General features: G+C 29.2%; 63 protein-coding genes, 1 other RNA gene and 2 pseudogenes (2 of these 66 cut by a window edge). 63 read left to right on the plus strand and 3 right to left on the minus strand.

The window, feature by feature from the left end:
* From BCB68_RS06590 to BCB68_RS06630, 10 genes are all read left to right on the plus strand, one after another.
* A protein-coding gene (locus BCB68_RS06590; RefSeq protein ID WP_094080052.1) for a CRISPR-associated protein Cas4 crosses the window boundary here: on the plus strand, positions 1 to 88 show its 3' end. Its footprint begins 560 nt before the window's first position; only the last 88 of its 648 coding nucleotides appear in the window; its start codon lies off the left edge, out of view; its stop codon occupies positions 86 to 88.
* Between the two features lie 770 nt (positions 89 to 858).
* Positions 859 to 1,611, plus strand: coding sequence for a hypothetical protein (locus tag BCB68_RS06595; RefSeq protein WP_094080053.1), 753 nt, complete (start codon positions 859 to 861; stop codon positions 1,609 to 1,611).
* Between the two features lie 77 nt (positions 1,612 to 1,688).
* Entirely contained in the window at positions 1,689 to 3,656 is a 1,968-nt protein-coding gene (locus BCB68_RS10545) for a Cas10/Cmr2 second palm domain-containing protein (RefSeq protein WP_157697361.1), read from the plus strand.
* Positions 3,646 to 5,469, plus strand: a complete 1,824-nt coding sequence (locus tag BCB68_RS06600; protein ID WP_157697362.1) for an RAMP superfamily CRISPR-associated protein — start codon at positions 3,646 to 3,648, stop codon at positions 5,467 to 5,469. Before BCB68_RS10545 ends, BCB68_RS06600 begins: the two co-directional genes overlap by 11 nt.
* A gap of 23 nt (positions 5,470 to 5,492) precedes the next feature.
* The gene (locus BCB68_RS06605; protein WP_094080055.1) at positions 5,493 to 5,786 is read left to right on the plus strand and encodes a hypothetical protein; all 294 of its coding nucleotides are present in this window, start codon (positions 5,493 to 5,495) and stop codon (positions 5,784 to 5,786) included.
* 250 nt (positions 5,787 to 6,036) lie between these two features.
* Positions 6,037 to 6,867 (plus strand): RAMP superfamily CRISPR-associated protein, encoded by an 831-nt coding sequence (locus BCB68_RS06610; protein ID WP_094080056.1) that lies wholly within the window; start codon positions 6,037 to 6,039, stop codon positions 6,865 to 6,867.
* A 10-nt stretch (positions 6,868 to 6,877) separates the two neighbouring features.
* Complete coding sequence (locus BCB68_RS06615; protein WP_094080057.1) at positions 6,878 to 7,783, plus strand: RAMP superfamily CRISPR-associated protein; 906 nt, start codon at positions 6,878 to 6,880, stop codon at positions 7,781 to 7,783.
* On the plus strand, positions 7,783 to 8,214 hold the full coding sequence (locus BCB68_RS06620; RefSeq protein ID WP_094080058.1) for a hypothetical protein: 432 nt from the start codon (positions 7,783 to 7,785) through the stop codon (positions 8,212 to 8,214). The genes BCB68_RS06615 and BCB68_RS06620 overlap by 1 nt, the downstream gene beginning before the upstream one ends.
* Positions 8,195 to 10,309, plus strand: coding sequence for a TIGR03986 family type III CRISPR-associated RAMP protein (locus BCB68_RS06625; RefSeq protein WP_094080059.1), 2,115 nt, complete (start codon positions 8,195 to 8,197; stop codon positions 10,307 to 10,309). The genes BCB68_RS06620 and BCB68_RS06625 overlap by 20 nt, the downstream gene beginning before the upstream one ends.
* A gap of 20 nt (positions 10,310 to 10,329) precedes the next feature.
* Positions 10,330 to 10,980 carry a CRISPR-associated endonuclease Cas6 gene (locus tag BCB68_RS06630; RefSeq protein ID WP_094080060.1) on the plus strand — a complete coding sequence of 217 codons (651 nt, stop codon included), beginning with the start codon at positions 10,330 to 10,332 and terminating at the stop codon, positions 10,978 to 10,980.
* 272 nt (positions 10,981 to 11,252) lie between these two features.
* Here BCB68_RS06630 and BCB68_RS06635 read toward each other — a convergent pair whose 3' ends face one another.
* From BCB68_RS06635 to priA, 3 genes and pseudogenes are all read right to left on the minus strand, one after another.
* Positions 11,253 to 11,642: a hypothetical protein gene (locus tag BCB68_RS06635; protein WP_094080061.1), complete on the minus strand. Its 390-nt coding sequence runs from the start codon at positions 11,640 to 11,642 to the stop codon at positions 11,253 to 11,255.
* A 13-nt stretch (positions 11,643 to 11,655) separates the two neighbouring features.
* Positions 11,656 to 12,039, minus strand: coding sequence for a hypothetical protein (locus BCB68_RS06640; protein ID WP_094080062.1), 384 nt, complete (start codon positions 12,037 to 12,039; stop codon positions 11,656 to 11,658).
* Positions 12,040 to 12,120: 81 nt separating this feature from the next.
* Positions 12,121 to 14,294, minus strand: a pseudogene (gene priA / locus BCB68_RS06645) (replication restart helicase PriA).
* A 180-nt stretch (positions 14,295 to 14,474) separates the two neighbouring features.
* Between priA and BCB68_RS06650 the strand changes: the two are divergent.
* The 53 genes and pseudogenes from BCB68_RS06650 to BCB68_RS06885 form a co-directional block, all read left to right on the plus strand.
* The gene (locus tag BCB68_RS06650) at positions 14,475 to 15,122 is read left to right on the plus strand and encodes an OmpA family protein (RefSeq protein ID WP_094080063.1); all 648 of its coding nucleotides are present in this window, start codon (positions 14,475 to 14,477) and stop codon (positions 15,120 to 15,122) included.
* 189 nt (positions 15,123 to 15,311) lie between these two features.
* Positions 15,312 to 15,461 (plus strand): LemA family protein, encoded by a 150-nt coding sequence (locus BCB68_RS10550; RefSeq protein WP_157697363.1) that lies wholly within the window; start codon positions 15,312 to 15,314, stop codon positions 15,459 to 15,461.
* A gap of 220 nt (positions 15,462 to 15,681) precedes the next feature.
* Entirely contained in the window at positions 15,682 to 17,355 is a 1,674-nt protein-coding gene (ilvD, locus tag BCB68_RS06655; RefSeq protein WP_094080064.1) for a dihydroxy-acid dehydratase, read from the plus strand.
* Positions 17,356 to 17,384: 29 nt separating this feature from the next.
* Positions 17,385 to 18,122 carry an alpha/beta hydrolase gene (locus tag BCB68_RS06660; RefSeq protein WP_237048584.1) on the plus strand — a complete coding sequence of 246 codons (738 nt, stop codon included), beginning with the start codon at positions 17,385 to 17,387 and terminating at the stop codon, positions 18,120 to 18,122.
* A complete protein-coding gene (locus BCB68_RS10905; protein WP_237048585.1) occupies positions 18,067 to 18,264 on the plus strand; it encodes an alpha/beta hydrolase family protein in 198 nt (65 codons plus the stop codon). The genes BCB68_RS06660 and BCB68_RS10905 overlap by 56 nt, the downstream gene beginning before the upstream one ends.
* Positions 18,265 to 18,277: 13 nt before the next feature.
* Positions 18,278 to 19,501 carry a threonine ammonia-lyase gene (gene ilvA / locus BCB68_RS06665; RefSeq protein ID WP_094080065.1) on the plus strand — a complete coding sequence of 408 codons (1,224 nt, stop codon included), beginning with the start codon at positions 18,278 to 18,280 and terminating at the stop codon, positions 19,499 to 19,501.
* Positions 19,502 to 19,533: 32 nt separating this feature from the next.
* Entirely contained in the window at positions 19,534 to 21,255 is a 1,722-nt protein-coding gene (ilvB, locus tag BCB68_RS06670) for a biosynthetic-type acetolactate synthase large subunit (RefSeq protein ID WP_094080066.1), read from the plus strand.
* Positions 21,248 to 21,736, plus strand: coding sequence for an acetolactate synthase small subunit (gene ilvN, locus BCB68_RS06675; RefSeq protein ID WP_018498824.1), 489 nt, complete (start codon positions 21,248 to 21,250; stop codon positions 21,734 to 21,736). The genes ilvB and ilvN overlap by 8 nt, the downstream gene beginning before the upstream one ends.
* Before the next feature lie 120 nt (positions 21,737 to 21,856).
* The gene (locus BCB68_RS10910; protein ID WP_237048586.1) at positions 21,857 to 22,252 is read left to right on the plus strand and encodes a class I SAM-dependent methyltransferase; all 396 of its coding nucleotides are present in this window, start codon (positions 21,857 to 21,859) and stop codon (positions 22,250 to 22,252) included.
* Between the two features lie 7 nt (positions 22,253 to 22,259).
* On the plus strand, positions 22,260 to 22,607 hold the full coding sequence (locus BCB68_RS10915) for a hypothetical protein (protein ID WP_237048587.1): 348 nt from the start codon (positions 22,260 to 22,262) through the stop codon (positions 22,605 to 22,607).
* A 61-nt stretch (positions 22,608 to 22,668) separates the two neighbouring features.
* Positions 22,669 to 23,235: a hypothetical protein gene (locus BCB68_RS10715; protein WP_094080067.1), complete on the plus strand. Its 567-nt coding sequence runs from the start codon at positions 22,669 to 22,671 to the stop codon at positions 23,233 to 23,235.
* A 133-nt stretch (positions 23,236 to 23,368) separates the two neighbouring features.
* On the plus strand, positions 23,369 to 23,773 hold the full coding sequence (locus BCB68_RS10985; RefSeq protein ID WP_269466917.1) for an aspartate/glutamate racemase family protein: 405 nt from the start codon (positions 23,369 to 23,371) through the stop codon (positions 23,771 to 23,773).
* Positions 23,754 to 24,059, plus strand: coding sequence for an aspartate/glutamate racemase family protein (locus tag BCB68_RS10990; RefSeq protein ID WP_269466918.1), 306 nt, complete (start codon positions 23,754 to 23,756; stop codon positions 24,057 to 24,059). Before BCB68_RS10985 ends, BCB68_RS10990 begins: the two co-directional genes overlap by 20 nt.
* A 51-nt stretch (positions 24,060 to 24,110) precedes the next feature.
* Positions 24,111 to 24,761 (plus strand): restriction endonuclease, encoded by a 651-nt coding sequence (locus BCB68_RS06695; RefSeq protein ID WP_094080068.1) that lies wholly within the window; start codon positions 24,111 to 24,113, stop codon positions 24,759 to 24,761.
* Positions 24,751 to 26,208 carry a hypothetical protein gene (locus BCB68_RS06700; protein ID WP_094080069.1) on the plus strand — a complete coding sequence of 486 codons (1,458 nt, stop codon included), beginning with the start codon at positions 24,751 to 24,753 and terminating at the stop codon, positions 26,206 to 26,208. Before BCB68_RS06695 ends, BCB68_RS06700 begins: the two co-directional genes overlap by 11 nt.
* A 30-nt stretch (positions 26,209 to 26,238) precedes the next feature.
* Positions 26,239 to 27,747, plus strand: coding sequence for a 2-isopropylmalate synthase (locus BCB68_RS06705; protein ID WP_094080070.1), 1,509 nt, complete (start codon positions 26,239 to 26,241; stop codon positions 27,745 to 27,747).
* A 22-nt stretch (positions 27,748 to 27,769) separates the two neighbouring features.
* A complete protein-coding gene (locus tag BCB68_RS06710) occupies positions 27,770 to 28,795 on the plus strand; it encodes a PDDEXK nuclease domain-containing protein (protein WP_094080071.1) in 1,026 nt (341 codons plus the stop codon).
* A 297-nt stretch (positions 28,796 to 29,092) separates the two neighbouring features.
* Entirely contained in the window at positions 29,093 to 29,659 is a 567-nt protein-coding gene (locus BCB68_RS06715; protein ID WP_094080072.1) for an NAD(P)H-dependent oxidoreductase, read from the plus strand.
* Between the two features lie 14 nt (positions 29,660 to 29,673).
* Positions 29,674 to 30,033: a hypothetical protein gene (locus tag BCB68_RS06720; protein WP_157697364.1), complete on the plus strand. Its 360-nt coding sequence runs from the start codon at positions 29,674 to 29,676 to the stop codon at positions 30,031 to 30,033.
* A gap of 174 nt (positions 30,034 to 30,207) precedes the next feature.
* Complete coding sequence (locus BCB68_RS06725) at positions 30,208 to 30,699, plus strand: hypothetical protein (RefSeq protein ID WP_094080074.1); 492 nt, start codon at positions 30,208 to 30,210, stop codon at positions 30,697 to 30,699.
* A 35-nt stretch (positions 30,700 to 30,734) separates the two neighbouring features.
* Positions 30,735 to 31,589, plus strand: a complete 855-nt coding sequence (locus BCB68_RS06730) for a metallophosphoesterase (RefSeq protein WP_094080075.1) — start codon at positions 30,735 to 30,737, stop codon at positions 31,587 to 31,589.
* A gap of 185 nt (positions 31,590 to 31,774) precedes the next feature.
* The gene (locus BCB68_RS06735) at positions 31,775 to 32,071 is read left to right on the plus strand and encodes a Rid family hydrolase (protein ID WP_237048727.1); all 297 of its coding nucleotides are present in this window, start codon (positions 31,775 to 31,777) and stop codon (positions 32,069 to 32,071) included.
* 200 nt (positions 32,072 to 32,271) lie between these two features.
* Complete coding sequence (locus BCB68_RS06740) at positions 32,272 to 32,673, plus strand: hypothetical protein (RefSeq protein ID WP_006803822.1); 402 nt, start codon at positions 32,272 to 32,274, stop codon at positions 32,671 to 32,673.
* A gap of 1 nt (position 32,674) precedes the next feature.
* Complete coding sequence (locus BCB68_RS10975; RefSeq protein WP_257789797.1) at positions 32,675 to 32,800, plus strand: hypothetical protein; 126 nt, start codon at positions 32,675 to 32,677, stop codon at positions 32,798 to 32,800.
* Entirely contained in the window at positions 32,775 to 33,449 is a 675-nt protein-coding gene (locus BCB68_RS06745; RefSeq protein ID WP_094080076.1) for a Fic family protein, read from the plus strand. Before BCB68_RS10975 ends, BCB68_RS06745 begins: the two co-directional genes overlap by 26 nt.
* A gap of 61 nt (positions 33,450 to 33,510) precedes the next feature.
* Positions 33,511 to 34,929: a 3-isopropylmalate dehydratase large subunit gene (leuC, locus tag BCB68_RS06750; protein ID WP_094080077.1), complete on the plus strand. Its 1,419-nt coding sequence runs from the start codon at positions 33,511 to 33,513 to the stop codon at positions 34,927 to 34,929.
* A 54-nt stretch (positions 34,930 to 34,983) separates the two neighbouring features.
* The gene (locus BCB68_RS06755) at positions 34,984 to 35,247 is read left to right on the plus strand and encodes a hypothetical protein (RefSeq protein ID WP_094080078.1); all 264 of its coding nucleotides are present in this window, start codon (positions 34,984 to 34,986) and stop codon (positions 35,245 to 35,247) included.
* Positions 35,248 to 35,375: 128 nt separating this feature from the next.
* Positions 35,376 to 36,473: an RNA-guided endonuclease TnpB family protein gene (locus BCB68_RS06760; RefSeq protein WP_094080079.1), complete on the plus strand. Its 1,098-nt coding sequence runs from the start codon at positions 35,376 to 35,378 to the stop codon at positions 36,471 to 36,473.
* 205 nt (positions 36,474 to 36,678) lie between these two features.
* Positions 36,679 to 37,254 (plus strand): 3-isopropylmalate dehydratase small subunit, encoded by a 576-nt coding sequence (gene leuD, locus BCB68_RS06765; RefSeq protein ID WP_094080080.1) that lies wholly within the window; start codon positions 36,679 to 36,681, stop codon positions 37,252 to 37,254.
* 17 nt (positions 37,255 to 37,271) lie between these two features.
* Positions 37,272 to 37,811, plus strand: a complete 540-nt coding sequence (locus BCB68_RS06770) for a hypothetical protein (RefSeq protein ID WP_094080081.1) — start codon at positions 37,272 to 37,274, stop codon at positions 37,809 to 37,811.
* A 34-nt stretch (positions 37,812 to 37,845) separates the two neighbouring features.
* Positions 37,846 to 38,646 carry a DUF2262 domain-containing protein gene (locus tag BCB68_RS06775; protein WP_094080082.1) on the plus strand — a complete coding sequence of 267 codons (801 nt, stop codon included), beginning with the start codon at positions 37,846 to 37,848 and terminating at the stop codon, positions 38,644 to 38,646.
* A gap of 199 nt (positions 38,647 to 38,845) precedes the next feature.
* Positions 38,846 to 39,220: a hypothetical protein gene (locus tag BCB68_RS06780; protein WP_094080083.1), complete on the plus strand. Its 375-nt coding sequence runs from the start codon at positions 38,846 to 38,848 to the stop codon at positions 39,218 to 39,220.
* Positions 39,221 to 39,648: 428 nt separating this feature from the next.
* Positions 39,649 to 40,119, plus strand: coding sequence for a hypothetical protein (locus tag BCB68_RS06785; RefSeq protein ID WP_094080084.1), 471 nt, complete (start codon positions 39,649 to 39,651; stop codon positions 40,117 to 40,119).
* 18 nt (positions 40,120 to 40,137) lie between these two features.
* Positions 40,138 to 41,193: an alpha/beta hydrolase family protein gene (locus BCB68_RS06790; RefSeq protein ID WP_094080085.1), complete on the plus strand. Its 1,056-nt coding sequence runs from the start codon at positions 40,138 to 40,140 to the stop codon at positions 41,191 to 41,193.
* 120 nt (positions 41,194 to 41,313) lie between these two features.
* Positions 41,314 to 41,571 carry an endonuclease gene (locus BCB68_RS06795; RefSeq protein ID WP_232049853.1) on the plus strand — a complete coding sequence of 86 codons (258 nt, stop codon included), beginning with the start codon at positions 41,314 to 41,316 and terminating at the stop codon, positions 41,569 to 41,571.
* Positions 41,572 to 41,606: 35 nt separating this feature from the next.
* Positions 41,607 to 42,065, plus strand: a complete 459-nt coding sequence (locus tag BCB68_RS06800; protein WP_094080087.1) for a hypothetical protein — start codon at positions 41,607 to 41,609, stop codon at positions 42,063 to 42,065.
* A 105-nt stretch (positions 42,066 to 42,170) separates the two neighbouring features.
* The gene (locus tag BCB68_RS06805) at positions 42,171 to 42,434 is read left to right on the plus strand and encodes a type II toxin-antitoxin system RelB/DinJ family antitoxin (protein WP_094080088.1); all 264 of its coding nucleotides are present in this window, start codon (positions 42,171 to 42,173) and stop codon (positions 42,432 to 42,434) included.
* A gap of 3 nt (positions 42,435 to 42,437) precedes the next feature.
* Entirely contained in the window at positions 42,438 to 42,713 is a 276-nt protein-coding gene (locus BCB68_RS06810; RefSeq protein WP_094080089.1) for a type II toxin-antitoxin system YafQ family toxin, read from the plus strand.
* Between the two features lie 14 nt (positions 42,714 to 42,727).
* Positions 42,728 to 43,513: a hypothetical protein gene (locus BCB68_RS06815; protein WP_094080090.1), complete on the plus strand. Its 786-nt coding sequence runs from the start codon at positions 42,728 to 42,730 to the stop codon at positions 43,511 to 43,513.
* 29 nt (positions 43,514 to 43,542) lie between these two features.
* Positions 43,543 to 43,629, plus strand: a pseudogene (locus tag BCB68_RS06820) (type II toxin-antitoxin system mRNA interferase toxin, RelE/StbE family); the annotation flags it as partial.
* 14 nt (positions 43,630 to 43,643) lie between these two features.
* Positions 43,644 to 44,090: an OmpA family protein gene (locus BCB68_RS06825; protein ID WP_094080091.1), complete on the plus strand. Its 447-nt coding sequence runs from the start codon at positions 43,644 to 43,646 to the stop codon at positions 44,088 to 44,090.
* A gap of 46 nt (positions 44,091 to 44,136) precedes the next feature.
* Positions 44,137 to 45,195, plus strand: coding sequence for a 3-isopropylmalate dehydrogenase (gene leuB, locus BCB68_RS06830; RefSeq protein WP_094080092.1), 1,059 nt, complete (start codon positions 44,137 to 44,139; stop codon positions 45,193 to 45,195).
* Positions 45,196 to 45,480: 285 nt separating this feature from the next.
* Positions 45,481 to 47,184 carry an ABC-ATPase domain-containing protein gene (locus BCB68_RS06835; RefSeq protein WP_094080093.1) on the plus strand — a complete coding sequence of 568 codons (1,704 nt, stop codon included), beginning with the start codon at positions 45,481 to 45,483 and terminating at the stop codon, positions 47,182 to 47,184.
* A gap of 214 nt (positions 47,185 to 47,398) precedes the next feature.
* Positions 47,399 to 48,193: an ABC transporter ATP-binding protein gene (locus BCB68_RS06840; RefSeq protein WP_094080094.1), complete on the plus strand. Its 795-nt coding sequence runs from the start codon at positions 47,399 to 47,401 to the stop codon at positions 48,191 to 48,193.
* A 354-nt stretch (positions 48,194 to 48,547) separates the two neighbouring features.
* Positions 48,548 to 49,558, plus strand: a complete 1,011-nt coding sequence (gene ilvC, locus BCB68_RS06845; protein ID WP_094080095.1) for a ketol-acid reductoisomerase — start codon at positions 48,548 to 48,550, stop codon at positions 49,556 to 49,558.
* A 151-nt stretch (positions 49,559 to 49,709) separates the two neighbouring features.
* Positions 49,710 to 50,051, plus strand: an RNA gene (gene rnpB, locus BCB68_RS06850) — RNase P RNA component class A.
* Positions 50,052 to 50,171: 120 nt separating this feature from the next.
* Positions 50,172 to 50,984, plus strand: coding sequence for an NAD(+)/NADH kinase (locus BCB68_RS06855; protein ID WP_237048588.1), 813 nt, complete (start codon positions 50,172 to 50,174; stop codon positions 50,982 to 50,984).
* Between the two features lie 23 nt (positions 50,985 to 51,007).
* A complete protein-coding gene (recN, locus tag BCB68_RS06860; RefSeq protein ID WP_094080795.1) occupies positions 51,008 to 52,732 on the plus strand; it encodes a DNA repair protein RecN in 1,725 nt (574 codons plus the stop codon).
* Positions 52,699 to 53,184: a tyrosine-type recombinase/integrase gene (locus tag BCB68_RS06865; RefSeq protein ID WP_157697365.1), complete on the plus strand. Its 486-nt coding sequence runs from the start codon at positions 52,699 to 52,701 to the stop codon at positions 53,182 to 53,184. Before recN ends, BCB68_RS06865 begins: the two co-directional genes overlap by 34 nt.
* 2 nt (positions 53,185 to 53,186) lie before the next feature.
* Positions 53,187 to 53,609, plus strand: a complete 423-nt coding sequence (locus BCB68_RS06870) for a phospholipid phosphatase (protein WP_094080098.1) — start codon at positions 53,187 to 53,189, stop codon at positions 53,607 to 53,609.
* 108 nt (positions 53,610 to 53,717) lie between these two features.
* Positions 53,718 to 54,167, plus strand: coding sequence for a CopY/TcrY family copper transport repressor (locus BCB68_RS06875; RefSeq protein WP_094080099.1), 450 nt, complete (start codon positions 53,718 to 53,720; stop codon positions 54,165 to 54,167).
* A gap of 29 nt (positions 54,168 to 54,196) precedes the next feature.
* Complete coding sequence (locus BCB68_RS06880; RefSeq protein WP_094080100.1) at positions 54,197 to 56,476, plus strand: heavy metal translocating P-type ATPase; 2,280 nt, start codon at positions 54,197 to 54,199, stop codon at positions 56,474 to 56,476.
* Positions 56,477 to 56,895: 419 nt separating this feature from the next.
* A protein-coding gene (locus BCB68_RS06885) for an autotransporter-associated N-terminal domain-containing protein (protein WP_094080101.1) crosses the window boundary here: on the plus strand, positions 56,896 to 57,671 show its 5' end (the start). Its footprint extends 6,277 nt past the window's final position; only the first 776 of its 7,053 coding nucleotides appear in the window; it begins with the start codon at positions 56,896 to 56,898; its stop codon lies beyond the right edge, outside the window.

A 57,671-nucleotide genomic window follows, 5' to 3' on the forward strand; every position in this document is an offset into this window, starting at 1 on the left:
AATAATTGAAACTGAGCGATACCCGATAGAAGCAGAAGGCGGTACAAAATGCCGAGATTGTTATTACAAAAAAATTTGTGGAAGATAGTATTAAAAAATAAAAATAGAGGAAATCATTTTTTAGTAAACTTATCATAAATAGATTTTCTCTTTTTTTGTAAAAAAATCAAAAAAAATTTTGAAAAAATAAAAAAGTATGGTAAAATAAGTTCGTGGTAAAAATTCCTACCACTATGAAAAATAAAAAAAGAGAAAGAAAATCTACTCAAAGTCAATAAAAATGAGGGTTAGGAGTTACGGAAAATGCTAAAAAAACAGCAAAAAACGATAAAAATTAATCAAAAAAATACGATTTTAATGTCTGAAAAAATCTCTGTAACACCTATAAATAAAGGATTTTCTTGAAAGTACGGTTAAAGAAGTGAATCCATTAAAACAAGGATTGAAACTTGATTGTCCGTTAAACGAATCTGGATTTTCCCATATGTTAAAGTAGTGAATCCATTAAAACAAGGATTGAAATAGAGTCAGAATATAAATTAAAATAACAACTTTTATAAGGTTGTTATTTTTTTTTAGAAAAAATAGGTGAATTATTAATAAAAATAGGTTAGAACAATGGTATATAATAAGACTATAAAAGAAAAGGGAGTGAGAAAAGTGGTTGAATAATGAATTAGAGAAATTGTCAAGTATATTTATAAAGAATTATGATAATTTTTATTAATTTAATTAGATTTTTGTTAAAAAAGTTTAGTGAAAAATTGTTATTTCTTAAAAAATGTGGTATAAAATATATTATAGATTGATTTATAAAAATACTGGATAGATGAAAGAGCATTAAGGGAGAGGAAATAGATGAATGGTGTAATTTTAGAACTTTCTGCGGTAGAAGATAAAATTATAGATAATAAAAAAATGTATAGTTTTGAGATTCATAAAAGAATGTCAGAAATACTGAAAATAGATAAGCGAGAGGAATTGAGAGTTTCAAATATTTTTGGTGAATTTTTTAATGAAAGCATAAAATTGGAAAAAGGAGAAAAATATAAGATTAGGGTAATTACTAAAACGCAAGAAATTTTTTTAAAATTACAAGATCAATTGTTTCAATTAGCTATAAATAAAGAAAATCTTGTAATAGGAGATGGAATTTTTCAGTTAGTTGGAATTATAACCAAAAATGATACTTGGTGTGGTGAATATGATTTTGATAAAGAGATGAAAGCGTTAGATGTAGGAATATTGAGCTTTTATGAAAAAGTAAATTTAAAAATTGTTAATCCTATTTTGGTGAAAGGAAAGTCAATTTTTGGATTTGAAAAAATATTAAAAATTATTTTGCAGAATGTGGAAGAAGATACAGGTTTTGAAACACAGGAAATGGAAGAAAGTATCTTAAATTCAATTACAATAAAAAAAGAATTGTATAGAGAAAAAAGGGTAAATTTACTGAATGATGAGATAAAAAAAGTTTATTTAGGAGATGTAGAGCTTGTGCTACAAGGATATTATGGGAAGATGCTTTTAATTTTTCTTCAGTATGTGAAATATGTTGGTGTTGGAGAATTTAGAGAGTATGGATTTGGAGAAATTATAAGTAGAAGTTAAAAACCTATTTGAAGTATAATTAATAAAGATTAAATTAAAACATAAAAATTATTTAAAATAAATTTCAAGGAGGCAAAATGAGCGAAAAAGATCAAACATTTAAAAATCAAACATTTGAAGATGTATTAAAAGAAAATAGAGTTTTAGTAAGTATTGAAACTGTAAAAATAAAAGATTTTATTTTTTCAACAAATAAATTGAAATTAATTAGAGGAGCAAGTTATCTTTTGGATTATATGAATCAAGTCGAAGTGCCAAGAATATTGAAGAAATATGGATTAGAATATAATTCAAAAGAGCTTGTAGATGAGATTTATAATATTAATGCCGACAAGGAATTTTTAGAAAAAGTAGATGAAGAAATAGACAAGGCTATTGATAAAAGAATATTGTATATTGGAGCTGGAAATGCTAAATTTTTAGTTGATAGTGAAAAAACGGCTGAAAAGATATGTAAAGAGATAAAAGAAATATACAAAAATTTAGCTCCAAGTGCAAAAGTAGTTGCAGAGTGTTATCCAATGAAAGAAAATGAAAAAATATGGACTGCAATTGATGAATTAGCACAGAAAACTGCTGAGAAAAAAAGTGAAGGATTTCCTATGTTGAATATTGATTTGCCATTTGCTATGAAGTGTGACTTGTCAGGGACTGAACCAGCGGTTGTAAGTTTGAAGAATCTAGAAAAAGATTTAAAAAAAATAGAAATTCATAGAAGTGGGGAAGGTTCTGATGATGATAAACAGGTGGAAGATACTATAACTGCTATAAGAAATGTTATAAAAAAAGATAACATGAAAATTAGTGAAGAAAGTGCTGTAAAAATTAAGTATTCTAATAAAATGATAAAAGATGATGTGAATGAGATTGGATTTTATTCGATTATAAAAAAAGCTCTTAATTATGATATTCATTTAAATACAGAGATTGATGATTATTCAGTAGGAGATAGTTTTATTGGATTTGTGTATAGTGATGGAGATGGACTTGGAGATTTTTTGAAAAATGTAAAAAAAGTTTATACAACTGAAGAAGAATATTTAAAATTTATGAGAAAATTCAGTGTTATTTTGGATAGAAATACAAAATATGTATTAAAAGAAGTTATCAAAAAGATGTATGATGCTGAAAAATTTGTTAAGAAAAAAACAATTCTGAAAGATGGAAAACCGAAATATAAAATAATTAATGGAGAGAAAAAAATAGTTGAAAAATCTATAATTGGAGAATTTCTTATTGTTGGTGGAGATGATGTTTGTGCAGTATTTCCAGCAGATTTAGCAATAGAAATTTCATATGAATTTCAAAAAGAATTTGAAAAAAAGATGAACGAATTTACTAAAATTGAAAATGAAAAAAATGAAAAGAAAAATCCAGAAAATATAACTTCTTCTTGTGGAGTTGTAATTGCGAAAAATAAAACACCGATGTTTCAATTATTTGAACAAGGTCTTAAATTACAAAAATCTGCTAAAGCAAAAAGATATCAAGAAAATAAAAATAGAGAAGGGAAAGTGCGAACAGGATATATTGATTTTCAAGTGATTGGTAATGAAGGAAATGTAAATATAAAAGAATATAGAAAAAAATGGTATGATAAATTTGATAAAGAAGATGAAAATAAAGGGAAATTACATGTTTCTAGAAGACCTTATAGTATTAGAGGATTGGAAAAGGAAGAATATAAAGATGTGTCTGAAAGTATTGATAAACTTATTGACCAAGTAAAAAAATTGAAAACAAAGAATTTTCCAAACACAAAAATCAGATATATTTATGATTTGAAAAAGGATGATACTAAAACTGATAATGAAAAAATTATGGAATCAATAAATATTTTATCTAAAATGAGTACAGAGGAAATTCAAGTTTTAAATAAATTGTGGGGAATAAAAGATAAAATGAACTTAAGTTTTGAAAATGAAAATAAAAATGAAAAATTTAAAGAATTTTTTGATAATATTTTTGATGTATTGGAAATTTATGATTTTATTCAAAAGGATAAAAGCTCTTCAGAAAAGGAGGATAATAATAGTGGGAATTAAAATAGGATATGAAGTAGAGTTATTAACTCCAGCAATTACAGCAGAGACTGGAACAATTGGTAAAGAGATAGATGTAGAAGTCAAAAGAGATAAAAATGGGACACCTTATTTTTCAGCAAAGCATATAAAAGGAGTTTTTAGAGCAAAAGTTTTAGAATTTAAAAATGCTTTAAGTGGAGATGGTAAAGAATTTACTGAAAAATATTTTGGAAGTGGAGGAAATAATCCAAGTAAAATTAGATTTTCAGATTTGAAATTAAAGATTGAAAAGAATATTGGAGATGAAGGATATCAAAGAAGATTAGAAAATAAAATTGGAAATAGATATGGTGTAAAAATTAATAGAAAAACAAGGGTAGCAGAGGAAAATTCATTATTCAATTATGAATTTGTAAAACCAAAAAATATTTATGCTGGAAGTTTTGAACTAAGTAATGATTTTTTTGAAAAAAGTGAAGAAGATATAAAATTTCTATTATCAAGTTTTTTGCATATTGATAAAATTGGTGGATTGAAGTCGAGAGGATTAGGAAAAGTATTAGTTCAATTTGTATCGATTGAAAATGATAAAAGAAATAATTTTAAAGAAGAAAATGATAGATTTAAAATTGTAGAGAAAATATTGAAAGAAGTAAAATCAAAAAATAATTATAAAAATCAAGGAATAAAAAAATTAAATGAATTGGAAAAATATAAATATACTTTGAATTTTGTAGAACCTGCTGTACTTCAAGGGAAAGTCAATAAAAATGAAGTTGAGTTAAGAAAATCATTACAAGGATCATCAATAAGAGGTGCGATTATTCAGTATGGTCTTGATAATGGATTTGAAAGTGAAATTGAAAAATTATTGAAAATAAAAATTTCTGAAGTTAGAAAGTTTGTAAGAGAAGATAAAAATGAAATAAAAGAAGAGTTTAAATTAGCTAGTGGATTCAAAACGAAATATCCTATTGAAGCAGACAAGTATAAAAAAATAGATAAAGCAGTTAGTGTAATGAAAGAATATAAAGTGAACGAAAAAGATGAAAATGGGATAAAATTAGAAAGGGATTCGTTAGCATTATTGAATGCGACAGGAACAGAATTAAGCATAAAGATTGATGAAAAAACACGAACTACAGAAGAAAGTTTGTTGTTTAGTACAGAATATACGGATTTAACTAATGTAGCAAATAAGGAAGAAGTCTTTTTTAAAGGGAATGTGGAAATTCCAAAAGGATTATTTGAAATTGGGAAAAAATATGAGCTAAAAATAGGAAAATATAAAACAAAAGGATTTGGGAAAGTAGAAATTGAGTTTAAGAAATTTACTGATGAAAATGATAAAAATATTGGAGAGAGAATTAAAGAATTGAATGATGAGATTAAAAAAGATTTTAAAGAATTCGATAAAAGAAATGATAAAGAGAAAGTTTATTTTGGAGATGAATTATTAAAAGAAGAAAAACAAAAATTGATAACATTTGATTTTCTTTCAGATATGATTTTGCCTTTTAACGAAATTAGCAATGTTGGAAAACAAATTTTGGAATTATTTGATGAAAATTTTGGAGAAAAATTAACTTTGAATAATAGAAGAACTTTTGTGAATGTAGAGAAACTAAGAGGATATAATATCATAAACAATTCAAGAAAAATGGATGAAATAGTTATAACTCAAGGAAGTGTAATTTCTTATTGCATTAACAATGAAGATTTAGAAGACATTTTAGAAAAATTAGAGAAAATAGAAGAAAATGGAATTGGACTTAGAAGAAATGAAGGCTTTGGAAGAGTTAGAATTTGTAGTGAGAGAAAATATGAAAAATAGGAAATTTAATGTAGGAGAAAATTATGTATACCTTTATACCTGAAAGAAAGAATAAAATAGCAAAAAAGGAAAGTTTAGAGAAGAATTTAAGTGTAGAAGAATTATTTTTAAAAGATATTAATGAAGAATTTGTGGATAATTTAGAAAAAGAAAAAATTTTGAAAAAATTTTTAGAAAACGATAAATTTAAAGAAATAATTTCTGATATAGAAAAGAAAGAAGAAAAAAAAGAAGTATTGAATCTGTCACAGTTTAAAAGATTTTATGATTTTATAAAAGAAAGAAAATTTGATTTTTTTGATGAGGAAAAAAAATAATAGATTTTATTGATAAACAAAAAGAAAGAAAAATCGCAACAAAATTTTATGAGTTTGTAATAGAAGAATTTATTGAAGAACCTTTAAAGATAAAAGAAAAAGATAAAAAATTAGATGAAGAATTTAGAAAATTAGAATCTAAAAAAAATAAAAAAAGTTTTCAAGCATTAGAAAAATATCTGTTATATATTTTTGGAAAGAAAAGAATGAAAGAAAAATTAGATAAAATAGAAAAAATGGAGGTAGAATAATGGATTTTTCAACATTTAAAAATAAATATATCTTAACAGGGAAAATAGTTGTTTTGAATGCTCTACATATAGGAAGTGGAAGAGAAAAAGATGATAGAGATGCACCTTTTATATCATTAGATGATGATAAAAATTTTTATATTCCAGGATCAACTTTCAGAGGATATTTAAGTACAAAATTAGAAAGATTTTTAGATAGTGGAAATGGATTTAAAATAAAAAATAATGGTGAAGAATTAAATGAAGCTGATGTAAAATTGATATTTGGATATACTAATTTGGATAAATTAGAAACTAAAATTAATGATAAGGATAATGAAGAAGATAGAAAATTAAAAGAAAATAATAGAAAAATTCAAGATAGAATAATAAGAAAATTAAATGCAAAAAATTTAGATGAAGTAAAATCTTTGGCTGGAAGAATACATGTATCAGACATGCCTGTATTAAAAGATGTCAAATATGTAACAAGAGATGGAATAAAAATTGATAGAAATACAGGAGCTACTGAAAAAAGAGCAAAATTTGATTATGATGTAGTTCCCGCAGGAACAGAATTTGACTTAAATATTGAATTGGAAAATATAGAAAATTACCAATTGGATTTAATAGGATTAGCGTTAAATGATATTTTAAAAGACAATGGTGATTTATTTGGAGGTAAAACTTCAAGAGGAATTGGAAAATGTAGATTGAAAGATTTAAAAATGAAGTATGTGACATCAGAAGATAAAGAAAAATTAAAAAAATATATTTTTGAAGGTAAATTTCCTTATGAAATTAAAGAGCAGGAAAAAATATTTAAAACAGAGAATCTTAGCTTAGATTAGGAGAAGAAAAATGACAAAAGAATTTTTAAAATTGGAAAATAAATTGGTTTTAGAATTAGAAATTGAACCTATTTCTCCTTTAATCATAAAATTGGGAGATGGTTCTGAAGAAGAAAATAGCAATAAAGAAAAAAGTGAAAGTGTAATATCATTCGTGACTTCAGATTCTCCAAGAGGGAATTTAGTAAAATATGATAAAAATAATAAAAGCAAAGATTGTAGAAAAGGAGAAATATTCATTCCTGGTTCTGCATTAAGAGGGTTATTTAGAGAAAAATTTAATAAAATTTATGATATAACAAAAGATGATGAATCAAATTTTAAAGAAAAAAATAAAAATCATAGAGAAGTTGATAATTTATTTGGTTGGATAGAAGGAGAAGAAGCTCAAAAAGGTAGAATTTTTATAGAAGATGCTTATCTTGAAAAAGAGGAATTGAGAAAAAATTTTTATTTAAAAAATATTGACGAAGCATTAAGTGAAGTAATAATGAAAAGAGACATAACTCCAATAGATCAATTTACTGGAAAAGCGGTTGTGCCATTGAATTATGAATGTACAATGGAAAAATTTGAAACAGAATTGATTATAAATAATATTAGTTTGGAAGAAATGAAAAACATTTATTTTATTTTAAGAGATAGTTATTTAGGAGAAATTAGATTAGGAAATTCTAAAACAAGAGGATTTGGGCAAGTAAAATTTAATATTAAAAGTATGGTTATTGAAAATTATAGAGATAAAACAAAATTTGTAGTTAATTTAAAGAATTATTTTGAGATTGATTTTTTAAATTCAATAAAATTAGGAAATGAATTTTTAAGAGAAAATTTGAGGTTAAAAAAAGAATTTAAAGAAATAAATGTAAAAAATCCAAATGAGTTTATAAAGGCACTTTTTAGAGAGGTGGAATAATGGAATTTAAAAAATTTGATAAAGAGAAAATGAAACAAGAATTACAAAATGATATTTGTAATTTAGTTTATATAAATTATGAAAAAGAAAATGGAATAAAAATATTCAAAAATGAAGGAAATGCTTTGAATTTGCTACCTGAAAGTGATTTTGAAAATTTTTATAAGATTTATATTTTTAATAATAATTTTATGAAAACAATTTATAAATTTGGAGAAGATGATTGTAGATATTCAGAAGTAAATTCAGAAGAATTTGTTGAAAATACTAAAAAGTTTAGAGAAATATTGATAGAATTTAAAGCTGATCAAGATAAAAAAGAATATAATCGTTTGAAAATATTAATTGGTGAAAATAAGGTTAGTGGGAAAGAAATGATACAATTTTTGGGATTTTCGGGAGGTGCAAAAAATGAAAGGGAAAGTAATTAAGATGGATAACTCTACGAAAGAAGTAGAGATAGAAGTTAAAAGAAAAAGAGAAAAATATACAGTAGGAAAAGCTATCTTTAATCAAAAAAAATTTCAAGAAGGAGATAATATAGAGTATAATCTTAAAGGTAAAAATTTTGAGTTTGTAAAAAAAATTAGTAGTGAAGAAATGAGAGATACAAGAAATAATTTTTCAAATAATACGAAATTTGGCGGAAATAAACATAAATCAAAAGAACCAGTAAAAGTGAAACAGTATCCTTATAATTTTGTTTCTCTTAAAGATAAAAAGGATGTGGTATATAAAGGAGAAAGAAAATTAGGAACAAATACTGGAAAATTAGTTTGTAAACTAGTAAATAAAACACCTTTATTCATAATGGGAGAAAGCGAACAAGATAATAAAGGACATACTAAAGAATGGTTTTGTAGAGAAAAAGGGATACCTATAATTCCCGGAAGTTCTTTAAAAGGTGTAATAAGAAACATAATAGATGTTTTAACAAATAGTGTTATTAGAAATGTGGAAGATGAAAAATTAGAACAAAGAATGGGTGCAGGGAAATTTGAATCTGTATTTGGAATAATAGAATCCCTTCCAGAAAATGGTAAAAAAGGAATAATTGTTGAAGCAGAAAAAATAAAAGTTAAGACGAAAGAAAAAATAGAAAGTGGGTATAAAAAATTTGAGTTTAAAGATAATGGTAAGGAATTTTCAAAAAAATATAATGCAAAAGATGGATTAATAGAGAGAGTAAAATTAAAAGATTCAATTTATAATTTAAAAGAAACTGAAATTAAAATAAAACCTGGTGTAACAACAGTAGAAAAATTGATTAACAATTCTAAAGAATATAAAAATTATTTAACAGATAATGAAAATGGTGTTCAGGGAGTATTGTGGTTTTCATCGCCAATTTATGGAAAGATACATGAAAAGTTATTAATACCCAAAAAAAATGGTAGAAAATTTGAATTTTCAAAAGAAGAATATGAAGATTTTAAATATATAATAAAACAAAGAGCTGAAAGAATAAAAAATGGAAAAGATATAAATTCAAACACATTTTATTATGATAAAGATTTAGAGATAGGTGATCCTTTATTATTTGAAGTGAAAGATAGAAAAATGGCAGAACATTTAGCTTTTTCTGAAATTCCACGATTGAGATATAAATTTTCACCATTGGATTTGGTTTCAGAAGAATTTCGTCCAGGTGATTCATTAAAAAAATTATCTTTTTCAGAAAGATTATTTGGTACAACAGGAGACAATACAAAAAAAGATGAAGAGAAAAAAGATGAGTTAGTTGCACTTTCTGGAAGAGTATTTTTTGAAGATGCTAAAAATTATAAACCTGAAATGATAGATAATGGAAATCTAGTTACTTTGAAAGCATTTGGGGAGCCACATCCTACTTTAACAACTTTTTATTTAGATAATATTGAAAAAAATTATAATGAAAATAAAGGTGTCAGTATTCGAGGTAGAAAATTTTATTGGCATCATAAGGAAAAAATTGGAAAATCTTTTTCAGAATACAGAAAATCAGTAGAAATGCCAAAAATTAAAAATAAAAATGGTAAATATGAAAAAGAATTGGCATATAATTCAAGTTTAGAGTTAATGGATATAAATAATGAATTTGAATTCAGTGTTAATTTTGAAAATTTAACAGATGAAGAGTTGGGAGTATTGATTTATGCTATAGAGCTTGAAGATGGATTATTACATAAAGTAGGTAAAGGGAAAGCTTTTGGGTTTGGAAGTTGTAAAATTGAAATAGAAGGATTTTTATTGGAAAACAAAAATAAATATAAAGATTTTTTTATTGAACCTTTTGAAAAAGAAAATAAAAAAGAAGACTATATAAATAAAGCAAAAGAAAAAAGATATTTTGATGAAAAAAGAAAAAATATTAAAGAATTAAAAGCAATACTTTCTGAAACAAATGATTTAGACTTTAGTGAAAGCCCATTTCCTGAAGCTACTAATAAAAAGGGAGAAACTAATAGTTTGAATTGGTTTGTTAATAACAAAAAAGGGGATAGAAAGATAGTTTTATTATCTATATTGGATAAAAATCCAAAATAAGAATTTAAGGAGTTCTACTAATGAAATACTCAATATTAAAATTCAAAAGAAACGAAAAACACTCAATGAGAGATCTAGAAAAATTAAGAGGCTTTTTGGCAGATAAATATAAAGAAAATGTGTTATTCCATAATCATTTATCAGACGGATATAATTATTCGTATCCTAAGTTGCAGTATAAATTGATAAAAAATACACTTTCTGTGATGGGAATTGGTGAAGAGGTTATTGAAATAAATAAAAAACTTTTTGAGGAAGTTGATTATTTAAATATTGATGGAAATTTTATTTTTGATATTCAGAAAGAGCTGGAAATATACGATGAAGAGATAAAATATACAGGCGATAAAATGTATGAATATAGATTCGTGACACCTTATTTGCCATTAAATGAAAAAAATTATGCAAAATACTTGAAAAGAGAATACACATTGGAACAAGCTATTACGAATAATATATTAGAAGTTTTAAAAGGATTGGGAATTTGGCTTGATAGAGAAAATAAAATTTATGTATCTCAAAATTTAGAAATAACATCAAGAGATTTAAAAAATGTAAATATGATAGCGTTTATTGGGAGTTTTTCTGTGAATATGAAATTTCCAGATTATTTTTCGATTGGAAAAAGAAAAAGTATTGGATTTGGAACTTTTATAAAAAATAATTTTTAATTTTTATTTTTTGGAGGAGAAATATCAAGAGTTTAATTTCGTAACATTTGGGTGTATAAAAATTTTTGTGAAAACCTCTAAATAATATATGGTAAAATAACTATATAATATTTGGAGGTTTTTGTTGTGGTAAAAAGAAAATTAGCATTGAAGGTCAAATTCTTTTTCTCTGCTCTAAAGGGGTGAGCAGCAGAGATATTGAATATCATTTTAACAATCAGAAAAACAGTTTGCTATTTAATAATCAAAGTTTAGGATAAACTATATAAAGTTTAAAATTTAATTTTAGATAATATATCACTAAAAGTTACCTCTTTATTATAATAATCTAATTTTTCTAACCATATTTCTAATTCATTCTTTCTTTTTCTAAAAATTTCCAAATCCTTTTTATTTCTCGATATAATTCCTTCAAAATGCTCGGGTAAGTTGCATAATTCATAATAACCACACAAAAAATCATATTTTGAATTATTCCCTAATGAAATAGACCAGTTAAATGGCATTTTAGATTTTTCTATATCAATACAAATTTCTGAAACCCATTTTATTTCATTTTCTTCTTCTATTAAATAATATGGTTTTTTATTATTTTTAAAATAGCATATTCCCATTACCAGATAATCTATAATATTTTTACTATTTTTATATCTTATTTTCATACAAACTCCCTATTTATTTTTCAAATTCGTATAGCATATTATCAAAAATTTTACTATAGTCTAAAATTTCATCATAATATTCTAAATTTTTTTGCCAATTCTTTTTCATTTCATTAGATTGTAATTTCAAATATTCTATTGCTTCTTTTCCTTCCCAGTGATAAGCGGCGTAAATAAGATTTTTTGTTAATTTTTTTGGACCTATGACTACTTTGCACCATTTTTCATTTATTGCTTTCCAGTGCCAATTAAAAGATATTCTTCCATCAATAATTTCTAACTCTGTACCAAGAACTTCAAAATTGCTATACAACAAAAATAATTTTTCCTGATTATCTAAAATAACAATTCCAAAAACTTCATAAATCGTTTCGTCTTCTTTTAATTTTACTTTCATTAAATATTTTCACATCCTAATTTTTCTATCTTTAATTAATAAGATTTAATCTACTGTTATTTTTGTATAGTTTTTTATTTATTACATCATATTAACAGGATCAACATCAACCGTAATTCTCACATTACTGCCGTTAAATTTAGCCAAATATTTTTTTATAATTTTTTTTATTTTTAATATATTTTCTTTATTAAATTTAAAATAAATTTGGTAGCGAAATCTTGAGTTTATTTTAAAAATTGGAGCGCAAAAAGGTTCTGAAATAAATTCATTTTCAGATATTTCCATATTTTCGTCAACAATTTTGGAAATAGTTTTGTAAAAATCATTCGCTTTTTTTTGTGCTAAATCTTCTTTTTTTGAAGAAACTACAACTGCGATAAGTCGGCCAAAAGGTGGATAATTAAAAGATTTTCGCAAAAATAGCTCATTTTTGTAATAACCTTCGTAATCATTTTCAATTGTTTTTGTAATAACATCGTTATTTTCGTTAAATGTCTGAATTATGACTTTTCCATCTTTTGAACCTCTTCCAGCTCGTCCAGAAGCCTGTGTCAACAGCTGAAAAGTTTTTTCTCCGGCACGAAAATCTGGAAAATTTAAAATTATGTCAGCGTTGATAATTCCAACTAATGTGACATTTGGAAAGTGGAGTCCTTTTGCGATAACTTGGGTTCCCAGCATTATATCGTATTTTTGATTTTTGAAGTCATTGTAAATTTTTCATAGTCGCTTTTAGTTTTCATCGTTTCAGAATCCACTCTTATCATTTTTGCAGTTGGAAAAAATTCTTTTAATTCTTCTTCAACTTTTTCAGTCCCCGCTCCCATTTGCTGCATTTTTTCGCTGCCACATTCCTTGCAAAATCCACTAAAATGTTCTTCATATCCGCAGTAATGGCATTTCAGCTGATTAGTTTTTTTGTAGTAAGTTAGTGAAATGCTGCAATTTGGACAAGTTGGGATATTTTGACAATTTTTGCATTTTAAAAAGTTTGAAAACGCTTTTCTATTTAAAATCAGTATAATTTGCTCTTTTTTTTGCAAAGTTTGAGAGATTTCTTTTAACAGTTTTTCTGAAAAATTTTCTGTTGTTTCATTTAAATTTACAATTTCATATTCTGGAATTTTAGAATTTTGAAATCTATTTTTTAACTCAATTAACTGTATATCGCCTTGTTTTGCTTGGTAAAAACTTTCAAATGATGGAGTTGCTGAACCTAAGATAACTTTGACTTTTGTATTTTCGTTTAGAAGCGCTCTTTTTATTGCGACATTTTTTGTGTGATAACGGGGATTATTTTCCTGCTTGTAAGTATTTTCATGTTCCTCGTCAACAATTATGTATTTTAAGTTTTGAACAGGCGCAAAGATGGCAGATCTTGCTCCGATTACGATTTTTTTCCCCCCATTTCTAATAAAAGTCCATTCTTCTCGCTTTTCTTTATCGCTAAGTTTACTGTGCAAAATAGCAACTTCATCTAAAAATTCTTCTTCCAGTCGCTCTATCATCTGTGTCGTCAAAGAAATTTCTGGGACTAAAAATATGCTTCCATATCCATTTTTTAGTGCTTCCTTTATAAGATTGATATAAATCTCAGTCTTTCCAGAACCGGTAATTCCTTTTAGCAAGAAAATTTGTTTTTTACTATTTTTTATAGCATTTACAGCATTTTGCTGTTCTTCGTTCAAAGTTATCTTTTTCTCAATAATTTTTCCTGTATTCTTTCTCTTATTTGAAATTTTAGAATTTAAAATAACTTTTTTTTCAACTGAAATAATTTTTTGTTTTATAGCTTTTTCAATAATTTCTTCTGAAAAATTTTTTTGCAAAGTATTTAAAGTGACTTCTGGCCTTTTTTTCATATATTCATTAAATTTTGGAGCTTCTAAATTTTTAAAATCTTCGTCAAAGTCTTTCAAATAAATGGCTCTTTTAGAATAATTCAATTTTAATGTTCCAGGATAAATAGTTTTAAAAACACTAAAAAAATCGCTTAAGTAATAGTTTTTTATCCATTTTGCAAGTTTCATTATTTCAAGTGGAATCGAAAGAACAGGAGCTGTGCAAATGATAGACTTTAATTTTTTTTTGTCAAAGTCAATTTTTTCTTCCTTTACAATATTTACTATAATTCCCATTTTATCACGATTTACGAAATTGACGATGCACCACTGACCAATTTCGTACTTTTCTTCAGATTTGTAGGTAAAAAGTCTTATATTGTTTTCTACATAAATTTCATAATAATACATTTTATAAGTTCCCCCTGTTCTATGAAGTATATTTATTTTACATTTTATTAAAAAAAAAATCAAGCAAGATAGATAAAGATAGATTATAATAAAATATTTTCAAAGTAAAAACAAGCTAAAATGAAAGTAAAAATGTTGTATAATTTATTAAGCATATAAAACTTTCAAGGAGGAAGAGATATGAAAAAAATATTAGCAATCGTTATGTTATTGGTGTTAGTAGCTATTTCTTGTACAACGGCAGCGAACGGAACTCGAAAAATTAGCAAAACTGGAATTGGAACAGGAATTGGCGCGGCAGCTGGGGCGGTAATAGGACAAGCTATTGGAAAAGATACGAAAGGGACGCTTATTGGTACAGCTGGAGGTGCAGCAGTTGGTGCATTAATTGGAAACATTTTTGACAGACAGGAAAAAGAGTTGAAAGAAAAATTGAGTGGAACTGGAGTGAAGGTTGAAAGAACTGGAGAAGGTGAAATTAAATTGGTTGCACCTGAAAATATCACGTTTGATACAAACAGTTACATTGTAAAATCGCAATTTAAAGGAACAATCGAATCAATTGCGGCTACTTTAAAGGCTTATCCTGATTCAAAAATAATAGTTTCAGGACATACTGATAACACAGGAAATGATGCAATAAATAATCCATTGTCAGTAAATAGAGCAAATGCAGTTGCAAATTTATTACAAGCAGATGGAGTTGCCGGTTCAAGAATTACTTCCACAGGTTATGGAAGCAGAAATCCTATCGCAAGTAATTCGACAGTACAAGGAAGACAGCAAAACAGAAGAGTTGAAATAAATATAGTTGCGAATCAAAAATAGTAAATTTTTTTGGCTACCATTAACTTGGTAGTTTTTTATTTTTAAGAAAAAATTGTATATTTAGATATATATTATACTAATAGTTAAATATATATAATATATTTTACAAAATATAGGAAGTTTGCTATAATAAATGCGTGAAATAAAAAAATAGTTTCTTTTAAAATTTTAATAAATTGGAGGAAAATTATGTTATTATTGATTTTAGTCTTATCATTATTACTGGTTTTAGAAATTTTAGAAATTAAAGTTGTACAAAATTTAAAATATTGTGCCTTAAGAGTTTCTTGGAATAATTTTCATAAAAGCACTGTAATGGATATTAAGATTAAGCGATAATAATTTAATGTAATCCGTAAATGAAATTATTTAGATTTGAAATTTTGTGAATGTTTGTGAATACTAGACTTTTAAGGCAGTTCTCTTTAGAGCTGTCTTTTTAATTTGAAAAAATAAATAAATATAAAAAAAATATAAAAATTATAAAAAATGTGGTAAAATAAACAAAGTGGAAAATCTAAAATTTTAAGGAAATAAAAAATTAGGAGAGTGAAAATCAATGCAAGGGAAAAAAAGAAGTAACAATTTAACAGAAGGTGCAGCAAGAGCGCCACATAGATCGTTGTTAAAAGGATTAGGCTTCATAAGTGAAGAAATGGAAAAACCAATAATTGGGATTGCAAACTCGTTTAATGAAATTATACCAGGACACGTTCATTTGAAAAACTTGGTGCAATCAGTAAAAGATGGAATTAGAATGGCTGGAGGAGTTCCAATGGAATTTAATACTATTGGGATTTGTGATGGACTTGCGATGAACCACATTGGGATGAAATATTCGTTGGTAACAAGAAATATAATTGCAGATTCGATTGAGGCAGTTGCTATGGCTACTCCGTTTGATGCAATTGTGTTTATGCCAAGCTGTGATAAAGTAGTGCCTGGAATGTTGATTGCGGCGGCAAGATTAAATATTCCTTCAATATTTGTAAGTGGAGGAGCAATGCTTGCGGGAGTTTATAAAGGTAAAAAAATTGGACTTAGTAATGTGTTTGAAGCGGTTGGAGCTTACAATACTGGACAAATTACTAAAAGAGAATTAAATTCAGTTGAAGAAATGGCTTGTCCTACTTGCGGATCATGTTCTGGAATGTATACGGCAAATACGATGAATTGCTTGACAGAAGCACTTGGAATGGGACTTCCTGGAAACGGAACTGTTCCAGCGGTATTTTCAGAAAGAGCAAGACTTGCTAAAAAAGCAGGAATGCAAATTATGGAAGTTTTAAAATCAGATTTAAGACCAAGCGATATTTTGACAAGAGAAGCGTTTGAAAATGCAGTTGCAGTGGATATGGCACTTGGAGGATCTTCTAATACAGCTCTGCATTTACCTGCGATTGCTCATGAAGCTGGAATTGACTTGACTTTAAGTGATTTTAATGAAATTGCACAAAAAACTCGTCAAATCTGTAAATTATCGCCATCTGGAGAATACTTCATTGAAGACTTGTATAGAGCGGGTGGAGTTACTGGAGTTATGAAGAGATTACTTGAAAATGAAAGATTACATGGAGATGCAAAAACTGTAGCATTGCAAACACAAGGAGAATTGGCAAAAGATGCATTCATTAATGATGACGATGTAATCAAACCTTGGGATAAACCAGCTTACAAAACTGGAGGAATTGCTGTATTAAAAGGTAACTTGGCACCAAATGGGTGTGTTGTTAAAGAAGGTGCGGTAGATCCAGAAATGTTACAACATACAGGACCTGCGAAAGTATTTAATAGTGAAGAAGAAGCTGTCGAAGCTATTACAGGTGGAAAAATTGTAGCAGGAGATGTTGTGGTTATCAGATATGAAGGACCAAAAGGTGGACCAGGAATGAGAGAAATGCTATCGCCAACAGCTATGATTGCAGGAATGGGATTAGATAAAGATGTTGCTTTAATCACTGATGGAAGATTTTCAGGAGCGACAAGAGGTGCATCAATTGGGCATGTTTCGCCAGAAGCTGCTTCAGGTGGAAATATTGCGATTGTTCAAAATGGAGATATTGTGGAAATTGATATTCCAAACAGAACAATAAATATTAAAATTTCAGATGAAGAAATTGAAGCTAGAAAAGCTAAATTGGAACCATTTAAACTTCAAGTTAAAGGATATTTAAAAAAATATGCTATGCACGTGTCTTCTGCGGATAGAGGAGCTATTGAAATATTGGATTAATGTGTGTTTCACGAAGGAGAAATGTTAAAATGGAAAATGATTGTGAAAGTAAAGTTTTAAATATTGAGCTGACACAGGAAAAAATAAAGTCGATAGTGAATATTACTTATTCACAGCCAGTCAGCTATTTTAGAAAAAAAATTAAATTGGAAATGGATATTTTGAAACCATATAAGGCTGAGAAATATCCAGCAGTGTTATTTGTTCCAGGTGGTTCATTTGCACATAGCCACAAGGAAAACTATTTGCAGCAAAGATTGGAAATTGCAAAGGCTGGTTATGTGGTTGCAAGCATGGAATATAGAACTATTCCTGATGGAGTGTTTCCACAAAGCGTGGAAGATGTAAAAGCAGCAATCAGATTTTTGAAGGCAAATGCTGATGAGTATGGCATAGATAAGGAAAGAATAGCTATAATGGGCGAATCGGCTGGAGGTTATCTAGTGGCAATGGCTGGAGCGACAAATGGAACTAGAGATTTTGACAAAGGGGAAAATTTATCTGAAAATAGCGATATAAAGGCGGTTATTGATATTTATGGCGTAACAGAATTTGGAGAAGAAGCGGATTTTGAAATTCCTGATGATGTTGAGGAAGGTTATAGAGCAACATTTTTATCAGTAAAATTTTGGTTAGATGACGTAAGAAACAATATAGAAGTAACAAATCCTATACCACATATTTCATCCAAAAACTCCACCATTTCTATTAATGCATGGAGACAAAGACACGTTAGTTCCTCCAGTTCAAACAGAAAAACTTCATAAGGCATTGATTGAAAGAGGGATAGAGTCAACGAGATACGTGATAAAGGGCGCAGGTCATTCCGATGAATATTGGTTTCAGCCTGAAATTATAAAGATAATAATAGAATTTTTAGATAAAAAATTAAAAAATAAAAATTTTTAAGAAGGTGAAAAAATTGCATAAACTATATGATTTTATGGAAGCAAGGGAAAGGTTAAATACTGTGATTACTAAAACTAAATTGATTCACAGCAATATTTTTTCCAATGAAACTGGAAATGAAGTTTATATCAAACCAGAAAACTTGCAAAGAACAGGAGCATTCAAAATAAGAGGTGCTTATAATAAAATTGCAAAATTGACGGAAGAGGAGAAAAAAAGAGGAGTAATTGCAGCATCGGCGGGAAATCATGCGCAAGGAGTGGCATTAGCTGCTCAAAAATTGGGAATAAAGGCTGTAATTGTTATGCCTAAGCATACGCCACTTATTAAGGTTGAAGCGACTAAAAGATACGGTGCGGATGTGATTTTGACTGGGGAAGTTTATGACGAGGCTTACGAGTATGCTAAAAAATTGCAGGAAAAAGAAGGATATACTTTTGTACATCCATTTGATGACGAAGATGTTATTGAAGGGCAAGGGACAATTGCTCTGGAAGTTTTGGATGAGTTGCCTGATGCGGATATAATTTTGGTGCCAATTGGTGGTGGAGGACTGATTTCAGGGATTGCTTCGGCTGCAAAGTTGAAAAATCCACTAATAAAAATAATTGGTGTTGAGCCAGAAGGTGCGGCAAGTGCACTAGAAGCTAGGAAAAATAAACATGTAGTTGAATTAGCTGAAGCGAATACAATTGCAGATGGAACAGCTGTGAAAAAAATTGGTGAAATTACATTTGATTACATCGAAAAATATGTAGACGATATAGTTACTGTATCTGATTATGAGTTGATGGCGGCGTTTTTAATTTTGGTTGAAAAACATAAAATTGTTGCAGAAAATTCAGGAATTTTGTCGGTGGCAGGATTAAAAAAATTAAATGTCAAAGGCAAAAAAATAATTTCAATAATAAGTGGTGGTAATATAGATGTATTAACTATTTCATCTATGATTAATAAAGGACTGATAGCCAGAGGAAGAATTTTTACATTTGCGGTAGATTTGCCTGATAAACCAGGGCAATTGGTGGCTGTGTCGCAAATTCTGTCAAAGCAAAATGCAAATGTAATAAGACTGGAACATAATCAGTTCAAAAATCTGGACAGATTTCACGAGGTTGAATTACAAGTTACAGTTGAAACTAATGGAGAAGAACATATAAATAAAATAACAGAAGAGTTTAAGAAAAGAGGATATAGAATAAAAAGATTGAATTCTCAAGCGATAATAGATGATTAAAAGAAAAAAATTAAGAAAAGGTGGTTTAAAAAATGAGTGAAACTAAAATGATTAACGGTGGAAGAATGTTATTGGAATCGTTACACAGATTAGGAATAACGGATATTTTCGGGTATCCTGGAGGAGCGATAATTCCTATATTTGATGAAATATATAGTTATGATAAAATAAATTACTATTTTGCTAGACATGAACAAGGGTTATCTCATGCGGCAGATGGTTATGCGAGAGTTTCTGGAAAAGTGGGAGTTTGCCTTGCAACTTCAGGGCCTGGTGCAACGAACTTAGTAACTGGGATAATGACAGCACATATGGATTCTGTGCCAATGATAGCGATAACCGGACAAGTTAGATCAAATTTATTGGGAAGAGATGCTTTTCAGGAAACTGATACCGTAGGGATTACAATGCCGATTACGAAGAGTAATTATCTTATTCAGAATGTAAAAGAAATACCAAGAATTGTAAAAGAAGCTTATTATATCGCAACAACAGGAAGACCGGGACCAGTTCTTATTGATATTCCAAATGACATTCAAGTTCACAAAATTCCATATGCTGAATTTGAAAGATTATTTGAGGAAAAAATTGAGCTGGAAGGATATTCACCAACTTATGAGGGACATCCAGTTCAAATAAAAAGGGCTATAAAATTGATAAAAGAAGCAAAAAAACCATTAATAATTGCAGGAGCAGGAGTTTTAAAATCGAAAGCGTCGAAAGAACTGTTTGAATATGCCGAAAAGACACAGACACCTGTGGCTATGACATTGCTCGGATTGGGAGCGTTTCCTGGTTCACATGAGTTGTCGCTTGGAATGCTTGGAATGCATGGAACTGTGCCTGCAAATTATGCGACTGATGAAGCGGATTTAGTAATTGCTGCCGGAGTTAGATTTGACGACAGAATTGCTGGAAATCCTAGTAAATTTATTGAAAATGCGAAAGTAATTCACATTGATATTGATCCAGCGGAAATTGATAAAAATAAAAGAGCTGATGTGCCAATCGTTGGGGACTTAAAACACGTGTTGTCTGAAATTAATCAGGCAGTTGAGCCACAAACTCATAGAGAATGGGTTGAAAAAGTTATTGAGTGGAAAAAAGAATATCCATTAGGGCACAGAAAAGTTGGAGAGGATAAATTGCTTCCACAAGAAGTTTTACAAGCGATTAACGATATTTTAAAAGGGGACGCAATTATAGTAACCGATGTTGGTCAGCATCAAATGTGGGCTGCTCAATATTTTACCTATCAAAATCCTGATTCAATCGTAACTTCAGGAGGAGCTGGTACAATGGGATTCGGACTTCCTGCAGCAATTGGAGCACAAATTGGAGCACCTGATAAAAAAGTTGTGTTAATCGTTGGCGATGGTGGTTTTCAGATGACAGTGCAGGAATTAATGATGATTAAACAGTACAACTTGCCAGTAAAAGTTGTTATTTTAAACAATTCTTATTTGGGAATGGTTAGACAATGGCAAGAATTATTTAAGGATAGAAGATACTCGTTTGTTAATTTAGAAGTAAATCCAGATTTTATAAAAATTGCGGATGCTTATGGAATTAAAAATGCGAAATTGACAAATAAAGAAGATTTGAGAACAAAATTAAAAGATTTGATATTATCTGATGAAGGTGTGTTAATCGAATGTGTTGTTGAAAAAGAAGAAAACGTATTTCCAATGATTCCAGCTGGAAAAACTGTAAGTCAAATGATCGGAAAGAAAGGTGAGTTAGAAAATGAATAGAGAGCATGAAATTTTAATAATTGCGAAAAATACCGATGGAATTGTGTCAAGAATAATGTCTTTATTCAACAGAAGGGGATATTCGGTTTTAAAAATGACAGCAGGAGTTACAAATAAGCCTGGTTATGCCAGATTGACTTTGACAGTTGACGGAGATGACAAGACATTAAATCAGATTCAAAAGCAAGTTTATAAAATTGTGGATGTTGTAAAAGTAAAAGTATTCCCGGTTGAAAATGTCATAAGAAGAGAATTGATGTTGATAAAAGTGAAATCTGCTCCAGAAACTAGGGCACAAATTGTTCAAGTTGCTGATATTTACAGAGGAAAAGTGCTAGATGTGTCGCCAACTTCGTTAGTTATCGAACTTACAGGGGATGTGAAAAAATTGCGTGGATTTGTGGAAATAATGCACAATTACGGAATTTTGGAAATCGCAAAAACTGGAGTTGTAGCAATGAGCCGTGGAGAAAAATTATAAAATTTTAGAAATTTTGAAATAAGTTTTGAGCTTAAATATTAGGAAAATAGAGATTTTTTGCTAAAGTAAAAATTCTTGTTGAAAATAAAATAGGAATAGTACAGAAAGAAGGTACAAAAAATGAGTGTGAGTCAGCATTGGGAAAAGGAAAAGTATGAGAAGAATGCACGATTTGTTTCTGATTACGGAGAAGAACTGATAGAATGGCTGAGTCCCCAAAAAGATGAATATATTTTGGATTTGGGCTGTGGAGACGGGGTATTGACCAAAAAAATTTCAGAATATGGGTGCAAAGTTTTGGGACTGGATGGAAGCCAGAAATTTGTTGAAGCAACTAGAAAATTAGGAGTTCATGCAATACAAGGCGATGCACAGAATATGAAATTTGAAAATGAGTTTGATGCGATTTTTTCCAATGCGGCGCTACATTGGATGACTAATCCAGAGAAAGTAATGGAAGGAGTATCTCGAGCCTTGAAAAAAAGGCGGACGTTTTGTAGCCGAAACGGGCTGTAAAGGAAATGTGGGAAAAATAGAAAATGCAATGTTTGAAGTTGCAGAAAAACATAATTTTAAAACTGTAAAATGCTGGTTTTTTCCGACAGAAAAAGAAAAAACAGAATTACTTAATAAATATGGCTTGAAAGTGAAAAGAATGATAAGTTTTTCTCGTCCAACTTTACTTCCTACTGGAATAAAAGGATGGCTACAAACCTTTTCTGCACCTGCTTTTGTGAATATTCCAAAAGAGATGCACGAAAAATTGATTGATGAAATAGCTGAAAAAGTAGAAAAAGAACTTGAAAAAAATGAAAATGGACAAATTATAGCTGATTATGTGAGATTGAGATTTGAGGCTGTGAAGGAATAGTATAAATTTTATTTTTTAAGGAAAGATGAAATAAACAGAATATTGAAAGGAATGTAATATTATGAAAAAATTAATCTTGATTTCTTTGTTGTCACTATTGATTAATTCATGCGTTCCACTTGTTGGAGGATTTCTTGCTTGGAAAACAACGTACCCTGTTTTTGGTGAAAAAATAATAAATGGGATAGAAAGAAAAAAAATGTATAAAAAAAGTGGAATTTATGCTATTACTAAAGAAGAGTATAAAAGAGGTGTTTTGTTAGCAATGGATGATATAAAAAATAGAAAAATAGTGGATCAAGGCGCTCGGGATGTTTTTCCTGAGAATACTGAACTAATGTTTAATGATGTGCCGAACAAACAATACTGGTATATAAAAGATTTGAAAACAGGTTATGGAATTCCTGTTATAACGAATTTTAGATGTACAGATGAATATGGGAATACAACTATGTTTAGTGTAGAGGTTCTTGATAAAAATGAACTTTCAGAAAACGGAGTAGATGATGAAACTATAAAAAAGGTTTATGAATTAGGAGAAAATATTGCGGATAAAATCAGAAAAACAAGTCCAAAAAGATTTTCACAAACGAGTTGTAAAAAAAGTGATTTTGAATCAGTTAAATAAATTGATGAAATAACAGAAAAAGTTGAAAAGGAACTTGAAAGAAATGAAAATGGACAAATTATAGCTGATTATGTGAGATTGAGATTTGAGGCTGTGAAGGAATAGTTATTTTTATTTTGAGAGGATGATAAAATTGAAAACAATAGGACTAATAGGAGGAATGAGCTGGGAAAGTACAGTAACTTATTATAAAATAATAAATGAAACTGTGAAAGAAAAATTAGGTGGACTTCATTCGGCTAAATGTATATTATACAGTGTGGATTTTCAGGAAATAGAAGAATGTCAGGCAAACGGCAACTGGGAAAAAAGTGGAGAAATTTTAGGAGAGGCTGCTAATAATCTTGAAAAAGCGGGAGCAGACTTTATAGTTATTTGCACAAATACAATGCACAAGGTTATTAACCAGATTAAAGAAAAAATCTCCATTCCAATATTGCATATCGCCGAAATGACAGCAGAAAAAGATATTAGAAAAAGGATTAAAAAATATAGCATTGCTTGGAACAAAATATACGATGGAACAGGATTTTTATAAATCGAAACTTATTGAAAAAGGGATAAATGTTATAATTCCTGATAAAAATGATGTAGAAATTATAAATAAAGTAATATATGATGAACTTTGTCTTGGAACTATCAATTCTAATTCAAAAAAGAAATTTTTAGAAATTGTTGATAAACTTAGAAGTAAAGGGGCAGAGGGTATAATACTAGGATGTACTGAAATAGGGCTTCTTATAAAAAATGAGGATACCGATGTTCCATTGTTTGATACAGCGGTTATTCATGCAGAAGAGGCGGCGGTTTATTCTATATTGTAAGAATAGCTTTTAAATTAAGTTGAAAAAATTAATTAGAGAAAAGGAGGGGATATGAATATAAATTTAATGAAGGAAGCAGTGGAATTTTCAGAATTGCAAAGTAAAATTTCTCATAATAATTTATATGGAGTTACTGATGGTAAAAAAGTTGGAACTTATATTGAAAAATTATTTCAAAAGTTTTTAGAAGATAAATACGGAGATTTAGGAACAGGAAATTCTGCAAAAGGAATTGATTTGCCTGGGTTAAATACAGATATAAAAGCAACTTCCATAGTACAGCCACAATCATCTTGTCCTTATAGAAATGCTAGACAAAAGATATTTGGATTGGGGTATAATTTAATTGTATTTGTTTATGAAAAAAAGGATTACATTGACAATGATCAAAGATTATGTAAAATAAATTTTAAATATATCACTTTTATAGAAAAACATAGAACGGCAGATTACACAACTACACAAATGCTAATAAATATGAAAAATGCAGGTGCTAATAAAGAGGATATAGTGTCTTATTTAAACGATAGAAGAATTCCAGGAGACGAGATAGAGCATAATATGATAGCTGAAGAGATTTTGAAAAAACCATTTGAACAAGGATATTTAACTGTTTCAAATGCTTTACAGTGGAGATTGCAGTATAAAAGAGTAATTGAGTTAAATAATCAAATAGAAGGTGTTTACAATTATGTTAGATAACAAAAAAGAATACGGTGATTATCAAACTCCTTTAGATTTTGCAATTACAGTAGTAAAATATATAAAAAATAATTATGATTTTACACCAGATTTTATAATAGAGCCTAGTTGTGGAATAGGAAATTTCTTTGAAGCTTCAAAAAAATATTATAAATCAGAAATGTTTGGAATAGAAATAAATAAAAATTATTCAGATACTGCAAAAAAGAACAATCCAAAAGCAATAATTTATAATGAATCCATATTTAGTTACAAGTGGGACAAAGATATGGAAAAATTTGGCAAGACATTAATACTTGGAAATCCACCTTGGGTGTCTAATACAGAATTAGGAAAATTTGGTTCTAAAAATTTACCTCAAAAAACAAATTTAAAAAAATACAAAGGATTAGAAGCATTATCAGGAATGTCTAATTTCGATATTTCAGAATCAATTATTTTAAATTTATTAAATAAATTCTCAAAAAGAAAATTCATATTAGCTATGTTATGCAAAAAAAGTGTTGCGATTAATATCTTTAAGGAATTATACAGAACTAGCTATAAAAGTGGAAATATAAAAATAATTAATTTTGATTCAAAAAAAATATTTAATATCAGTGTACCTGCCTGCCTTTTGATTATTGATTGTTCGAGTGATACCAAAGTTCAAAATGAAGTGAATATTTATAATTTTAACAATAGTTATGTAGATACAATAGGATATGCTGATAATAAATTTTTTCTAAATACTAATTACAGTTCTGATTTAGATGGAAAGTGTGAATTTGAATGGAGGCAGGGAATAAAGCATGACTGCTCTAAAATTTGTGAATTAGAATTAAATAAAAAAAATTATATGAATGGATTAAAAGAAAAAGTAGAAATAGAAGAAGATTTAGTATATCCATTAATAAAAAGTAGTCATATTAAAAATTTTAAAGAAAATGTTTTTAAAAAATATGTTTTAGTAACTCAAAAAAAAATGAAAGAAGATACTTTATGGATAAAGGAGAAATATCCTAAAACTTGGAATTATCTTGAAAAACATAAAGATAATTTTATGAAACGAAAAAGTTCAATTTATAAAAAAATGCCACAGTACAGTATGTTTGGAATAGGTGATTATAGTTATATGAAATATAAGGTTGCAATATCAGGATTTTATAAAGATCCAATATTTAAAGTAATTTTTTCTGAAAAACCTGTCATGGTTGATGACACTTGCTATTTTTTAGCTTTTGAAAATAAAAAAGATGCAGAGATTGTTTGTGATGTGTTAAATTCAACGGAAATAATTAGATTTTTAAAATCCATATCAGATATGACAGCAAAAAGACCATTTACAAAAAAGGTTTTATCAAGAATAGAATTTAAAAAATTTAATTATGAGATTTTAAATTACACAGAAAAAGAAATTTTGGATTTTAAAATTAGAAATGGATTGTATATAAATAAATTATTTTAAAAAATTAAGTTTATAGAGAGGGAGATAAATATGAAACATATTAAAATATTTGATACAACACTAAGAGATGGAGAACAGACACCAAGAGTTAATCTTAACGCACAGGAGAAATTGAGAATTGCAAAACAGCTTGAAAGTCTTGGAGTGGATATAATTGAAGCTGGGTTTGCTGTGGCATCGCCTGGGGATTTTGAAGCGGTTAAGATGATTTCGGAAAATGTAAAGAATTCGACAGTTTGTAGTTTATCAAGAGCTGTGAGAAAGGATATTGAGGCAGCGGGAAAAGCTTTAGAAGGTGCGGCAAAACCTAGAATTCATACATTTATTGCGACTTCGCCTATTCACAGGGAATTTAAGTTGAAAATGACAAAAGAGCAAATTCTTGAAAGAGTAAAAGAAATGGTGGAACTTGCAAAATCATTTGTTGATGATGTTGAATTTTCTTCGGAAGATGCGACTAGAACTGAAAAGGAATTTTTAGTGAAAGTGTATGAAACAGCTATAAAAGCTGGAGCGACTACACTTAATGTGCCTGATACTGTGGGTTACAGAACTCCGAATGAAATGTTTGAACTTATAACTTATTTGAGAAAAAATGTAAAAGGAATTGAAAATGTGGATATTTCGGTGCATTGCCATGATGATCTGGGACTTTCGGTTGCAAATTCGGTTGCGGCGATTCAAGCTGGAGCAACTCAGATTGAATGTACAATTAATGGACTTGGGGAAAGAGCTGGAAATACTTCACTTGAAGAAATTGCGATGATTTTGAAAACAAGAAAAGATTTATTTGAAGAATATTACACAAACATTGACTCAAAACAAATTTATCCAACAAGTAAATTAGTAAGCCTTTTGACAGGAGTTTCAACACAGCCAAATAAAGCAATCGTTGGAGCGAATGCCTTTGCACACGAATCAGGAATTCATCAGCACGGAGTTTTAGCAAATCCTGAAACTTACGAAATTATGAGTCCAGAATCTGTTGGAAGAAATCCAGACAGCTTAGTACTTGGAAAACATTCAGGAAAACACGCTTTTGTACAAAAATTAGAATCGCTAGGATTTAATCATGTCGGAAGTGACAGAGTGGAAGAATTATTTGCACAGTTTAAAAAATTGGCAGACAAGAAAAAATATGTTTTAGATGAAGATATTATCGCATTAGTTGCTGGAGATGCGGCAAAAATCGAAGGAAGAATAAAACTTACTCACTTTGAAATTTCAAGACAGGAAGGGAAAAAACCAAAAGCTACAGTTACAATCGACTTGGATGGAGAAAAATTGGTTAAAGAAGCTCTTGGAGATGGACCAGTTGATGCAGCTTACAATGCAGTAAACTTAGCAGTGAGCGACACTTTTGTCTTGGAAGAATATAAATTGGAAGCAATTACAGGAGATACGGATGCACAGGCACAGGTTGTTGTTATAATTGAGAAAAATGGAAACAGATTTATTGGTAGAGGACAAAGTACGGATGTAGTTGAGGCTAGTATTAAGGCTTATATTAATGGGATAAATAGACTTTATAATAAGTAATTTTAAAAGGGAGGGGATTTTGATGGAAATATCAAATAATTACATTAATGAAATAAAGACAATACTTAAAAATGCTAGACAAAAAGCATATACCGCTGTAAATTCGGCTATGGTGGAAGCATATTGGAAAATCGGTAGACGAATTGTAGAAGAAGAACAGAGTGGAAGAGAAAGAGCAGAATACGGGAAAGAAATTATCAAAAATTTATCAAAAGAATTGACAGAAGAATTTGGAAAAGGTTTTGGTGAAAGAAATATTCGGAATATTAGACAGTTTTATGTGCTATTTTCAGATTATGAAAAATGGAAATCACTGATTTCCAAATTAACTTGGACACACATTCAAAAAGTTTTAAGAGTTTCCAATGAGAAGGCCAGAATATTTTATCTGACAGAAGCAGCCGAAAATATGTGGTCTGTAAGAACATTAGATCGAAATATATCTACACTTTATTATAATCGTATTGTTGCAAGTATCGATAAAAAGACGGTTGAAAATGAAATGAAAGAGAAGACAAAAAAACTACAAGCAAAAGAATTTATAAAAAATCCAGTAGTGTTGGAGTTTCTAGATTTACCAACAAATATGTCTTATACAGAAAATGAATTAGAAAAAGCACTAACAGATGATATTCAAAAGTTTATGATGGAACTTGGAAAAGGTTTTGCATTTGTGGAAAGGCAGCAGCATATTCGTACAGAAAATTCAGATTTTTATATAGATTTGGTATTTTATAACTATATTTTGAAATGTTTTGTTATAGTAGAGTTAAAAACAGGAAAATTAACACATCAGGATATAGGACAGCTTGATATGTATGTCAGAATGTACGATGATTTGAAAAAACAGGAAAATGATAATTCGACAATAGGGCTTCTTCTTTGTACAGATACAGATAGTACCGTTATAAAATATTCAGTCTTGAATGATAATAAAAATCTTTTTGCAAGTAAATATGTAAATTATCTTCCTAGTGAAGAAGAATTGATAAATGAAATTGAAAGGCAAAAAATATTGTTTGAAATAAATAATGAAGTGGATTTGTAGAAATTAAAAAGATAAAGATATTGATTTTAATGATGGGAATTTTTTTTGTTAATTCCTATTTTAGCATTAATTTATGCACATTATGAGTTTTATTTCTGGAGTAGGAGGAGCTGTGAAAGGAGTGTTTATCAGATTTTTTGCAAAGCCTGAAATTGCGGTGTTTACTTTGAGAAGAAGTTGAGATAGAAATTAAATAATATTTTGATTAAAAGAAAAAAATTGTAATTTTCAGATGACTCTAAATAAATATATTTTTAGATTTTATAGAGATTATTTACAGAAAGAAGGAATTTTAAAATGAAAACAATAGTTTTTGCACATCCATGGAATGGAAGTTTCAATAAAGCAATTTTAGATAAAGTAGTGGAAAAACTTGATGAAACAAAAGAAAAATATACAATTATAGATTTGAATAAAGATGGATTTAATCCTGTGATGACAGAAGAAGAATTGTCTTTGTATTCACAAGGGAAAAGTATTGATCCTTTAGTGGAAAAATATCAGGAAATATTGAAAAATACTGATGAATTGATACTTGTATTTCCAATTTGGTGGATGTCAATGCCTGCAATATTAAAAGGATTTTTTGACAAAGTTATGGTTAAAGGCTTTGCATACGAAAATACACAGAATGGAATAAAAGGTTTTTTAACTAATATAAAAACAGCAAAAATGATAACAACTGCTACAGCACCAAAATTTTTGTTAAATATAACAGGTTTTGGGATTACGATGAAAAAGGCTAATCTTGGTGGAGTTGGGATTAAGAAAACGAAATGGATTCATTATAGTTTGAGAATGCAAGGAGAAGACGAAGATAGAAAGAAATTTCTTGAGAAGGTTGGGAAATTTATGAGTGAATGAGAAAAGGGGGAGAAATGTTTATATTTAAAATTATAATTGTGATTTTCGGTTTAATAGAAATTATGACAAATGGTTATTACCTTTTTGGGAAAGATAAAATAATAAAGGCTAAATTGCAGCATAGAGAATTACCTGAAGAAATCACAGTTTTTCAACTTAAAGTAAAAGTAATATTGATGTTTTTAAGCGGCTCTCTGTTTTTTATAACAGGAATAGCATCTTTCTTTAAAGAAAAAGAATATTTATTATTTTTATCATTAATTTTCTTTAATTTGTACGCTTTGTGTGAAGCTTTATATTATAGATATTGGAAAGTATTTGGCTTTTTTATAGTTTCAGTTTTTATGACATTGATTTATATTTTTTTAAGGTAATAATTACATAAAATAAGGAGTTTTATATTATGAAAAAGGAATTGTCTTGCTGGATTATATTATTTGTGCGATAGTTCTTGATGATAATCCTAATGAGTAAAATATTTTTGAAAAAAAGAATTTGATTTTTGAAATTCTTAAATAGTTAAATAAAAAATTAGGTGGAGAATAAAAATGAAAAAAGTATTTTTTTGGATATTCTATGTATTGTTTTTATCATTTTTTGATATTGGTTTAACGATTGCGAGGACATCTTGGATAATGGTTGATAGCAGATTTTATGACTTTTTGTCAAATTTTAATATAAAAAATGAGTGGATTTTGGAAAAGTTATTGCTGCTACCGGAGTTATTATTCATTATTATTAGTTTGATTTTCGCTTACTTAGTTTCAAAAATAAAAGTCAGTAAAAAAAGTCTTTTAATTCCACCATTAATTATAGTAACAATAAAAGCAGCAATATTTTTAATATGGGCTAGTTCTATTATGTCAAGTCCTGAAATGGATGAAATGGGACAGGGAGGAGTCTTTGTATTTATTATAATATATGGCTTTGGAAGTTATGCTGGAATGATGGATTTTATATTTTATCTGGGACTGCTATTTAATCTATTTAAGCGAAAAAAAAGTAAAAACAAAAATGATAAAAATAAATCTGTTTCTTAAAATATTTTTTTATTTAACAGTAGCGAGGAGAAAAAATGAAGACAAAAAGTTGGATTCTTAATGTTTTGTATGTTTTTTTAACAATAATTATTGTGCTTTTGATTGTGTTTTTGATTGATTCACATTATGAATATAAACAAATAAAAATTAAAATGATTGAGATAAAATCGAAAGATATTCCAAAGGAGTTTGATGGCAAGAGAGTGCTGTTTGTAGCAGATTTTCAGTATGATACGATGACACGGTATAATAGAAAACAGCAGAAAAAGGCGATTGAGCTGATTAATGCACAAAAAAAGGATATGATACTGCTGGGGGGAGATTATACGACTTGGGAGAAAAATATTCCTAAGTTTTATGAGGATGCGAAGGATATAAAGATTCCAGAACTTGGAGTGTATGCGATTTATGGGAATCATGAATATCCAGGTGAAAAGGAAACTGCTGAAAATATGAAAAAACTTGGATTTAATCTGCTCGTAAATGAAAATAGGAAAATAACAATTAACAATGAAAATATATATATTGCAGGAGTAACAGACTTGTGGCATGGAAAGCCTGATGCGAAAAAGGCTCTTGAAGGTACAAAAAAAGAAGATTTTGTATTGTTTTTGACTCACAATCCTGAATATTTTGAACAGATGTCAGAAGATGAAAAGGAAAAAACTGATGTGATTTTAGCGGGACACAGTCATGCTGGACAAGTTACTTTTTTTGGAAAAATCATTATGTCGGCAGTAAAAGATAAAAAGAAATATGGCTATGGAATGAAAGAGTACGGAGGACATAAAATTTATATTACCTCAGGGCTAGGAGGAGCATTTCTTGAGATGTTTATTCGATTTTTTGCACAGCCTGAGATTGTGATTTTTGAACTTAAAAGAGGATAAAAAATAATAAAATTTTGTTATAATCTTTTTGACAAACCAGAATATGAATGTTATTATTGAAAAAATAAGAGAAGTATGAGAATTTGAAAGGAATTAAATTAATGAGAAAAAATATAGGTGGAAATTCTCCTTGGTAGGACATTGTAGGATATTCGAGAGCAGTAAGGATAGGAAATATTTTTGAAATAGCAGGAACAACAGCTGTCAAGGATGGAAAGCCTTATGCGGCAGGAAATGCTTATGAACAGACAAAATATATTCTTGAAAATATAAAAAAAGTTCTTGAAAAGGAAGAATTAGGGTTAAAAAATGTTATTAGAACAAGAATGTTTGTTACAGATATTTCAAAATGGGAAGAATATGTAAGAGCATATGGAGAATTTTTTAGGGACATTAAACCAGTTGCAACAATGGTAGAGGTGTCTTTATTAATTGATAAGGAATTGATGATAGAAATAGAAGTAAGTGCAGTTGTTGATTAAGAAATAAATAGAAAAGTTATAAATCTCAAAATTAGAGAGAAAATAAAATAAAACAATTTGAAAAAAAATCGAAATATAAATATAAATATAAATGTTTTTATTGTGAAAAGGTAATCTTGGAAGATGAAATAAAAATTCAATATAAAAAATTTAAAGAAAGGAGCTTGTATAATGTAACTATATTATACAAGGAAAAGCCGATGCCTAAAATAATTATAGAATCAAAAATATCTTCTAATGGTGGAGGAGATAAGTTTAAATTAAAAATAAATGATGAAAAAATTGTAGAAGTAAAATTTAATGAAAAAACAGAAATTGATGTAGACTATGGAGAACAAACGCTTCAAGTATGCAATAATTTTTTAATAAAAACTCCTAAAAAAGTTATAAATGTGGAATCAGATAATCAAAACTACAGAATAACACTTCATTTTAAAGCATGGGGAATTATTTTTATCTTTCAGATTCTAATGGCAGTGTTAATTATGAATATACATCAAGCAGCCGTTTTTATTGCAATTCCAATATTTATTTTAGAAATTTTGATTCTAATTTTTATGGGAATGTTTGAAATAAAAGAAGTTAAAAGAAAGGAAGATTAGAATGACTAGAATTGATGAGAGAGTAAAAGATAGAATATTTGTTGCACTAGATTATGATAATATGGAAGATGCAAAAAGACTTGTAGAGAAACTTGGAGAAAATGAATATAAAAAATATAAATTATGAATATTTTTTAGATTTATCAGTAAGAATAACATATCACTCAAATGCGATTGAAGGAAATACATTGACACTAAATGAAACTGCTACGATTATTTTAGGTAGTACGATATCTGGAGGTAAGAGTATTCGTGAGGTTTTTGAAGTTTTGAATCACAAAAAGGCAATTGACTATATGTTGACTGAACTTGCGAATGACCAAAAATTGGATATTTATGTGATTAAAAATATAAATAAGGAAATTTTAGACAGGTTGAATGATAATGCTGGAAATTTTAAAAATAGCAGTAATGCAATAATTGGTGCAGATTTTCAAACTTCTACACCAAGTCAAGCACCAGTTCTTACAAAAAATTGGATTGAAAACTTGAATTATCGGTTGGAATTGTGTAAAACTGATGATGAAAAGTTGCTGGAAATTTTAAGTTCACATATAGAATTTGAAAGAATTCATCCTTTTAGCGATGGAAATGGGCGAACAGGAAGGCTGATTATGCTGTATTTGTGTTTTCAGGAAAATATAAGTCCATTTGTGATTGAGAAAAATGACAGAGCTTTGTATATGAACTATTTGAGGGAACAAAATGTGAATATTATTTTTGATAAAGTGAAGGAATTACAACAATTTGAAAAGAAACGAATGGAACAATTTTAAATAGGTTAATAAATTAAAAAATATAAATAAGAAATTTGGAGAGAAAATCGGAGGAGAAAAAATGTCAGAAATTAAAAATAAAGAGAAAAAACCAAAAACTTTGTTTGATAAAGTTTGGGAAAAACATGTGATTACGGGAGAACCTGGGGAAGCACAACTTTTGTATATTGATTTGCACTTGATTCATGAAGTTACTTCGCCACAGGCGTTTTCAGGATTGAGAATTGCAGGGAGAAAGGTTAGAAGACCTGACTTGACATTTGGGACAATGGACCATAATACGCCGACAATTATGGCTGACAGAATGAATATTAAAGATAAAGTTTCAAAGGCACAGCTAGATGCGTTGGCAGCTAATTGCAAAGAATTTGGGATTGAACTTGTGGATATGTTTAATGAAAATAACGGAATTGTGCATATGGTGGGGCCTGAACAAGGACTTACGCAACCTGGAAAAACTGTAGTTTGTGGAGATAGCCACACTGCGACTCACGGAGCTTTTGGAGCTTTGGCGTTTGGAATTGGTACGAGTGAAGTGGAACATGTTTTGGCTACACAGACAATTTGGCAAAAGAAACCAAAAACAATGGGAATTGAGATTACTGGAAAATTGCAAAAAGGTGTTTATGCGAAAGATATTATTTTACATATAATTAAGACTTATGGAATTGGACTTGGAAATGGATATGCCTTTGAGTTTTTTGGAGATACGATAAGAGGGCTTTCGATGGAAGAAAGAATGACAATTTGTAATATGGCAATTGAAGGAGGAGGAAAATCAGGAATTATCGCACCTGATGAAACTACTTTTGAATATGTAAAAGGAAGAAGATTTGCACCAAAAGGCGAAGAATTTGATAAAAAAGTGGCTGAATGGAAAGAATTGTACACAGATTCTGTAGATGCGTTTGACAAATACATAAAAGTTGATGTTTCAAACCTTGAGCCACAAGTTACTTGGGGAACAAACCCTGAAATGGGAATTAATATTACTGAAAAATTTCCAGAAATCAGAGATCATAATGATGAAAAAGCATACGAATATATGGGCTTAAAACCAGGACAAACTCCATTTGACATACCTTTAAAGCACGTATTTATCGGTTCTTGTACAAATGGAAGGCTGAGCGATCTGGAAATTGTCGCAAAAATTGTAAAAGGAAAGAAAGTTGCACCAAATATTACAGCAGTTGTAGTTCCTGGCTCACAAGTTGTAAAAAAAGCGGCTGAAGAAAACGGAATTGCACAAATCTTGAAAGATGCGGGATTTGAATGGAGAGAAGCTGGATGTTCCACTTGTCTTGGAATGAACCCTGACTTGATACCAGCTGGAGAGCATTGTGCTTCAACTTCCAACAGAAACTTTGAAGGACGGCAAGGAAAAGGAGCAAGAACTCATCTGGTAAGTCCTGCAATGGCTGCTGCTGCTGCAATTTATGGGAAATTTGTGGATGTAAGAGAATTGGATGAAGTGAAATAATTTGATGTTAAAGAATTTTAAATAATTTATACAAAATAGAAAGAGATAAATAAAATGAATAAAAATGAAATGATTAAGGAAGTGCAACAACAATTTGGATATGATGAAAATTTTTCTCAGAAGGTTATAAATATTTTTGAAAGTTGCTCAGAAATAGGGCAAAAAGGGAAAGATCAAGTTGTAAGTCGTTATGTAAAAGAGTTAAATATTGGTGAAACCGAAGCAAACAATATTTTTGATTGTGTCCTTAATTTAACAAAAAGACAGCAAGAAGTCGTAGGCTTTCTACAAGTGGGAGATGAATTGCTTTTTTTGTAAAAAAATTGAAAAAAGGATACATCCATGATACAATTTTTGTATAAAATATCGAAGAGACGTTATAAATAATAAAATTTCTAAAGAAATAATTAGAAATAATATTCAAAATCAAAAGGAGGTGTAATTTTATGAAATATAATTTAGCATTCAAATACAGAATTTATCCAAATAAGGAACAGAAATTATTGATAAACAAGACTTTTGGATGTGTTCGTTTTGTTTACAATACGATTTTGTACACTGCGAATAAATTTTATGAAGAAACCGGAAAAAATAAAATAATTACACCTGCCAGTTTGAAGAGTGAAAATCAATTTTTGAAAGAAGTGGACAGTCTGGCACTTTCAAATGCTCAATTGAATGTGAGACGATCGTTTACGAATTTTTTTCAGAAGAGAGCGAAATTTCCAAGGTTCAAATCTAAAAAGAATAATGTTAAAAGTTATACAACAAATTGTGTGAATAATTCGATACGAATTGAGGAGAATAAATATTTGGTCTTGCCAAAATTGAAAAGAATAAAATTAAAATATCATAGAGAAATACCAAAGAATTATAGAATAAAGTCGGTAACATTGACAAACAGTAATGGAAATTACTATGTTTCTATTTTGACAGAATTTGAAAAAGAAATACAAAAAATGCCAAGTAATGATAAAGTGATTGGACTTGATTTTTCAATGTCTGAATTATTTGTCAGCTCTGAAAACCAAAGGGCTGATTATCCAAGATATTTTAGGATGTTGGAGAAAAAATTGAAAAAATTACAGAAATCATTGTCAAGAAAAGTAAAATTTTCTAAAAATTGGTATAAGCAAAAAGCGAAAATATCAAAGTTACATGAGTATATTAAAAATTGTCGAAAAGATTTTCTGCATAAATTATCAAAAAAATTGTCTGAAGCGTATAATGCTGTAGTTGTTGAGGATTTGAATATGAAAGGGATGAGTCAGTCATTAAATTTTGGTAAAAGTATAGGAGATAATGGATGGGGAATGTTTTTGAAAATGCTTGAGTACAAGTTGATGTTTTTAGGGAAACAATTTTTGAAGATAGATAAGTGGTTTCCATCGTCGAAAACTTGCAGTAAATGTGGAAATATTAAAGAGGAACTGAAATTATCAGAAAGAAGTTATAAATGTGAGTGCTGTGGAATTGAAATTGACAGAGATTACAATGCGGCATTGAATATAAAAAATATTGGAAAAGAAATGTTGAAATATTAGGAAATAAAAAAACAGGGCAGGGACTGTCCGAAGAGCTTGGTAAATATATTTGGCTAGCAAAAGCAGATACTTCCCAAGAAGCTCCCGCTTCTAAAAGCGGGAGTAGTTCACTCAAAAAAGGGATAAAAGACAAGTTGAAAAATCCTTTTAAAAAATAGCTAAAAATGGGATTTTTATACATAGAAAAAATGAAGGAGAATAAAATATGAAACCATTTACAAAATATGAAGGAACAATCGTTCCAATAATGAATGACAATATTGATACGGATCAATTAATTCCAAAACAATATTTAAAAAGTATCGAAAAAACAGGATTTGGAATACATGTTTTCGATGAGTGGAGATACAACGAAGATGGGTCTGACAATATGGATTTTAACTTAAATAAGCCAGAATACAAAAATGGGACAATTTTGATTACAGGAGATAACTTTGGCTGTGGTTCAAGTAGGGAGCATGCGGCTTGGGCATTGCAGGATTATGGTTTTCACGTTATTGTGGCTGGAGGATATTCAGGAATTTTCTACATGAACTGGTTAAACAATGGGCATCTGCCAATAACTTTGCCAGAAGCAGACAGAGTCGAATTATCAAAATTGCCTGGAGATGTGAAGGTTACAGTTGATTTGGAAAATAACAAATTGATTGCGAATGGGAAAGAATATGTTTTTGAGCTGGAAGAAAGCTGGAAACAAAGACTACTTAAGGGACTGGATTCAATTGGATTGACTTTACAGCATGAAGATGAAATTAGAAAATACGAAGAAAGTCATAAGTAGTTAAAAAAGGAGTAAAAATGAAAAATTGGGAAATCATAGATGGAGAGCATACTCGTAAAGTGATGTGGATAAATCATGAAATAGAAATGAAATTGTACTGTAATGGTGAAGATGACATTGATGAAGAGAAAATTGATGAAATAAAAGTCGAAGAAATGGTTGAAAAAATTTTAGAAAAGAAAGAATACTGGGATACAAAGTGTAAAAATTTGTTTGTTGATGAATTTGTTGACTGGTTTAATGAGGAAAAATGGGTAAAGCCTGAATATGCCGAAATTTACTATGAAACAAATAGTATTGATGAAGTGGAGAAAAAATTGCTTAAAATTATTGGAAAAGAAGATACAGAAGAAATTATGAAGAATAATTTTTTAACAAAAGAAGCATTTAAAAAGTTGCTTGATAATGAAGATATGGAAATAGTAATTGATTATAGTGAGGTAGAAGAAAATTCTAATTTTACAATAGCTATGCATGAAAAATTATTTTTTGTTGATAAAATGTTTTATGCTTGTTGTAATTTTAATGGTGAAATAGACGAGTATTATATGGACTAACTTTCTTAAATTTTTTTAGAAAGGAAAATCAGATATGGAAATTCAGGATTTTCGAGAAAGTTCACATAGCAGTTATTTTAAAGAATGGTATGGGAAAGTTATTTGGAAAGGTGAAGAAATACGAGTAAGTCTAACAATTTCAAAAAAATGTGATAATGTTGAACTTGAAAAAGAAAAAATGCTTAAAATTTTGGAAGAATTGTATCTTAATCAGGATGAATGGAATAAAAAAGTGAAAAATACGATGGTTAAGTATTTTTATGATGTGCTGAATGATGATTTTTTTGATGATGGAGCATTTCCAGAGTATCCAACTTGCTATGATATGTTATTTGAAATTTTAAAAAACGATTTTACAAAAGAAGAAGCTGAAAAGGCATATAAAAATAATATATTTCCAATAGACAAGTTTAAAAAATATATTTTTGTTGAAAGTATTGAAATAACAAGTGAAGGAAATTTTTATTTTGAAGTAGTTGATGATTATATAGTTGTAGGGGATAATTGGATTTGGTTAAAAGGGAACATTGATAAGGGATTTTTGGCTGCAAGTTTTAATGCTCTTTTTGAGTTTGTTGATGATTTGGAATTAAACGATAAATTTTCTACGATATTTAGAGAGAAGACAAAAATACATTCAATGTGGTTAAGCAAGTGGGGAGAGCCAAGAGAAGGATTGGCAAAATTTTATTATAGTAATCATAATTTAGCAATAACTGGAAATTATAAAGCTGGGAAAAAAGAGGGAATTTGGAAATTCTATGATGAGGATGGGAAATTGACTAAAAAGGTTAATTATGTTAATGATATTGCTGAGGAAGAAGTTGTTTATTGAAATAATAGAATAAAAATTAGAAAGAAAAATTTAAAAGATGGTAGAAAAATCAAAAGAACAATTAAAAATGGAAGAATATTTTAAACAAAATGGGATAGAGTATGATAAAAATTTTGTTTATGGTATTAATTAAAAAAGAAAGAAATTTTGAATTTGTAACTGAAATTTTTTGTATTTTGCGAAGGGAGAATATTGATTTATGTTTTCAATATTAGGTGCAGTATTATTTGGAGTTATAGCAATTATGACAGTTCTTGTTGCCTGCGGTTTGCCTCTGGGCGAATTTACAATGGGTGGACAACATAAGATCTTACCTAAGAAATTTAGAGTTATGGCAGTCATTTCAGTGGCTATTCAAATTTTTGCAATGATAATTATTTTGCAAGCCGGAGGTTTTATTTCCTTGTGGCTGTCTTTTAAGGTTACTAAATATATTTGTTTCTTCTTTGCTGCCTACCTATCTCTGAATACTATTATGAACATGATTTCAAAAAGCAGGAAAGAAAAATATGTTATGACTCCGCTTTCACTTATAACCGGAATATGTTTTTGGATAACGGCATTTCAGATGTAGTATGTAAAATGAGGATAATCTACAGTGCGTCAAATTTGGAATTTAAAGTAAAAAATACGTATAAAAAAAATTTATTTTTAGTATTGATTATTTATAAGCTCATGTATTTTTAAATATATATACAAATAAAACATTACATTTTTTGGATTGGTACTATTTAATAACTATTTTATTTATATTTTTAGCATTATGCAGTAGATAAAAAATCTAAAAAGAATATATTAATCCTATATGGGATTTCAACTTAATTCACAAAATTTAAAAAATATAATAGAAACTATTTATTGCATATGTCTTTTTGAAAAACTTATATTATGATGAATTTTATGATGAGGATGGGAAATTGACTAAAAAGGTTAATGATGTTGCTGAGAAGGAAGTTGTTTATTAAAATAATAGAATAAAAATTAGAAAGGAAAATTTAAAAGATGGCAGAAAAATCAAAAGAACAGTTAAAAGTAGAAGAATATTTCAAGCAAAATGGGATAGAATATGATAAAAATTGTATTTATGGTATTAAAAGGGAAAGAAATTTGAATTCATTTTTGATGATGGGGCTTATTGGATTATTGATGAAAACGGGGATGAAACCGTGCTATATACTATTTAATGAAAATGAGATATTGTTTTTTGCAGTTGGAATGCTCGGGGGAATTAAAGAATTTTTGACAAGGATAGATGTTGAGGATATAGAAAAAATTGATTTGAAAAAGGGAATTTTAAATTATAAATTGACAATAGTAGTAAGGGTAGGAGATAAAATAAAAAAAGAAATAATAAACTTTGCTCAAATCAATGGGAAGGCGTGGTGGATACAAAATAGAAATAACTTGATTGAAAGTGGTTATTTTGAAAGACTGGCTGAAAGAGTGAATGGAAGAAGAATGTTAGAACAATAAAAAAAGAAAGGCGACTTTATGAAAAAAATATTACTTATATCGTTAATTTTAGCAACTTTTGTACTATCTTGCGGAAATGGAGGCAAAAGTTCAAATGGAAATACAGAAGTCCAAAAGAGTGAGAAAAATAACAAAGAAATTGACAATAGTTTTGATTTTGAAATATATGGAGAAACATTGGAAGAGGCTCATAAAAATTTTAAGACAAAGATTGTCGATGGGCAAAAAACGGAATTTGTGCCAGATGGGAAACCAGGGATTCCGCCTAAAAACAGCAAGTTTTCATTGGTAAATTATCCATCAAAATTAGGAGAAATGCCAATGTACATTACAGCAAAAGAAAATAACGGGAAAAAATATCCAGCAATTATATATTTAAACGGTGGATTTGGTGGAATTGGAGATAGCAAATTTGATTGGGATGAAGAATCACCTAAAAATAATTATCAAGGAGCAGATGCATTTAAAAGAGATAATTTTGTACTTGCAATACCAAGTGTTAGAGGAGAAAATGCAAATCCTGGAAAATATGAAATGTTTTATGGGGAAATTGAAGACTTGGAAGAAGCTAGAAAATATGTGGCATCACTTCCTTATGTTGATTCAAATAGAATTTATCTCGTTGGACACAGTACAGGTGGAACAAAGGTATTGCTTTTGAGCGAATATTCAAAAGGTTTTCGAGCAGTTTTTGCAATGGGTGCTTTGCCAGATTTCTTTTGGGCGACAGAAAAACCGGATGAATATGGGGGAGTACCATTTGACTTGACAAACCCTAGAGAAATAGCAGTGAGATCATCACTCAGATATGTTCGTTCCATAACTTCACCAACATTCCACTTTGAAGGGCAAGAAGAAAGAAGAGATATTTTATTTGAGCCTATGCAAAAAGCCGCAGACAAATACAAAATACCATTCAAGAAATACCGAATTGCAGGTGGAGATCATTTTAACATCATTTATCCATTGACAACAATGATTGCACAGAAGATATTGGCTGATACAGGGGCGAAAACGAATATTCAGTTTACAGCAGAGGATTTGGAAAAAATTTCAAAAAATATTGTTAAATAGCAGATAATTTAATTTTAGAAATTTGATTGAAAATGAAAAATTGTCGATGTAAAAGTAGAAGATACGAGTTAGAAAATAAATTTCAAGTTTCAGATATAATCTGAAAAAAAGGAGATGTCTATGTGGTCAAAAGGAATTGAGTATAAAAAGCGAGAAAAAGAAAAACTTTCTAAAATAAGCTCAAAAGATTTACCATTTGATGTGTTTGTAAAAAATGGAGAATTAGTCAGCTGGAGAAGAAGTGGCTGGTGTAAGAGAGCTTATCAGTTTTACAAAAAAAGCTGTAATCGGAATTTTAGAAGAAATAAAAATCTTGAAACTTCAGTTAAAGGGAATTATTACAGAAAGTGTTATGAGTTGCAGTATGCTTGGATTTAGTAAAAAATTTTCAGATGACTAGGAGATAAAAAATTATGCGAACCATCAAAGAATGGAATAAAATAATAGAAAATTATTTTATTGAAAATAATGTTGAGTATGACAGAAATTATTTGTTTTTTTTTTCTAAAATCACTTTTATAAAAGTGTTTTTTGATAAAAATCTTATTTATGATTTTAACAAGGATTTAAGAGAAAGTATTATAGTTTTATTTAAGAAAGATAATATAGAAATATTTTCATGTGATATAACATTAAAAATGCCTTCAGGAATACAACTTTCGACTATAGGTAAAATGAGGAAAATAATCCCTCGGGAAAAAGTAAAGGTTTTAAAATTAGTAAAAAAAATAATGAGGTATAAATTATATTTTAAATTAGATAATAAAAGTAAAGCTTTTAGAATTGATATTTTTTTTAGATTTAATAAAAACTGGGTAGTTGAAAATATAAATTATTTGATAGAAAATAGATTAATAGATTTTAAAAAATGAAAAAAGTAAATTTTTTTTGAAAAAGTTAATTAAAATATTGATTTTTACACCATTTATTAATATAATTACATTGTATAACAAAAGTATTACAAAGGAGTGGTAAAAATGGCTACAGTAACAGCTAGAGTTGATGAAAATGTGAAAAAGGAAGCAGAAACTTTGTTTAAGAAAATGGGGCTTAATATGAGTACTGCTATGAATTTATTTTTGAAGAAGTGTATTTTGGAGCAGGGGATTCCGTTTGAATTGAAAGTGCCGAATAAGGAAACTTTAAAGGCAATGCAGGAAACTGATGATATTTTGAGTGGTAAAATTGAAAGAAAAGGGTATAATAGTGCTGAAGAATTATTTGAGGATTTAGGGGTTTAGTGGATGAAATTGACAATAAAGACGACCAAAAGGTTTGATAAGGACTTGAAAAAATTAAAGAAAAGAAAATATGATTTAATATTACTGGCACAGGTTATTAATAAATTATCTGATAGTGAAATTTTGCCTGAAAAATATAGAGATCATTATCTTGCTGGCGATTATAAAGGATTTAGAGAATGTCATATTCAACCTGATTGGCTCTTAATTTATAAAATTGAAAAAAATATTTTGGTTTTGACATTGTCGAGAACTGGGACACATTCGGATTTGTTTTAAGTTGGAGGAATTTCATGAAAAAGTTTATTTTATTTTGGCAGTTATTACTTGTGATAAATTTATTTTCTCAAGACGGAAATATCAAAGAATTTAATGATTCAAAAGGAAACATCTCTGGATATTCAATGACAGATTTTGATTTTAAAGGGTATTATAAAAAAATCAAAGAATTTGAAGAAAAAATTGAAAATGGTGATGTAAAAGCAATGAATAATTTAGCAAATTTTTATGCTAAAAATGACCAAACTGAACAAGCTGAAAAGTATTATAAAATGGCAATCCAAAAAGGTTCTAAAAAAGCTGAGAAAAATTTGAAGATTTTGGAAAAATTTCCACTTATGAGTGATCCGATGGTTATGGATGATTTGGCTTGGGATATTCCAATGGAAGATGCTAAAGGTGAGATAAAAATTGTAATTAGAGGATTTAAAGAAAATGGTAAAGATTTAAATGAGTATGAACGAAATAGAATGAAAGGTATTGTTAGAAAAATTTGGAATAAACTTTATGAAAGTGCAGATTTGGAATTTATTGGATATAATGATAATACAGAAAATAAAAAATTATCATTTGAAAGAGCTAAAAGACTTGCAGAGTTATTTCGTGAAAGTGGATTGAAAGATGAAATGCGAATTGTAAAAGTTTTGGGAAAAGGCTCTGAAAATTCAAGTGATACTAATGATACAGTAGAAGGAAGATATAATAATAGAAGAGTTGAAATTATTGGAAAAAATGTAGTTGAAAAAAATTTTGATTTAAGTTTATTTAATGAACTAAAAAATCAATTGGAAGATGAGTAATTTTCTTATATTTTAAAAAATTTTTTTAGCCTGATTGGCTCTTAATTTATAAAATTGAAAAAAATATCTTGGTTTTGACATTGTCGAGAACTGGGACACATTCGGATTTGTTTTGAGTTGGAGGAATTTTATGAGAAAAATTATTATTTTTTGTATATTTACAATTGTGAGTATCTCTTTTTCAATGTTAGGAGGACCTTGTAGTACGACAGAGAAAAAATGTGTTTTAAGAGGTTTTAAAGTTGATGGAAAAATAATAAACGAGAATGAAATATCAGAACTCAAAGAAATTGTAAATGTTTTAAATAAATTTGGAGAAAGTGGAACTGTAGATTTTATAGGGCACACTGATTCAAATGGGACAAAAAAATATAATCAAAAATTATCGTTGATAAGAGCTAGAAATGTTGCTAAATTATTTAGAGAATTTGGTTTAAAAGATACTATTTCAATTGGAGAAATAAGTGGTAAAGGAGAAGAGGATCCAGTTGATTTAAATGAGACAGATCAAGGGAAATATAGTAATAGAAGAGTAGAGGTTTTATTTAATAATTTAAAATGGAAAAATTTTGAATAAAAAAGTTAAAAAAGATGATATAAAAAATTTAGAAAGGAAGTAAAAAATGAACTACAAAATTGCAGTATTAAAAGGGGACGGAATTGGTCCAGAAATCGTTGATGAAGCGGTAAAAGTTTTGGATAAAATTGGAGAAAAATTTGGACATAAATTTGAGTATACGCAAGGGTATTTGGGAGGAGAATCTATTGATAAATATGGGGTTCCTTATTCCAAAGAAACTGCGAAGATTTGTAAAGAAAGTGACTCAATTTTGTTAGGGTCAGTTGGAGGGCCTAAATGGGATAATGTTGAGCCTGATAAAAGACCTGAAAAAGGACTTCTTGCGATAAGAAAAGACTTGGGAGTTTACACAAATTTAAGACCAGCCGTTTTGTTTAAGCAATTGAAAAGTGCTAGTCCATTGAAGGATGAAATAATTGGAGAAGGGCTAGATGTGATGATAGTTAGAGAGCTTACAGGAGGAATTTATTTCGGTCCTAGAGAATATTCTGATGAAAAAGCTATCGACACGTTGCCATATACAAAAGGGGAAATTGAAAGAATTGCAAAAAAAGCATTTGAAATTGCAAAATTAAGAAGGAAAAAAATTACAAGTGTGGATAAACACAATGTTTTAGATACTTCAAAATTGTGGAGAAAAACAGTAAATGAACTTGCAAAAGATTATCCAGAAGTGGAAGTTTCACACATGTATGTGGATAACGCTGCAATGCAATTGATTGCAAATCCAAGACAATTTGATGTAATTTTAACAGACAATATGTTTGGAGATATTTTGTCAGATGAGGCTTCAATGCTTACAGGTTCTTTAGGAATGTTGCCATCAGCAAGTTTAGGAGACGGAAAAGTTGGACTTTATGAGCCAAGCCACGGTTCAGCACCTGATATAGCTGGAAAAAATATAGCAAACCCAATCGCAACAATTTTATCAGCAGCAATGATGTTAAGATACGCGTTTAACTTGACAAAAGAAGCAGATGCGATTGAAAAAGCAATTGCAGAAGTATTGGAAGATGGCTTCAGAACAGCTGATATTTATACTGATGGAATGAAAAAAGTTGGAACAAAAGAAATGGGAAATGAAATTGTTAAAAGAATATAATTTTAGATGATTTGATTAAAAAATTTAAAAAGAAAAATCCAAGTTTGAGAGCAATTGAATTTCTAAAAATGAATATGTAAATAAAAGTAGAAGTTTAAAGTTTAAAAAATTTTATGAAATGGTTAATAAATTGATAAAAAATATTTTATCAAAAGAGAAAAGGAACTTTTACAATGAAATGTATAAATTTTTTTTATAAATGAAGCAGAAGAAATCGATAAAAAGGTAAATTTTAGTGGACAAACCTTTTTACATTTTAATAAATGGAAAGAGAGATTGTAAAAGATGAAAAATTATAAAGAATTAGAAAAAATATTATTTTCAATGGATGGGAAAAGTTATTCGGCGTATAAGTCGCTTAAAGGGGAATATAGGTTTGAAAAGTATGTTCTTGCGATTGATCATGTGCAGTCGGATCCCTATGCTCCGCCTTCAAAAATGAGAGTTATAATGGATAGGAAAATTTGCGGAATTCCTTATGAATTGACGGATACGAAGGATAAGAATATTGCAGTTTCGGATTTTCTTACGAGAAATTTTTACAGGGAAATTCAGAAAAGTGGGAATGACAGTATAGGAACTGGGGGAAGTGGAAGAATTTTTATTGACAGGTGTGGACAGGAAATCTTGGAAAGAACTTCGGTTATGATAAAGGGAGATAAAGTTGAAGTGAGGTTTGAAATGGGGATGCCTGCGAGAGGCAGACGGATAATGGGAAAAGCCGCACAGAAAATTATTTTTGAGCAGTTGCCTGAAATTGTGGAAAAATCCATTATTTATGATAATTTGAATAAAAAAGCGTTAAATGAGCAGGTAATTCTAGTGCTGGATCAGGAATATGCAAGAAAAATATTGAAGGAAAAAGGGCTTGTTGCATTTGTGGCTAATGGTTCTGTGCTTCCACGTGAAAGTGGAGTTTCGGATAGACCTATGAAAAATGCAGTTAAGTTTAAAAGTCCAGAAAAATTTGAGATTACATTAAAACTTCCAAGTGGGAAAGAAATAAGCGGAATGGGAATTCCAAAAGGAATTACATTAATTGTGGGTGGAGGTTATCACGGTAAATCCACGTTGCTTGCAGCACTTGAAAGAGGAGTTTACAACCACATTGCTCAAGATGGGCGTGAATTTATAATTTCTGAATCGGATGCGGTAAAAATACGTGCGGAAGATGGAAGAAATGTGGAAAAGGTGAATATAAGCGGATTTATCAATAACTTGCCACAAAATAAGGATACAAGGGCTTTTTCAACTGAAAATGCTAGTGGAAGTACATCGCAGGCGGCAAATGTGGCAGAAGCACTGGAATATGGGGCTTCTTTACTTCTAGTAGATGAGGACACTTCGGCTACCAATTTTATGATTCGTGACGGAAGAATGCAAAAACTTGTGGCAAAGGAAAAAGAGCCAATAACACCGTTTATTGACAGGGTAAAGGAACTTTATGACAATTTTGGAGTTTCTACGATATTGATTGTCGGCGGCTCTGGAGATTATTTTGATGTGGCAAATCACGTTATAATGATGGATGAATATGTGCCAAAAGATGTGACAGAAAAAGCAAAAGAGATTGCAAAATTGGATAAAAACAAGAGAGAATTTTCTTCAAATGATAAATTTCAAGGAGTTACACAGCGTATTCCACTCAAAAAAAGTTTTTCACAATCTGGAAAACTGGATAAAACAAAAGCCAAAGGGAAATACAATATTCTGTATGGAAAAGAATTAATCGACATTTCAGGGCTGGAGCAGCTTGTGGATGATAGCCAGACAAACTGCATTGCTGTGATGATTGATTATTTTAAAAATAAAGTACTGGATGAAAAATTGACGCTTTCGCAAGCAACTGACAGTATTTATGAAAAAATTGAAAAGGGCGGGCTTGATTCGATTTCGTCGTACACAGGGCATCCAGGAAATTTGGCATTGCCGAGAAAGCAGGAATTTTGTGCTGCGGTGAATAGATATAGAAAGCTTAAGATAAAATAGTTTGTAATTTTTTGCTTGAAAAGAAATTTTTTAATTCTGTTAAGTTTTTTCATTGAAAGACGAGAGGTATCACTTCGAGTAGCAACTGAATAATCACGTAAAAGTAGAATTTTAGCAATGAAAAATGAAAAAAGCGAGAAATAAAATGAATAAAAAAAGAAAGGAGAGTGTGATATTTGTATAATCATTTGTATATTTATCATACATAGTTTTTATGGAAAAAACTGGTGAAATTTTACATTATGAAAACATAACTTTCAGACGAGAAGGAAGAGAAATTTTAAAAGGTGTTGACTGGCACATAAATAAAGGAGAAAACTGGGCTTTATTAGGGCTAAATGGTTCTGGAAAATCCACTCTTTTGGGAATGATTCCGGCTTATAATTTTCCAACTTCAGGAGAAGTGCGAGTTTTTGGTCATAAATTTGGAAATTATGCTTGGACAAAGATTCGTGATAGAGTTGGTTTTGTGAGTTCTGCTTTGAATAATTTTTTGAGCACGTTAAATTCGCAAAAATTGGAAGATATTGTAATTTCTGGGAAATTTAGTTCGATTGGAATTTATCAAGAAGTTACAGATGAAGATAGAAAAAAAGCTGAAAAAATAATTGAAGATTTTGGGATAACTTACATTAAGGATAAATATTTTGCAATATTGTCACAAGGTGAGCAAAGACGGACATTACTTGCACGGGCATTTATGAATGAACCAGATTTATTGATTTTAGACGAACCTTGTTCAGGATTGGATGTAAAATCTCGAGAATATTTATTGTCTGTTTTGGAAAAAAATTCTAAAAATGAAAATGCAGTTCCATTTATTTATGTGACGCATCAAATTGAGGAAGTGATTCCAGCGATAACTCATGTAGCTCTTTTGAAAGATGGAAAAGTTTTTGCAAAAGGTAGAAAAAAAGATATTTTGATAGACAAAATTTTGTCAGAAATGTTCGAGATGCCAGTAAAAATCGTTTGGGAAAATGATAGACCTTGGCTGATTGTGAAATAATAAAAAAATTGCTGTATGTATTGTTCGTTTTGAGGGACTCGAACCCACAAGGAGAAAACTCCACTACCAGTTTAGAAGTAGGAACAATTTATTGACAGCAATTTTTTGTAAATATTTTTCAAAATATAAACTGATAATTATTAAGACTACCAGCAAATCTACTTTAATAATATCATAAAAATTGATAAATATCAAATGAAGTTTTTAGAAAATTATTTTTATTTATTCTTAAAATATAAATATTAAATAAATTTAAAAATATATAAAATATATTATTATATTAAAAAAAAATATTTGCAAATATTTTTAAAAAGTGTATAATATACATATAAAAAAATTTAGGAGGATTTTAAAATGGCAGGAAACATTTTAGGAACAACAGTTTATTATGATGCTGATTGTGATTTAAGTAAATTGGAAGGTAAAAAAATTACAGTTTTAGGGTATGGTTCACAAGGGCATGCTCACTCACTAAACTTAAGAGAAGGTGGATTTGATGTAACTGTTGGACTTAGAAAAGGTTCTAAATCTTGGGATGCAGCTACAGAAGCTGGATTTACAGTTAAGGAAACTGCAGATGCTGTAAAAGGTGCAGATATAGTTATGATCTTAATTCCAGATGAATTACAAGCAGAAGTTTATGCAAAAGACATTGCACCAAACTTAAAAGAAGGAGCATACATTGCATTCGGACACGGATTTAATATTCATTTTAAAAAAATAGTTCCAAGAGATGATATAAGTGTATTTATGGTAGCTCCTAAAGGACCTGGACACTTAGTAAGAAGAACTTTCCAAGAAGGAAGCGGAGTGCCTTGCTTAGTAGCAGTGGAAAAAGATCCAGCAGGAGATGCTATGGAAGTGGCTAAAGCTTGGGCATCAGCAATCGGTGGTGGAAGAAGCGGAATTCTTGAAACTACATTTAGACAAGAAACAGAAACTGACTTATTCGGAGAACAAGTAGTATTATGTGGTGGAGTTGTAGAACTTATGAAAGTTGGATTTGAAGTGTTGACAGAAGCTGGATATGACCCAGTAAATGCTTATTTTGAATGTATTCACGAAATGAAGCTTATCGTAGACTTAATTTATGAAGGTGGATTTGCTACAATGAGAAATTCTATTTCAAATACAGCTGAATATGGAGATTATTTAACTGGACCAAAAATTATTACAAAAGAAACTAAAGAAGCTATGAGAGGAATTTTAAAAGATATTCAATCAGGAAAATTTGCTAACGACTTCTTAGCTGACTATAAAGCTGGACAACCATTCTTAAAAGAAAAAAGACAAGAATTTGCTAATCATGGCGTAGAAAAAGTTGGAGCAGAATTAAGAAAACTTATGCCTTGGATTAAAAAATAATTAATTATTAATACAATTAATTTAAAAGATAATAATAAAGCACTCTAAAATTAGGGTGTTTTATTTTTATATATTTTTATAAAAAAATTATTTTAAAGTAGTAAATTTATTGACAAAAAGTGATAAAAAATGATAAAATAACTTTATATTAATGGTTTCGGAGTTAATCGCTTAAAAAATTTTTTAAGAGGAAAGTCTGGACTTCACAGGGGAAGGAGACAGTTAACGGCTGTTGAGAGAAATCTTAAGGAAAGTGCCACAGAAAATAGACCGCCTGTTTAGGTAAGGGTGAAAAGGTAGTGTAAGAGACTACCGGTAATTTAAGCAATTAAATTAGCCTGGTAAACCCCTCCTGAAGCAAGAATAAGTAGAAAAGTGAAAAGAGGTTCCCCGCCTTTACTTTGATGGGTAATTCGCTAAAGTTAATAAGTGATTATTAATTTAGATAAATGATTGACTAATACAGAATCCGGCTTATACCGAGACCTAATTTTAGAAATAGTTTATAAAATAACTACTCAAAGGAAATATAGTAAAAAATAACTATATCTTTGGGTTATTTTTTTAGTTTTTATAGAAAATAAATTTTTGAAAAAAAAATAGGCGGATGATTATGAAAAAAAAAGAAAATGTAGTGAAAAAAGTAAAAATTGTGAAAAGTGAATATGCAAATGAAGAATTACTTAAAAACTTTTATAATTATTTAAAAGAAAGTGAAATATTGGAAGTGGAAGATGTGAAGGAAGCAGATTTGTTAATTTCACTAGGTGGAGACGGGACAATGTTAAAAGCTGCAAAAGAAGCGATTATATCAGACATTCCAATTCTTGCGATTAATCTTGGTTCGCTTGGATATTTAGTCGAAATAAATCCAGAAAATGCGGTTGAAATGTTAAAAAATTATCAAAAAAATGAAAATTATAAGATAGAAAACCGTTCACTTATGGAAGTAAAATACAACGGCAACACATTTTATGCACTAAATGAGCTTGTGATAACAAAAGGTGGTCATGAAGCTCACTTAATTCAGGTGGAAGTTTTCTCAAATGGAATTTTTGTAAATAAGTATAGAGCAGATGGAATTATAGTTGCAACACCAACTGGCTCAACAGCTTATTCTTTGTCAGCTGGAGGTTCAATTGTCCATCCAAATTTAAACGCTTTGATAATAACGCCACTATCTCCACAAAGTTTGACTGCTAGGCCAATTGTTATAAATGGATGTGAAACATTGAGCTTCAAGGCGACTTCAAGAGAAGCCGAAGTTCATTTGAACATAGATGGAAATTTGTGGTTTGGAATTAAGCCGGAAGATGAGCTTTTGGCTACCCTGTCGAATAAAAAAATAAAAATAATTAAACCTATAAACAGCGATTATTTTGGTATTTTGAGAGAAAAATTAAAATGGGGAGATTTTGTTTTATAAAATTAGTGAATGAAAGGAAAAGGATGTTAAGAGAGTTAAGATTGAATAATTTGGCGATAATAAAAAATTTGGATTTGGAATTTAGCAAAAATTTTGTTGCGCTGACTGGGGAAACTGGAGCTGGAAAATCTATTATTTTGGACGGAATATCGCTTCTAATTGGTGAGAGAAGCCATCTGGAAATGATTAGAAATGGGGAAGAGAGTCTTTTTGCCGAAGGAATTTTTGAAATTACTGAAAAACAAAAAAAAAGATTGAATGAACTTGGGTTTGAGATAAATGACGACGAACTTATTGTGACTAGAACTTTTGATAAAAATTCTAAATCTAAAATTACAGTGAATGGGACACGGGTTACATTGTCAAAATTGAAGGAAATGATGGAGAATATTATAGACTTAGTTGGTCAGCATGAACATCAGTCACTTTTAAACAGTGAGTTTCATCTAAATTTGCTGGATAGATTCTTGGATGATGCGGGAAAAAATTTGTTAAAAGAAGTCAAAAAAAATGTGGATGAAATAAAAAAAGTAAATTTAAAAATTGAAAAAATTGAAGAGCAAAAGGCAAAGCTTTTAGAAAAAAAAGATGTTTTGGAATTTCAGTTTAACGAAATAAATGATTTGGATTTGAAAATAAATGAAGATAGTGAGCTGGAAGAAGAATATAAAATTTTGTTTAATTCAGGAAAAATTAGTGAAAAGCTGGAAGAGTCTTCACAGTGGTTAAAAGAAGGGGATTTTTCAATTTTGTCGGCTCTTGGAAAAGTTAGAAAAAATTTGGAGCAGCTGTCGGATTTGGCAGAAATTTATGGAGAGTTATCAGAAAAAGTGGAATCTATCGTCTATGAAGTCGAAGAAGTTTCCTATTCCATCGATAATTTTATTGGAGATGTGGAAGAAGTGAATGACACGAAACTTGAAAAAGTTGTGAAAAGAATTGATAAAATTAATAAATTAAAATTGAAATATGGTGCGACAATTGGAGAAATTTTGGAGTATAAAGATAAAATTTTAAAAGACTTAAATTTTGTGAATTTTGAAAATGATGAGCTTGAAAATTTGAAAGAAGAAAAAAAAGAACTTATTAAAAAATATTTTGAAAATGGTGAAAAGTTAAGCGAAATGCGAGAAAATATAGCTTGTGCGCTTCAAAATACAATTGATATTCAGCTTTATGATTTAAATATGGAAAGTGCTAAATTTCAAGTGTCAATTCAGAAAAATAATGAAATTACACCAAATGGAATAAATAAAGTGGAATTTTTAATTAAGACAAATGTCGGGGAAAATTTTAAGCCGCTTGTAAAAATTGCGTCTGGCGGAGAAGTTTCTCGGATAATGTTGGCACTAAAAACAGTATTTTCTGAGGTTGACAATATTTCTGTTTTAATTTTTGACGAGATTGACACGGGAATTTCTGGCGAAACAGTGAGAAAAGTCGCACAAAAATTAAAAGAACTTTCAAAAAATACGCAAATTATCTGTGTCACACATTCTCCACAAATTGCTGGGTCTGCAAATCAGCAATTTTTGATAAAAAAAGAAATAGAAAATAATTTTACTGAAACTAAAGTGCGGGAGCTTAACGAAAATGAGAGAATTCGTGAAATAGCAAGAATAATTTCGGGAGATAATATAACGCAAGTTTCGATTAATCACGCAAAGGAAATAATGGAAAAACAATTAAAAAAGAAAAAAGATGGATGTTTAAAATGGGAAAAGATTTGGAAAAAGAAAAAAAATTGAAGAATAAAGAAAATTTAAAAACCGAAAAAAATTTGAAGATCAAAAGAAAAAATAATACTTTGATAAAAGAATTTTTAGATTTTTTGGAATTTGAAAAAGGCGATTCTGAACGAACATTGATTGGCTATAAAAGGGATTTGAAGCAATTTTTAGATTTTTTTTCAAAAAGTTTTGATAAAATTTTAGAAGAAGATGTAATTGAGTTTGCTCAACATATTTCAAAAAAATTAAAAGAAAGTTCAATTTTGCGAAAAATGTCGGTAATAAAATCATTTTATAAATTTTGCTACTTAAATAATTTCGTCACAAATGATCCAACTTATGCAATTAAAAATTTAAGAAAATCGAATTATTTAAAAAGTAAAAATAAAAATGAAAATGAAATTTTTACAAAAGAAAAAAAATCCAAATTAAAAAAAATTTATGACGACATAAAGTTAGGAGACGATTAAAAATGAATGAGAAAAAGGAATTAAACAAAAATAGGAATGAAAAATCTAGAATTTTAATGATGTCAATCATAGCATATTTTGCAGTTTTTGTGTTAAAAAAAATTGATGTTGTTTCAAATTATATGGGAATTGTGCTTATGATTTTACTATATGTATATGCAAATTATAATCTTATAAATATATTTTTTATAAGTAAAAGAACGACATTTAAAATATATATATTTTTATTTTTAGAAGTAATTTATTTTTTTACAGGAGCATTCTCATTGGCAAGTATAGCCGTGTATCTAATTTTGCTATGGATTTTAGATTATTCAATTATAAAAGATGAAGGGCGTGAGGAAACTCCTAGAATAAATAGATTTTTTCAAATTTATATAGTGTTTAAAGTAGTTTTTATACTTACAATGATATTTTTTATGTAAAAAAATAAATATTTTTGACTTGACAAAAAACGATTACTGTTGTAAACTAGTAATATAAGTTACAAATGTAGTCGTTTTATTTTTAAATTTTTTAAAGGTGGGATTTTTATGGAAGAGAAATATCATATAACTGATTCAGAATGGGAAATAATGAGAGTTGTATGGGCAAATGACGAAGTTACGAGCAACTTTGTCTTTGAAGTTCTGGGGGAGAAGATGAACTGGAAGCGGACGACGGTTAAAACGTTGCTTAACAGGCTTTTGGAGCGAAAAATTTTGAAAAAGCGGGAAATTGGGAATAAATATCTTTATTCCACGGAATACATGGAAAAGGAAGTCGCCCAAATTTATATTTTGGGAACTTTTAAAAAGATTTGCGATACAAAAGTTGGAAAAATGATAGCTTGTGTGATTGAAAATAGTGAGCTAAGTTTTGACGATTTAGAAATTATTTTAAAAGCGGTGGAAGTAAAAAAAGAAAGTGCAGTTTCAAAAGTTTTGTGCAAATGTTTGAAGGGACAGTGTAATTGTGAAAAAAATGGGCATTTGCATATTTAGAAAATTTTTAAAATAAAGGAGATGGAAAAATGGAAAATTCAGAAAAAACAAAAAAAGTTTACACAGTCACTGGGATGAATTGTGCGGCGTGTGCTTTGACAGTTGAAAAAGCGGTAAATAAATGCGATGGAATTGATGCAACTGTAAATTTGGCGACTGAAAAAATGACTGTGAACTTTGATGAAAATAAATATAATTTTGCAAAAATTAGAGAAATAGTTGAAAAGAGCGGATATGGGCTTATAGAAAATGTTTCGGAAGAAGAAAAAGTTAAGATGTATCAGGATAAAATAAAAGAAATGAAAAATAAATTGATTCTTGCAATTATTTTTTCTGTACCGCTACTTTACATTTCGATGGGACATCATATGATGGGAGCGCCAGTTCCAAGATTTTTAAATCACAAGGAACATCCGCTAAATTTTGCATTGGCACAACTGGTATTTGTTATACCAATTATATATGCGGGAAGAGATTTTTTCACACACGGAATAAAAAATATTTTTAGAAAATCTCCAAATATGGATTCGCTTATTGCAATGGGTTCAGGAGCAGCTTTAGTTTATAGTTTAATTTCGACAGCTGCAGCGATATTGGATCCCAAAAATGCACATCATTACGCAATGGACTTGCACTATGAGTCAGCTGGAATCATAATAACTTTAATTTCATTGGGAAAATTATTGGAAGCTAGAACAAAAGGGCAAACTTCGTCAGCAATAAAAAAACTGATTGGATTGCAGCCCAAAAAGGCAAAAATTATTGAAAATGGTGTAGAAAAAGAAGTTATGATAGAAAATCTGAGTGTTGGAAATATTGTTGCTGTAAAGCCGGGAGAAAAAATAGCGGTTGATGGAATTATAACTGAAGGAACTACATCAGTTGATGAATCAATGTTGACTGGAGAAAGTTTGCCAGTTACAAAAAATGTGGGAGATAAAGTTATCGGTGGAAGTATAAATAAAAATGGGAGCATTAAATTTGAAGCGACAGAAATTGGGAAAAATACGATGTTGTCGCAAATAATAAAATTGGTGGAAGAAGCTCAAGGATCAAAAGCGCCAATTTCAAGAATGGCTGATACTGTCGCTGGATATTTTGTTCCGATAGTTATGGGAATTGCACTAGTTACTGGACTTGCGTGGTACATTTTTGGTGCGGGGTTAGTTACGTCACTTTCATTTTTTATTTCGGTTTTAGTAATTGCTTGTCCATGTGCATTGGGACTTGCAACACCTACATCTATAATGGTTGGAACTGGAAAAGGAGCAGAGAACGGAATACTTATTAAAAGTGGAGAAGCTCTGGAAACAACTCATAGAATAAAAACGGTCGTATTTGATAAAACTGGGACAATTACTGAAGGAAAACCTGTTTTGACAGATTTTGTAACTTTTGGTAAAAATTATTCGGGAAAAGAGTTACAAAAAATTGCGGCTAGTGTGGAAAAAGAATCAGAACATCCGTTGGCACAAGCTGTGGTAAATGGAATTTTGGTAAAAAATGAGTTTTTGGAAAATGAATTTTTTGATTGTGAAAGTTTTCGTGCAATGCCGGGATATGGGATTAGAGTGAAAGTAAAAATTGGCGGAGAAATTAAAGAAGTACAAATTGGGAATAAAAAATTGATGGATAACAGAAAAATTGATACAGAAATTGCACAGAAAGATTACAATGAGTTTTCTGGCGAAGGAAAGACACCGATGTATATGTCGATTGAAAAAGAACTTGTGGCACTTGTGGCAGTTGCCGATGTGATTAAAAAAACAAGTGCTGATGCAATTTGTGAACTTCATAAAATGGGAATAAAGACGATAATGCTCACAGGAGACAATGAAAAAACAGCAAAATTTATTGCGAAACAAGCTGGGATAGACGAAGTGATTTCAGATGTGCTGCCACACCAAAAGGCTTCTAAAATTAAGGAGTTACAGGAAAATGGTGAGTTTGTAGCAATGGTGGGAGATGGAATAAATGACTCTCCAGCATTAGCTCAGGCAAATGTTGGAATTGCGATTGGAAGTGGAACGGATGTTGCGATAGAGTCGGCAGATATTGTACTTATTAAAAACGACTTAAAAGATGTGGCAAGAGCTATGAAATTAAGTAAAGCAACGATTACAAATATAAAGCAGAATTTGTTCTGGGCCTTTTTTTACAATGTGATTGGAATCCCAATTGCCACAGGAATCTTTTATGCTTTATTTAATGGACCTAAATTAGACCCAATGATCGCAGCTTTTGCAATGTCATTTAGTTCGGTTTCAGTTTTGGCAAATGCATTGAGATTAAAAGTTTTAAAATTATAAAAATAAAAAAATTTTTTAGCAAGAGGTTAAGTACCTTTTCACCAAACAAATAGAATTTAACATAAGTCGCTAATTGGCGACTTTTTTTTGTTAAAAATATAAAAATAAATATAAAAAAAATTTTTTTCCTAAAATAAATAAAAAAATTTTTTACATTATACCTATAAATATTGAAATTGCGTTTGTTTTTCCTTTTTAAATAAATAAAAAAATTATTATTTATTTAAATTTTTTTGCTATTTCTTAAAAAAATACTTGTTTTTTTTTTTTTTTTTTTGTTATAATGTTAATGGTTCAAGAAATAAAAACAAATAAAATTGAAGAAACTGAAAAAATTATTAACCACTCACTCACTCATTTAAAACTATTCTTGATAGCTTTTTTGGATTTTTTAATTTTAGGAAAGAAGAGGTAAAAGTATGACAAATGATTTGAGAATTCTAAAAAAAGAATTGAAATCTTTTGCAAAAAGAGTTAAAGATTTTAAATACACCGATTCAGCGCTTATTACTTTCTTACTTACTGGGCTAATAATGCTTAGCGGTATTTCACTTAATCTTTACTCGGATGAAATCAAGACACAGCAGGAAGCGATAAACACGTCAATATTCCAGCTGCAAAAGGACTTTAAGCGTGCAAGGCAGGAAAACAATAAACTTTTGAGAAATACGAATTTAGAATTGATTCAGTTAATGGAACAGGGGGATCACGTAGTAAAATCACCTTGGGGCAGTTTTCAGTTCGGTTCAAACTATGTATATAACGACTGGAAAGGGACTTACAAAGGTCGTGGAGATAAAAAGGAAGCTATAAAATACGCGAGAGAAAATGACAAGTTTGGGACTTATGCGGGAGCAAAGCAGGGGACTACTGAGTTGAAAAGGGTTATTGAACCGATTTCGGCTGTGCCTGTGGATGCGGCGGTTAGACCGAAAGATATTAGGAAGACAGCTTTGAATATTAATTTACCGAATATTGGGGCACCACAGAAACCTAATTTGAATATAAGAGTTGGAGATCCATTGAGAATAGAAGAAATGTCTGTAAGAACTCCAACAATAACAGTACCTTCTATAAATCCTAATGCTGAGCCGTTTTTGGATTTTTCATTTACAAATCAACTTACTGCTGGATATTATTCGGGAACAGTAATATCTGATGCAAGTGGTGCAACAAAAAATAACAGAAGTACTGT

This window comes from Leptotrichia sp. oral taxon 498, assembly GCF_002240055.1.
GTDB classification, from domain to species: Bacteria; Fusobacteriota; Fusobacteriia; order Fusobacteriales; family Leptotrichiaceae; genus Leptotrichia; species Leptotrichia rugosa.

What these genes read in the sequence shown, in the direction of transcription:
- BCB68_RS06700 (WP_094080069.1), top strand. Translation starts at nt 24,751, where the DNA reads ATGTTAGATAACAAAAAAGAATACGGTGATTATCAAACTCCTTTAGAT.
- BCB68_RS06605 (WP_094080055.1), top strand. Translation starts at nt 5,493, where the DNA reads ATGTATACCTTTATACCTGAAAGAAAGAATAAAATAGCAAAAAAGGAA.
- BCB68_RS06835 (WP_094080093.1), top strand. Translation starts at nt 45,481, where the DNA reads ATGAAAAATTATAAAGAATTAGAAAAAATATTATTTTCAATGGATGGG.
- BCB68_RS06810 (WP_094080089.1), top strand. Translation starts at nt 42,438, where the DNA reads ATGAAATTGACAATAAAGACGACCAAAAGGTTTGATAAGGACTTGAAA.
- BCB68_RS06650 (WP_094080063.1), top strand. Translation starts at nt 14,475, where the DNA reads ATGAAAAAAATATTAGCAATCGTTATGTTATTGGTGTTAGTAGCTATT.
- BCB68_RS06625 (WP_094080059.1), top strand. Translation starts at nt 8,195, where the DNA reads ATGAAAGGGAAAGTAATTAAGATGGATAACTCTACGAAAGAAGTAGAG.
- ilvN (WP_018498824.1), top strand. Translation starts at nt 21,248, where the DNA reads ATGAATAGAGAGCATGAAATTTTAATAATTGCGAAAAATACCGATGGA.
- BCB68_RS06780 (WP_094080083.1), top strand. Translation starts at nt 38,846, where the DNA reads ATGTTTTCAATATTAGGTGCAGTATTATTTGGAGTTATAGCAATTATG.
- BCB68_RS10990 (WP_269466918.1), top strand. Translation starts at nt 23,754, where the DNA reads ATGGAACAGGATTTTTATAAATCGAAACTTATTGAAAAAGGGATAAAT.
- BCB68_RS06695 (WP_094080068.1), top strand. Translation starts at nt 24,111, where the DNA reads ATGAATATAAATTTAATGAAGGAAGCAGTGGAATTTTCAGAATTGCAA.
- BCB68_RS10715 (WP_094080067.1), top strand. Translation starts at nt 22,669, where the DNA reads ATGAAAAAATTAATCTTGATTTCTTTGTTGTCACTATTGATTAATTCA.
- leuC (WP_094080077.1), top strand. Translation starts at nt 33,511, where the DNA reads ATGTCAGAAATTAAAAATAAAGAGAAAAAACCAAAAACTTTGTTTGAT.
- BCB68_RS06770 (WP_094080081.1), top strand. Translation starts at nt 37,272, where the DNA reads ATGAAAAATTGGGAAATCATAGATGGAGAGCATACTCGTAAAGTGATG.
- BCB68_RS06635 (WP_094080061.1), bottom strand. Translation starts at nt 11,642, where the DNA reads ATGAAAATAAGATATAAAAATAGTAAAAATATTATAGATTATCTGGTA.
- BCB68_RS06715 (WP_094080072.1), top strand. Translation starts at nt 29,093, where the DNA reads ATGAAAACAATAGTTTTTGCACATCCATGGAATGGAAGTTTCAATAAA.
- BCB68_RS06705 (WP_094080070.1), top strand. Translation starts at nt 26,239, where the DNA reads ATGAAACATATTAAAATATTTGATACAACACTAAGAGATGGAGAACAG.
- BCB68_RS06610 (WP_094080056.1), top strand. Translation starts at nt 6,037, where the DNA reads ATGGATTTTTCAACATTTAAAAATAAATATATCTTAACAGGGAAAATA.
- BCB68_RS06660 (WP_237048584.1), top strand. Translation starts at nt 17,385, where the DNA reads ATGGAAAATGATTGTGAAAGTAAAGTTTTAAATATTGAGCTGACACAG.
- ilvD (WP_094080064.1), top strand. Translation starts at nt 15,682, where the DNA reads ATGCAAGGGAAAAAAAGAAGTAACAATTTAACAGAAGGTGCAGCAAGA.
- BCB68_RS06785 (WP_094080084.1), top strand. Translation starts at nt 39,649, where the DNA reads ATGGCAGAAAAATCAAAAGAACAGTTAAAAGTAGAAGAATATTTCAAG.
- leuB (WP_094080092.1), top strand. Translation starts at nt 44,137, where the DNA reads ATGAACTACAAAATTGCAGTATTAAAAGGGGACGGAATTGGTCCAGAA.
- ilvB (WP_094080066.1), top strand. Translation starts at nt 19,534, where the DNA reads ATGAGTGAAACTAAAATGATTAACGGTGGAAGAATGTTATTGGAATCG.
- BCB68_RS06865 (WP_157697365.1), top strand. Translation starts at nt 52,699, where the DNA reads ATGGGAAAAGATTTGGAAAAAGAAAAAAAATTGAAGAATAAAGAAAAT.
- ilvC (WP_094080095.1), top strand. Translation starts at nt 48,548, where the DNA reads ATGGCAGGAAACATTTTAGGAACAACAGTTTATTATGATGCTGATTGT.
- BCB68_RS06855 (WP_237048588.1), top strand. Translation starts at nt 50,172, where the DNA reads ATGAAAAAAAAAGAAAATGTAGTGAAAAAAGTAAAAATTGTGAAAAGT.
- BCB68_RS10550 (WP_157697363.1), top strand. Translation starts at nt 15,312, where the DNA reads ATGTTATTATTGATTTTAGTCTTATCATTATTACTGGTTTTAGAAATT.
- BCB68_RS06630 (WP_094080060.1), top strand. Translation starts at nt 10,330, where the DNA reads ATGAAATACTCAATATTAAAATTCAAAAGAAACGAAAAACACTCAATG.
- BCB68_RS06710 (WP_094080071.1), top strand. Translation starts at nt 27,770, where the DNA reads ATGGAAATATCAAATAATTACATTAATGAAATAAAGACAATACTTAAA.
- BCB68_RS06815 (WP_094080090.1), top strand. Translation starts at nt 42,728, where the DNA reads ATGAAAAAGTTTATTTTATTTTGGCAGTTATTACTTGTGATAAATTTA.
- BCB68_RS06740 (WP_006803822.1), top strand. Translation starts at nt 32,272, where the DNA reads ATGCCTAAAATAATTATAGAATCAAAAATATCTTCTAATGGTGGAGGA.
- BCB68_RS06615 (WP_094080057.1), top strand. Translation starts at nt 6,878, where the DNA reads ATGACAAAAGAATTTTTAAAATTGGAAAATAAATTGGTTTTAGAATTA.
- BCB68_RS06760 (WP_094080079.1), top strand. Translation starts at nt 35,376, where the DNA reads ATGAAATATAATTTAGCATTCAAATACAGAATTTATCCAAATAAGGAA.
- BCB68_RS06725 (WP_094080074.1), top strand. Translation starts at nt 30,208, where the DNA reads ATGAAAAAAGTATTTTTTTGGATATTCTATGTATTGTTTTTATCATTT.
- BCB68_RS06730 (WP_094080075.1), top strand. Translation starts at nt 30,735, where the DNA reads ATGAAGACAAAAAGTTGGATTCTTAATGTTTTGTATGTTTTTTTAACA.
- BCB68_RS06875 (WP_094080099.1), top strand. Translation starts at nt 53,718, where the DNA reads ATGGAAGAGAAATATCATATAACTGATTCAGAATGGGAAATAATGAGA.
- BCB68_RS06870 (WP_094080098.1), top strand. Translation starts at nt 53,187, where the DNA reads ATGAATGAGAAAAAGGAATTAAACAAAAATAGGAATGAAAAATCTAGA.
- BCB68_RS10545 (WP_157697361.1), top strand. Translation starts at nt 1,689, where the DNA reads ATGAGCGAAAAAGATCAAACATTTAAAAATCAAACATTTGAAGATGTA.
- BCB68_RS10975 (WP_257789797.1), top strand. Translation starts at nt 32,675, where the DNA reads ATGACTAGAATTGATGAGAGAGTAAAAGATAGAATATTTGTTGCACTA.
- BCB68_RS06745 (WP_094080076.1), top strand. Translation starts at nt 32,775, where the DNA reads ATGAATATAAAAAATATAAATTATGAATATTTTTTAGATTTATCAGTA.
- BCB68_RS06755 (WP_094080078.1), top strand. Translation starts at nt 34,984, where the DNA reads ATGAATAAAAATGAAATGATTAAGGAAGTGCAACAACAATTTGGATAT.
- BCB68_RS06620 (WP_094080058.1), top strand. Translation starts at nt 7,783, where the DNA reads ATGGAATTTAAAAAATTTGATAAAGAGAAAATGAAACAAGAATTACAA.
- BCB68_RS06840 (WP_094080094.1), top strand. Translation starts at nt 47,399, where the DNA reads ATGGAAAAAACTGGTGAAATTTTACATTATGAAAACATAACTTTCAGA.
- BCB68_RS06800 (WP_094080087.1), top strand. Translation starts at nt 41,607, where the DNA reads ATGCGAACCATCAAAGAATGGAATAAAATAATAGAAAATTATTTTATT.
- BCB68_RS10910 (WP_237048586.1), top strand. Translation starts at nt 21,857, where the DNA reads ATGAGTGTGAGTCAGCATTGGGAAAAGGAAAAGTATGAGAAGAATGCA.
- BCB68_RS06775 (WP_094080082.1), top strand. Translation starts at nt 37,846, where the DNA reads ATGGAAATTCAGGATTTTCGAGAAAGTTCACATAGCAGTTATTTTAAA.
- BCB68_RS06825 (WP_094080091.1), top strand. Translation starts at nt 43,644, where the DNA reads ATGAGAAAAATTATTATTTTTTGTATATTTACAATTGTGAGTATCTCT.
- BCB68_RS06640 (WP_094080062.1), bottom strand. Translation starts at nt 12,039, where the DNA reads ATGAAAGTAAAATTAAAAGAAGACGAAACGATTTATGAAGTTTTTGGA.
- leuD (WP_094080080.1), top strand. Translation starts at nt 36,679, where the DNA reads ATGAAACCATTTACAAAATATGAAGGAACAATCGTTCCAATAATGAAT.
- BCB68_RS06805 (WP_094080088.1), top strand. Translation starts at nt 42,171, where the DNA reads ATGGCTACAGTAACAGCTAGAGTTGATGAAAATGTGAAAAAGGAAGCA.
- BCB68_RS10905 (WP_237048585.1), top strand. Translation starts at nt 18,067, where the DNA reads ATGCATGGAGACAAAGACACGTTAGTTCCTCCAGTTCAAACAGAAAAA.
- recN (WP_094080795.1), top strand. Translation starts at nt 51,008, where the DNA reads ATGTTAAGAGAGTTAAGATTGAATAATTTGGCGATAATAAAAAATTTG.
- BCB68_RS06720 (WP_157697364.1), top strand. Translation starts at nt 29,674, where the DNA reads ATGTTTATATTTAAAATTATAATTGTGATTTTCGGTTTAATAGAAATT.
- BCB68_RS06880 (WP_094080100.1), top strand. Translation starts at nt 54,197, where the DNA reads ATGGAAAATTCAGAAAAAACAAAAAAAGTTTACACAGTCACTGGGATG.
- BCB68_RS06595 (WP_094080053.1), top strand. Translation starts at nt 859, where the DNA reads ATGAATGGTGTAATTTTAGAACTTTCTGCGGTAGAAGATAAAATTATA.
- BCB68_RS06790 (WP_094080085.1), top strand. Translation starts at nt 40,138, where the DNA reads ATGAAAAAAATATTACTTATATCGTTAATTTTAGCAACTTTTGTACTA.
- BCB68_RS06795 (WP_232049853.1), top strand. Translation starts at nt 41,314, where the DNA reads ATGTGGTCAAAAGGAATTGAGTATAAAAAGCGAGAAAAAGAAAAACTT.